The sequence below is a fragment of the Nitrosomonas sp. genome, from assembly GCF_021731985.1.
Classification (GTDB): Bacteria; Pseudomonadota; Gammaproteobacteria; order Burkholderiales; family Nitrosomonadaceae; genus Nitrosomonas.
Map to the genome: position 1 here is coordinate 1 of NZ_JAKFWH010000030.1, position 42,106 is coordinate 42,106.

Consider the following 42,106-nt stretch of genomic DNA (forward strand, 5'->3'; position numbering starts at 1 on the left):
CCCACGTCCAGTTCCTGAGCAAATGACTGAAGGGTGTTCTTTGATCTTTGACGGCGATCGGAATCAGTGCGAAATTGCCGGTTGCCAATTCCAATCCGAGCAGAACGATCATGACAAAGCCCACCGGAAACACCAGCGCACCGGCAATCCCCCATCCGGTTTGCGTTGCCGCCAGTATCGCCAGCGTGGTGGCATAACCGAGAAAAGCGCCTGCTAGAAAGCCGCGAATCAGTAACTGCTTGACCGGCAAACTCGCTTTCTTAGCACCCGCCTGTAACATGTTTTCGACAATTTCTTCCGGTTTCACGTACGCCACAGCATTGACTCCTTTTACACATAACTTCAAATCAGAAGTGTGCGATTTTAGCGCATAATCACGCTGAATCGATGACGAGCATTATTCCGGGTTTGGCGTTTCAGGTAAAAAAAGCTGCAGCAGATCGTTCAGAAATCGTCGGCCTAATATGGTGGGTTTAATGCGGTGATGATCGTGTACCAGCAAGCCGCGTTGCTCGGCCTCATCCAATTGCTTCTGAACGGCGGTAATCGATAGGCCGGTGCGTTCCTGAAACACAGCCGTTTCAAATCCGCCGGAGAGCCGTAGCGCGTTCATCATAAATTCGAAACCCCGGTCCGGGGGAGTCAGTATCTGTTGCGTCTGGATTAACGATTCTGCTGCTTGGGCTTTGACCAGATATTCCTTCGGCTGCTTAGTGCGCATCTGCCGCACAATCTTATCGGCGAAACTGATTTTGCTGTGCGCGCCCGCACCAATACCGAGATAATCGCCAAAAAGCCAGTAATTCATGTTATGGCGTGACTCCTTCCCTGCTTGCGCAAATGCGGAAGTTTCGTAATTCCGATATTGATGGCTCACGGTGATTCGTTCGATCACGTCCTGCATCCCTGCCGCTTGTTCATCATCGGGAAGATTGGGGGGAAAGCGGTGAAACAGCGTATTCGGTTCCAGCGTCAAATGATAGGCGGAAATATGCGTAACTCCGAGAGAGCACGCCATTTCAATATCAGCTTGCGCTTCTTCCAAGGTTTGCCCGGGCAATGCATACATCAGATCAAGATTGATATTGTCGAAATTCTTCAGTGCGATGTCCACCGCACGATGTGCTTCCTGATCATCATGCACACGCCCAAGCGCTTTTAAATGCAGCGCATTAAAGCTTTGTATGCCGATCGATAGGCGGTTGATGCCTGCGGCACGAAAATCGGCAAATTTTTGCGCTTCAAATGTTCCGGGGTTGGCTTCCAATGTGACTTCGGCAAAATGTTCCAGCGGCAACAATGTGCGCACCGCCGTCAATATCGTATCAATCGCTTGAGCGCTGAACAGGCTCGGTGTGCCGCCACCAAAAAATACGCTGCTAATCCGCCGCCCCCAAACATCTTGCAGAGCAAATTCGAGATCCCGGATTAGCGCTGCAACATACTCTTCCTCGGGTGCTTGGCTGCCCTCCCCGCGAATTTCATGCGAATTAAAATCGCAATAAGGGCATTTCTTCAGACACCACGGAAGATGAATATACAGACTCAGTGGCGGCAGTGATTTGAGATTTGGCGATTGCGAGCCGAGGATCGATGCCGGTGAAATCATCGAAGTCACGAAGCGTGATTAGCCAATTTTGCGTAAAGTTAATAACGGCGGACTGGATAATGCTGAGCGCGTACCCAATATACCAGCCACCAAAACACCGATCACGCCGATTGACGTACCAACCAGCCAAATCCAGGGATTAAACGTGTAGTCGAGATGCAAGACATGCTTACCAATAACATAACCAAGCACACTGGCACCGGCCGACGCAAACAATCCAGCCAATCCGCCCAAAATTGCAAACTCGGCTGCCCAGGCACGCGACAACTGTTCCCGTCTGGCACCGAGTGCCCTGAAAATGGCTGCTTCATAAATGCGTTCATCTTGCGTGGAGGCAATCGCTGCGTACAACACGGAGAAACCGGCAAGTACAGTAAACACAAAAACAAATTCAATTGCTTGCGAGACCTGATGGATCATTTGCTGCACCTGGTTGATAACGATTGCCACATCAACCACCAGAATATTCGGGAAGGTTCTGACCAGTTCATGCATCATAGCAATTTCTGCCGGCGGCACATAAAAACTGGTGATATAACTGACCGGGTAGTTATCCAGCAAACCGGGTGGCACAACAACAAAAAAATTGACCCGGAAACTATCCCAGTCCACTTTTCTCATGCTGGTGATCTTGGCTGAAAAAGGACTGCCCGCAATATCATAAGTCAGTTCATCACCTAGCTTGACACCGATTGTTTTAGCAATGCCCGCTTCAATCGACATAACCGCCTCGCTGCTATCCGCACTCCACCATTTTCCTTGAACGACCTGGTTATCCAACGTTTGCTGATTCGCCCAGGATAAATTGAATTCGCGCCGGATATGCCTTTCAGCATGCGGATCATCCGCATAATCCTCTGGCGACACATCCTTCCCATTAATCTTGATCAAACGGCCTCTTACCATCGGAAACACCGGCGGATGTTCAATGCCATATTGCTGGAAAAATTCCTCCAGCGGCTGCAATTGATCTGGTTGAATATTGACCAGAAAATGATTCGGCGCATCAGGCGGCAAGCTGGTGTGCCAATCGTCGATCAAATCATCCTGAATCAGCGTCAACACCAGCAATGCCATCAAACCCAATCCCAGTGCCACTGCCTGCAATACGCTAGAAACCGCGCGGCGGCTGATACTGGCCAAACCATAGCGCCAAGCTCCACCGGCTTGATGCCGGAAGCTCGATAATACCCTGATCAGTAACCAGCCCAGACAACCAAAAATGGCAATGGCTGAGACAAATCCAATGACAATGTAAAGACCCAGTTTCAGGTCTTGCGCTTTCCAGATAAACAAAAGCGACAGAGCTACCAATCCCAATAAATAGCCTGCTATGCTGTGCGCATTGGATAAGCCAATATCTCTGCGCAATACCCGCAATGCCGGAACACTACGTAAATTCAACACAGGCGGTAATGCAAAACCCAATAACAACACCAACCCTACCAGCAGACCTTGCAGTGCTGGCAACCAATTGGGCCAGGGTAATTCAGTATCAACGATACCGGTCAACCAGTGCGTCAGAATCTCCTGTGCCGCAAAACCAATCAGACATCCAATACTGCTAGCGAAAACACCCAATATAATAAAATAATACAAGTATAGATAAAATAGTTGTTTCTGACTGGCTCCCAAACTGCGCATCACCGCGCATCCATCCAGATGACGCTGGGTAAATCGGCGCACAGCCAATGCAATCGCCGCTGCTGCCAGAACCACACTGGCCAGAGCCGCCAGGCTTAAGAATTTTTCTGAACGTTCCAAGGCAGCTTTAATCTCAGGACGCGCATCCCGGATGCCTTCAATTCGCTGCGCCTTGGTAAGCTGAGGTTTCGCCCAATCACGAAATTGCTGCACCGCTTTTATTTCACCCGCCACGAGCAACTGATAGGAAACACGGCTGCCTTCCTGAATTAAACCGGTATCTGGCAAATCGGCTGCGTTGATCATGGCGCGCGCGCCCATATTGATGAATCCCACCGAGTGATCCGGCTCGCGCACGACCAGTTCGGTCACTGTTAACTGGATGTCGCCAACATCCACTGCGTCACCGCCTTTAAGATCAAGTCGTGTCATGACTTTTTCATCAACCCAGATGGCGCCCGGTTGTGGGATTCTGCCAGCCACTTGAATTTCTGTTGTTTCTGATGACCTGCTGGCCAGATGCACGCGCCCGCGCAATGGATAACCCTCCGTAATTGCCTTGATCTCGGTTAGCAGATTGTTCTCACCATTAGAAATCATACTGGGAAATTTAATCAGCGATGAGACGGATAATCCAAGCCGATTAGCTTCATCGGCATAAAATTCGGGTAAAGGTTTGCTCGAAATAACTAGTAAATCCGCACCCAGCAATTGATTGCTTTCACGTGAAAGTGCCAACTCCACCCGATCTGCAAAAAAACCTACGGTGGCCATTCCACTGACTGCGATAACCAGCGCCAGAACCAATACATTGAGTTCGCCTGCACGCCAATCACGGCACAGCATGCGGAAAGACAGCTTAAAATGATTCATGGAGAGAAATATTACCTTGTCGAAAATATAGGGTGAATATCAACAATGCTTAGCTTTGGTAACTATTGCACAAGCTTGCCATCCGCCAATCGGATTTGACGCGAACAACGCCGTGACAGCGCTTCATCATGGGTCACCAATACCAATGTCGTACCATGTTCACGATTAAGTTCGAACATGAGCTCAATAATTTGAATACCGGTGGCAGAATCAAGATTCCCCGTCGGCTCATCGGCCAGCAATAATTTGGGGTCCGTTGCAAATGCGCGTGCAATGGCAACTCGCTGTTGCTCGCCTCCGGATAATTGTTTTGGATAATGATGCAAACGCATCGACAACCCTACACGTTCCAGTAATCTCCTCGCCGTCGCTTCGGCATTGCTGGCTGCAGAAAGTTCAAGCGGCAACATCACGTTTTCAATCGCGGTCAATGCAGGAAGTAATTGAAATGACTGAAATACAAAACCCAGAATCTTACCGCGCAAGGCAGCCCGATTATCTTCATCCAAAGTGAAAATATCAATCGCATCCAGGTGAACTTTTCCCGAAGTCGGCAAATCCAATCCTGCCAATAGTCCTAATAAAGTAGATTTACCCGATCCGGATGCGCCTATAATTGCAACAGCTTCACCGGCGTTAACCTGCAAATCAATATCCTGCAATATGGTTAATTGCTTGTCACCGGTATTAACCTGCTTGGTGAGTGCCTTAGTCCAAAGAATGGGTTGTTTAACAAAGTTATCTGACATGAAAAATTTCCTGATTATTCTGACGTTTCTTCTTACATTCATTGCTCCTGCTACAGCGGCATCACCCAAAACTGTAATGGTTTTTGGTGATAGTCTTTCTGCCGGCCATGGCATACCAATCGAAGCTGGCTGGGTTGCGTTACTCACACAACGATTACAGTCTAAATTTGCTGATTATCAAATCATAAACGCAAGTATCAGCGGCGAAACAACGCTTGGGGGACGCAATCGAATTAAACAATCATTGGAAACACATCGCCCGGAGATTGTTATTCTTGAGCTTGGCGCTAACGATGGTTTGCGCGGTGCTTCTATAAAATCCATCTATGAGAATCTGGCAATTATTATTGAAATATGCCGGCAAAACAATTCTCTAGTCCTACTCGTCGGCATGCAATTACCTCCCAACTATGGCATGACTTATACACAAAAGTTCCAAGCCATTTTTCCACAATTGGCTGAAAACTATCAAATCAAATTAATACCATTTCTGCTGGCCGGTTTTGGCGATAAACACGAATTCTTTCAAGCTGACGGGATACACCCCAACGAAGTCGCACAGAAAAAAATTGTAGAAACTGTTTGGGAAGTTCTGCAAACCATGATTAAAACTGAACAAATCGCCGTTAACCCAGATATTTAGCCGCGCATTATACCACTTCGATTAAATCGAACCGAAAACTAAACGATCAAGGATTTTCCAGACCATCGATAAATTTCTGTAGATCTTTGGATAAAGGCGATTGCAGTTGCATACGCTCCTCCGTATTGGGGTGCGTGATTTGCAAGGTATGTGCGTGCAGAAACATTCGTGTTAGTTTGTCCTGTCCGCGGGTTTTGGCCAGTTGTTTATTGATCTCGAAATCACCATATTTATCGTCACCAATGATTGGAAACCCAAGATGCGCGAGATGAACACGGATTTGATGTGTGCGGCCGGTTTTTATTTCGGCATCCAGTAAACTGAAATTTTTCCAGGATTTTTGCAGCTTAAATATCGTGTGAGACAGCTTCGATTTACTATCGTCGTACTCACCGTTTGATACCGCAACACGCCGCTCACCGCCTGCCGTTACATACTTGTTAAGTGCCAGCTTAACGTGTTGCTTAGCGTTATGCCATTCCCCTTTCACCATCACCAGATAGTGCTTTTCCATTAAGCCTTCACGAACCTGCCGATGCAATTCAACCAGTGCACTACGTTTTTTTGCGAGCAACAAAACACCGGAGGTTTCTCTATCCAGGCGGTGCACCAGTTCCAGAAATTTCCAAGATGGATTTTGTGCACGCAATTGCTCAATCACGCCAAAGCCAATACCGCTCCCGCCGTGAACAGCCAATCCACCGGGCTTATCAATCACCAGCAGCACATCATCTTCATACAATGTCGTGAAGGTAAAAAAGTTTGATGGTGCAATTGCAGTCTGCCGGGAAGAATTTTTTTCCGTGATCTTGATCGGTGGAATTCGGACAATATCGCCCAATTGCAATCGATAACTAGCATTTATTCGTTTCCCGTTAACACGCACTTGACCGCTTCTTAATAGCTGGTACAGGTGGCTTTTGGGTACATTCCTGTATCGCTTGAATAAAAAATTATCAACCCGTTGGTCGTTTCCTTCCTCTTCAATACATTCTTTGATGACCGCTGCAATGGGTTGAATATTATTATTTAACTCTTTAATATTATGTGTAACTTTCAAGTTGATTTAAAGATTGTTGTGAAGAAATATAAAGATTTTGCTTATTGCATTTTAAGTATCTTTCTGTAAAAGCTAATATACTAGAATCGAAAAATGACATATTCTTTTTATAAGATACTGATTAGCAATCAAGGTATCCAGTAAGAAAGTTGTATCAACAAAAATTGACATAAAACAAAGTTCCGTTTGGAACTTTATGTAAAATCTGTTACCTTAAAGAGGGCTAATAAAACTTATAACTCGTGTATTAGAACAGAATAAATAGGTTTTATTCTGTTCCAGATTACAAAAACTTTCATCCAGAATAAATTAACATACTAAAATACATTAATAAAAAGAAATATATAATTGATTAATAAATATTATAATAAAACTATTAGACCCAAACCTCGTCATTACAACTACGTATGCCAAAAAAAACTATCTGAAGAATTTGTGGATAGTGTACCCATAAATAGAACACGTAAGGTTTGTAAATGAAACGAATGTTATTTAATGCGACCCAACCTGAAGAGTTGCGCGTTGCAATTGTCAATGGCCAAACATTGGTTGACCTCGACATTGAGTCAATCAGTAAAGAACAACGCAAAAGCAATATCTACAAAGCTGTTATTACACGAATAGAACCCAGTCTAGAAGCTGCTTTTGTAGACTATGGCTGCGAACGTCACGGTTTCTTGCCCTTCAAGGAAATTGCTCCTTCCTGTCTCAATGAAAACGCAGGGTCTAGCAATGGCCGTATCCAAGACCTTCTACAAGAAGGTCAGGAACTGATTGTACAAGTTGACAAAGATGAGCGTGGAACCAAAGGCGCTGCACTAACAACTTACATTTCGCTGGCTGGCCGATATCTGGTTTTAATACCCAACAATCCAAACAGCGGCGGTGTATCTCGCCGCATAACCGGTGAAGAACGTAATGACTTGCGTGATGTCATTGCTAAGCTTGAAGTGCCTGGAAGCATGAGTATTATTGCCAGAACTGCCGGGATAGGCCGAAGCACAGAAGAACTGCAATGGGACTTAAACTACCTGACACAGCTTTGGTATGCCATTGAAGAAGCGGCCAATAATCAGAATGGCGTTTTCCTGATTTATCAGGAAAGCAGTCTGGTGATACGTGCTATTCGTGATTATTTCAGCCAAGAGATTGGCGAGATTTTAATCGACAGCCGAGATATCTATGAGCAGGCCAGCCAATTCATGGTGCATGTCATGCCTGCCAATGTAGATCGTCTTAAATTCTATCACGATGATGTGCCGTTATTCTCACGCTTCCAAATTGAGCATCAGATAGAAACAGCCTATTCAAGACAGGTTTCGCTACCCTCAGGTGGCGCAATTGTTATTGATCATACTGAAGCACTGGTATCGGTTGACGTTAACTCAGCCCGCGCCATCCGCGGATTGGATATTGAACATACTGCATTGAATACCAATCTTGAAGCAGCGGATGAAATTGCACGTCAATTAAGATTACGTGACTTGGGCGGACTGGTCGTCATCGACTTTATCGATATGGATGTACAACGCAATCAGCGGGAAGTCGAAGCCAGATTACATGAAGCATTGCGCCAAGACCGGGCACGTATTCAGGTTGGGAAAATTTCGCGTTTCGGCTTATTGGAATTATCACGTCAACGTCTGCGTCCCTCGCTGGGTGAAAGTAACTATATTCCATGCTCACGTTGCAATGGAACCGGATTTATTCGCGGAACTGATTCCTCGGCACTGCATGTGTTAAGAATCATCCAAGAAGAAGCCATGAAAGAAAACACGAGTGCGTTACATGTTCAACTTCCGGTCGATGTGGCTACATATCTGCTCAACGAGAAGCGTGGAGAGATCTATGATATTGAGGTGCGGCAAAGAATTAATATCGTTCTGATACCAAATATCCATATCGAAACCCCTAACTACACCATCACTCGCATACGTCACGATGAAATAAATTCAAACGAAACGATAGCCAGTTATAAGCTGGTAGAGAAAAATACCGAGGAAAACAATCAGGTATCTATCGAACAGAAAAACAAGCCTGTCCGTCTTCAAGCTGCCGTTCAAGGCATAAAACTCGCGCAACCAGCACCCATCCGAGAAGAAAATTCATCACGTGACTCATCGCTTCTGGATAAATTTTTCAGTTGGTTTAAGCCAGCCAATACGGAAGAAATTAAACCCGATCTTGAAGAAAAAAAACAGACTGACATTGACAGAACTAAAGCACCACAGGACCGCGGACGTTCACGAAGCCGTCGCGGACGCAACAGAAATGAACGCACTAAAGATGTTTCTGCAAATCAAGCTAGACAAAGCGATTCGAGTGACTCAAGCAGCATTGCCAATGATCAGGATATTACAGTAACCGAACAGCCGAATCAGCGCACAGCGGTAACAGAAAGAAAAAACAATAAAAAGAAATTTGTTCAACCACCCGAACCGGATTCCGCGATAAGTATGCTGCCAGAGGATCTGTCGGCTATTGAACAAGAAAATCCTGAGAACCCCAATGTGAAGCCCGACGACCGCAGGCGTGCACGTCGGCATCGCGGCAATAAGAACAGAAATCCATCGGCGCATGCTAAAAATTCTATCGATGATCAAAATTTAGTAGCTGAAGAATCTCCAGACACCCCAATTGATAGCGAAAATTCTTCTGCGGATCTTCAACCGAATGTTGAGAAAATAATACCAATCAAAGAGAAGCCAGCGGTTGCGCCGCCAAAAAAACATTCCATCAAGAAAAAAGCTGCTGAAAAACCCGTTGAAATTCAGTCCGCTCCAATGACTATTGATGAGCAAGAACCGCCAGCCGCCGCAGCCAAATCGCCAGAACCCATTGCAGTTAAAGAACTGCCGGATTTTACAAAAAGCGGTTTGGTGATGATAGAAACGCCACCTGAAAAGGTAGAAATAGTTACCGAAGAAATTATCTTACCTAAGCGGCCGAGAAAAAGAATCAAAGAAGCTGTCGACGTGCAAGCTGAACCATTAATGCAAGTTGAAACGCGCGAATAATAAAGCGCCTGCATTAATTAACAGGCACATTTCACCTAACACCTAATGTGCCTGCTCCCAATTGTCGCCTACACCAACGTCTATCAACAATGGCACATCCAGCTGCAAAACATTCCCCATATATTCCGGCAACGAATTTTTTATTAATGCAATTTCATCATCCGGCACTTCCAGAACCAATTCATCATGCACCTGCATAATCAGCTTGCTACGTAACTGCTCCTTGTGCAGCCAGTTATGCACGGCGATCATCGCCAGTTTGATAATATCCGCTGCGGTTCCCTGCATCGGTGCATTGATGGCAGCGCGCTCCGCGCCTTGGCGGCGATTTCCATTGGCATTATTAATCTCGGGCAACCATAATCTGCGCCCCAGGACAGTTTCGACATAACCCAGTTGCCTGGCTTTTTCCCGGGTCTGCTGCATATAGCTTTCCACCCCCGGATACCGCGCAAAATATCGTTCCATATAAGCACGGGCCGCGCTACGTTCAATCCCTAATTGTGCCGCCAGGCCAAATTCAGACATACCATATATCAAACCAAAATTAATTACTTTGGCATACCGGCGCTGCTCCTGATCCACTTGTTCCAGCGGAATTCCAAATACTTCTGCGGCAGTCGCTTTATGAATATCCTCACCGGCTGCGAAAGCCTTCAAAAGACCCTCATCCTTAGAAATATGCGCCATAATGCGCAATTCAATTTGTGAATAATCGGCTGAAATAATCCGATGCCCCAGCGGCGCGATAAACGCTTCCCGAATCCTGCGGCCTTCGCTGGTGCGTACCGGAATATTCTGCAAATTAGGATCTGAGCTGGCTAAACGTCCTGTCACGGCGACCGCTTGTGCATAATTGGTATGCACCCGCCCGGTATTCCGATCTATCATCAGCGGTAATTTATCCGTATACGTCGACTTTAATTTGGCAAGACTACGATAATCGAGCAACAGTTTCGGCAAGGGATAATCCAGCGCAAGCTGCTGCAAGACATCTTCATCGGTAGATGGAACGCCAGTGGGTGTTTTTTTGATGATAGGCAATTTCAGTTGGGTAAACAGAATTTCCTGTATCTGCTTAGGTGAATTCAGATTAAACGGCTGCCCGGCGACTGCATAAGCCTGTTGCTCCAAAGCGTATAATTTCTCTCCCAATTCATGGCTTTGCTTCTGCAACAGTTTGTAGTCCAGCAAAACGCCGTTACGCTCAATCTCAAACAAAACATCCAGAATCGGCATTTCGATCTCACGATAGATATAATTCAACCGATCGTCACTTTGGATGGCAGGATATAAGGCCTGATGCAAGCGTAATGTGATGTCCGCATCTTCTGCGGCATACTGCGTTGCCACATCAATCGCCACTTCATCAAAACCGATGCGATTCACACCTTTTCCGGTAACATCGTCATAGCTGATTGTTTTAATATCCAGATGCCGTATTGCCATATTATCCATATTATGCGGGCGATGGGATTCCAGAACGTAAGACTGGAGCAACGTATCATGCACAATACCGTTCAATTGAATGCCATGATTGGCAAAAACATGCTTATCGTATTTTAAATTCTGACCCAATTTAGGTTTTGCCGCACTCTCCAGCCATGGTTTAAGTTTATTCAATGCTTCATCAAGCGACAGTTGCTGCGGCACACCGGTATAATTGTGCATCAGAGGCAGATACGCAGCCTGATGGCTTTCAATACAAAATGAAATGCCCACCAGCTTTGCCTGCATTGGACTTAAACTGGTCGTTTCACTATCCACGGACACCAATTGCGCAGTATCCAACCTGATTAGCCAATCATCCAGTTCGTCTTCTGTAAAGATAGTCTGATATGTTCCTGAATGCGTCTGAACGGCATCCCTGTTTCCATTATCCGCCGCCGATGCCGTTAGGTTTTCGTTGGAATCATCTGATTCCGGTTGATTTGCGTTACTTTGTTGCTGACGTAATTCACGTAACGATGCCTTCATATCCAGTTGTTCATAGAGCAGGATAAGTTGCCCGGTGTCCTGAGCCTTAGATGCAAGATCGGTGATCCTGACCGGCAGATCCACATCACATTTAATCGTAATTAACTGGCGCGCTGTATCAAACCAATCCAGTGCCTTACGTAGATTGTCGCCAATCGTTCCCTTGAATTCATCGGCATGCGCAATAATATTATCCAGCGATCCATATTCTGTGAGCCATTTGACCGCAGTCTTGGGTCCCACTTTATGCACACCCGGAACGTTGTCAGCCGTATCCCCTACCAACATCAGATAATCCAACATACGCCCCGGTGCTACGCCAAATTTTCCAACCACGCTCGCCTCGTCCAGCACTTCATTGCTCATAGTATTGACCAGCGTGATATTTGAATTAACCAATTGCGCAATATCTTTGTCACCGGTTGAGATGATGCACTGCATATCTGCCTCAACAGCTTGTTTGGCCAGGGTACCGATGACATCGTCAGCTTCCACACCATCAATAATCAACATTGGCCAGCCCATTGCGCGAATGCAGGCATGCAAAGGTTCAATTTGAACAGCCAGATCATGCGGCATAGCCGGTCTATGCGCTTTATACGCAGGATATAATTCGTCCCGGAAAGTTTTACCTTTTGCATCAAACACACACGCGCTATAATCCGCGTGGTAGTCCTTGTGCAAGCGCCGCAGCATATTGAGCACACCATGAATTGCACCCGTCGGTTCGTTGTTACGATTGCGTAAATCAGGTAACGCATGAAAAGCGCGATATAAATAGGACGAACCATCAACCAACAACAATGTTTTCATTTACAAATTTCCTATGAGCCTACGAGATAAACCGGCCACTCACTTATCTGTGGATAAACCCTGGTCAGCAAAAGAGTCATGGCGCCTGTTTGGAATTATGGCAGAGTTTGTTGAAGGAACAGAACGTCTGGATACCATTCAACCTGCTGTCAGTATTTTTGGCAGCGCGCGTACCAACCCCGACAACCCACACTATAAATTAGCCGAGCAAATTGCCAAACAACTTTCTGATGCCGGTTTCTCAGTTATCTCCGGTGGCGGGCCAGGTATCATGGAAGCTGCGAATAAAGGCGCTTACTTCGGAAAATCACCCAGTATCGGCTTAAATATTCAATTACCCCACGAACAGCATCGTAACGCTTACCAGGATATCAGCCAGACCTTCCGGCATTTCTTTGCGCGCAAATATATGTTTGTTAAATTTGCGACTGCTTACGTAGTGCTGCCCGGTGGTTTTGGAACATTGGACGAATTAATGGAAGCGCTGACACTGGTACAAACCGGAAAAACCCGGAAAATGCCCATCATCTTAGTCTATTCGGAATTCTGGCGCGGATTGCTTGACTGGTTCCAAAAGACATTAATCGCCGAAGGCTTTATCTCAGCGGAAGATATGAACTTAATTCAGATCATCGATGAACCCAGTCAGGTAGTTAATGCAATTTTTCAATATTATGAGACCAGTGGATTTGAACCCACTGCTGCTGAAAGAGAAATTCAGCTCAATCTTTAACTGTCGTCTACGATTTTAGGTAGAATACAAAATAATCCTGACCTACGGGTAATCAACATGTACCGACTTATCTTTATATTGCTGTTAAGTTCTACAATACCTGTTATGGCGCAAACTGAGCAGCCGAAACAGACGAAGAAATCTTCACAGCCGGATAATTTAATACCGTTGCCAGAAATTCCTGAATTACCCCGTGATTTGACCGATCCACCGCCACTTCCGCCCGATATTCAACCGGATCCTGAGCTGGAAACACAGGTTACCATTATCAAACGTGGGGAAGATACCATTGAAGAGCACCGAATCAATGGTGAGCTTCTCATGATCAAAGTTATCCCACGTATCGGCCCGCCTTATTACCTGAAAAAAAATCCCGGCAGAGGTTCGCACACGCATGCGGGTGAAGCAGGTATTGATGTTAGTCCACCAATGTGGCAACTGTTGAAATTTTAACTTTAATACAAAGCAGAACGTAATCCCATGAGATTCATCAGCGCTTACTTATTCTTCGTTTTTTTATCCTGTTAATTCATGTCTGTTTTCACACCAGTTACTGATAGCCAGCTCACGACTTGGTTAAAAGATTACGCGCTTGGTCAGCTCATCAACCTGCAAGGTATCTCCTCAGGTATTGAGAATACCAATTATTTTGTCACGACCACGCAAGGCAAGTTTGTATTGACCTTGTTCGAAAAATTAACCAGCCACGAATTACCTTATTATTTGAATTTGATGGCACATTTATCTCAGCATCATATCCCTTGCCCGGCTCCGATTCCCAGGTTGGATCACAGTCTATTAGGTAAACTGAACGGCAAACCGGCGACAATCGTTACCCGCCTGCCGGGACAATCATTAACACACCCGACCGCAGAACAATGTGCGGAAGTTGGTAGAGTACTGGCAAAAATGCACTTATCCGGAAAATCCTATCCCGGAAATATGAATAATCCACGCGGATTAGCATGGTGGCAAGCCAAAGTGCCTGAGATCTCACCATTCTTATCTGCGGATGAGAAATTGTTACTCAATTCGGAACTTGATTTTCAGTTAGCACAACAAACCACGACATTACCCAGTGGCGTTATCCATGCTGATCTATTTCGGGACAATATTTTGTTTACCGGCCAGAAAATTGGCGGTGTTATCGATTTTTATTTCGCCTGCAATGATACTTTTTTATATGACCTGGCAATTGTAGCCAACGATTGGTGCATGACTGAGGAAAAGATTTTGGACAGAATGCACACACTTTCACTCATTGAAGCCTATCATACGATTCGACCACTATCCGGTGCCGAGCAGGATGCCTGGCCTGCTATGTTGCGTGCAGGTGCGCTGCGTTTCTGGATTTCCCGGCTCTATGATTACCATTTGCCACGCCCGGGAGAACTGACACATGCCAAAGATCCCGCTCATTTTAGAGAAATATTGAAAAATCACGCGACAGATCCAGAAAAACTACGACAACTCTGGATATAAATAATAATTAAAACTGTTTATCGAACTTAACTGGAGAAACATCAATGGAAATTCATCAAGTCCACGGAAAACAGGGATTGCAATGGATCTTAAGCGGCTTCTATCTGTTCCGCAAAGCGCCGCTGGCTTGGGTATTTGTTTGCTTTACCTTGATGTTGATTGCGATGGCAATGTCGTTCATACCCTTGCTGGGAAAGTTTGTTTTTACATTAATTTCACCCGTTTTTCTGGCTGGAATCATGTTGGGCTGCAAGGATATGGAACAAGGAAAGCCGATTGAGTTGAAACACTTATTTGTTTCTTTCAGAACCAATCCGGCACCACTCATTACCATTGGCGGTATCTATCTGATCGGGCAAATTCTAATCATTGGCCTAGTGATGCTGATCGGCGGCTCTCAGATGTCGGATATGCTGTTATACGGAAAAAGAGTCGACGAAAGCGAATTAATGGGTGTAATGAGCAACATGCTCACATCTTCACTGATTGCATTAACCCTTTCCATTCCGCTGATGATGGCTTCCTGGTTCTCGCCCTTGCTGGTGGTATTCCATAATGTTCCACCGATTGTTGCGATGCAAAGAAGTTTTTTTGCCTGTCTGAAAAACTTCATCCCGTTCCAGTTGTATGGCGTTACGCTGATTGTGCTCACTGCTCTTAGCCTGATGCCTTATGGACTTGGGCTCGTTATCCTGATCCCCACTATTTTCACTTCAATTTATGTCAGTTACAAAGACATTTTTCTGGCCGAACCACTGCGCTTCAACAATGGCTTATCCGAACCAGATAATCAAAAAACAAACTGGACGAATGTTGATGAATCCTCGACAAAAGAAAATGAAACCAAAGCAGAACCCAATAGCACAGAAAATAAAACACTTAAGTTGAATGAAACAGTTCAGTGCGCGCAGTGCAATTTATCTGTGCCGAAAAATGAGGCGATTGAAGATCAAGAACGATTCTTTTGCAGCGAGGAACACCGTCAGCAGCATCAAGCTGCAGGAAAATCAGAGAAATGAGTCAAGAATTGGCGCTATCATACTAAACTACAGTCAACTTTGCGTACTCGAGCAACAACCATTTTATTCCGGCATGATCAAAATTGACCTGGACACGTGCTTCGCTGCCGCTTCCTTCATAATTGATAATGACACCCGCGCCAAATTTGGCATGTAGTACGTTCTGTCCGATTCTCCACGTACCGCTGGAAAATTTTTGCTGACTATAAGTTGTAGCTCTTGAGATGGATGTTGAGGTTTTATTACCAGTACTTGAATAGAATGGTTTCTGGTCAATTTTAGGCGTTGATTGCAGCCATTTCAAACAATTTTCCGGAATCTCATTCAGGAAACGCGATGCGATGTTATAACGGGTTTGGCCGTGCAGCATACGACTTTGAGCAAAACTGATATATAACCGGCGGCGCGCGCGTGTCATAGCCACGTACATCAGCCGTCTTTCTTCCGCAATGCCATTGATCTCATTCAGGCTGTTTTCATGCGGGAAAAGCCCCTCTTCCAATCCACTCAAAAATACGCTATGAAACTCCAGGCCTTTGGCGGCATGAACCGTCATTAGCTGCAGCGCATCCTGACCGCTACCCGCCTGGTGCTCACCGGCTTCCAGCGAAGCATGTGCAAGAAATTCTGCCAGACTGTCATCTTCAGCTTCGTGCACAAAACTGGTAGCCGCGTTAATCAATTCATTTAGATTTTCCAGTCTTTCCGCACTTTCTCGCTCTTTGGCATAATGCGCTAGCAACTCGCTGTGTGTCAGCATGTGTTCAACAATTTGCGGCAACGGTAACGTGCTGCAGCTTTGACGCATCGTCATGATCAAGTGAACAAATCCTGCAATGCCTTTTAAAGATTTGGGTAATTCTTGCACGATTGCTGCTTCACCGCCGCATTTCTGTAGTGCCGTAGCCCACAAGCTTCCGCCTTGCAATTTCGCATCATCCAGCAATTGCTCCAAACTACGCGCACCAATCCCGCGTGCCGGGAAATTAATCACGCGCAATAGCGCGCTATCATCGTCAGGATTGGCAATCAAGCGCAAATAAGCCAATGCATGTTTGATTTCCAGACGATCAAAGAAACGCATGCCGCCATAAACTCGGTACGATATGGCAGCATTAAACAAACTGTGTTCCAAAACCCTGGATTGCGCATTGGAGCGATAAAGCAATGCCATCTCTGACAAGGAAATGCCTTCCGCATGCAAGGTTTTGACTTCCTCAACAATAAATGCAGCCTCATCGAAATCATTCGGTGCATTATAAACACGTACTAGTTCGCCCTTCCCTTCGGCGGTCCAAAGATTCTTCCCCAAACGTTCGCTATTGTTCTCAATCAGTGCATTGGCAGCATCGAGGATATTGCCGTGTGAGCGGTAATTTTGTTCCAGCTTGATCACTTTGGAGATGCCGAAATCGCGCTCAAAATCTCGCATGTTGCCAGAATACGCGCCACGGAACGCGTAAATACTTTGATCGTCATCACCGACCACAAAGACTGCCGCGGCATTTTGGGTTCCCGTACCCGCCAGCAATTTGAGCCATTTGTATTGCAATGGATTGGTATCTTGAAACTCGTCCACCAGGATATGGCTAAAACGTTCCTGATAATGTTTGCACAGAATCTCATTGCGGCTCAACAATTCGTAACTGCGCAGCAGTAATTCGGGGAAATCCACCGCACCTTCCTTGTTACATTGCTGCTCATAAGCTTGATAAAACTCAAGCATTCTGCGAGAAAAAGCATCTTCCGCTACAACATAAGCTGCACGCAATCCGGCTTCTTTGGCATTATTGATAAACCATTGCACTTGGCGCGGCGGGAATTTCTTATCGTCGGCCGACAAGCTCTTCAAGATACGCTTAACTAAAGCCAATTGATCGGCGGAATCCAGAATCTGAAACGTTTGCACCAAGCCGGCATCCTGATAATGGGTACGCAGCATGCGATGACACAACCCGTGAAATGTCCCGATCCACATACCGCGTGTATTTATCGGCAGCATGGCGGTAATACGGGTCAACATTTCCTTGGCAGCTTTATTGGTGAAAGTAACGGCCAGAATACCGTGCGGATTGGCTTGCCCTGATTGGATCAGATACACGATCCGTGTCGTCAACACACGTGTTTTTCCACTGCCAGCGCCGGCCAGCACCAATACCGATTGATGCGGTAGCGTAATGGCTTCCAGCTGCTGTGGATTCAGATCTGATAGTAAGGAAGTCATGTTACGATTTTAACCAGGCCTTCCATGATCATACTGATACAAATTATATGAAATGGATTTTGACTCACACTGATTAATTCAGAATCGGATAAGTGAATATTCACATCTTATCGTGATCCATGAATTAACCGGAGGTCAGTCAAAAATTACTACGCTCTACTTTTTGCAACAATTTCCAGAATCAATGGGGTCAATATGAGTTCTATCGCCATGCCCATTTTCCCACCAGGAACAACAATGGTGTTAGGACGAGACATAAATGAATCATGAATCATACTCAGTAAAAAAGGAAAGTCTGCTTTCAGCGGATCCCTAAAACGAATCACCACAAAACTCTCATCCAATGTTGGAATTTCACGTGCGATAAAGGGATTGGAAGTGTCGACAGTGGGCACACGCTGGAAGTTGATATGAGTACGTGAAAACTGTGGCGTAATGTAATGCACATAGTCATGCATGCGGCGCAGAATGGTGTGTGTCACCGCTTCTGCCGAATATCCGCGAGCACTGGTATCACGAAATATTTTCTGAATCCATTCCAGATTAACAATCGGTACCACACCGACCAGCAAATCCACGTACTTAGCCACATCTGCCGTATCGCTTTTTGCACCACCGTGCAGTCCTTCATAAAACAGTAAATCGGAACCAGGCGGAATCGGAGACCAAGGAGTGAATGTACCTGCTTTCTGTTTCCAGGGCTCCGCTTCTTCATCATTATGCAGATACAAGCGTGTCTGGCCACTGCCGCTGTCGCCATACTCCTTGAATAAGGCTTCCAGTTTCTCAAATTCATTGGCTTCCGGACCAAAATGGCTGATCGCACGTCCGTTGTTTTTTTCCGACTCTGCCGCGGCTTGCTTCATTGATTCACGATCATAACGGTGAAAACTATCCCCTTCTACGATCGCGGCCTTCAAATGCTCACGACGGAAAATATGTTCAAAGCTGGATTTTACCGTTGAGGTGCCTGCACCTGAAGATCCGGTAACGGCAATAACCGGGTTTTTTTGCGACATTCTAATGTTCTCCTAAAAAATATAACATTCAAGTTCACCGGACCAAGTAAAAGTCATCGACGGCAATTCTGTATTAATATGATACTTCTTTCTTTTCATATTTGGCAGCGGTGATCAATTTGTATTCAGCGCCGTTCAGATTGAAAGCGATACGATATTGGGGCCTTATTGGAACTTATAAAATTTAAAACCTGTCAGATTGATTGCTTACATAGCATGCGTATTGTATACCAAGACCGCACATAAATTGTCTTTGGCATTTGTATAAGTCAGTAGAAAATTAAAAGACTGATATTACCTGATGATTGGATTGATTTAGGATTGAGCTCGTATGAAAAGTTTCAAATGGCCATTGATCACAATTTTATTTCTAACCATAGCGCTCTACAACTTCGCATTGGCTGAAGGAGACGGTGGTGGTGATGGCGGGGATAGCGGCGGCGATTATGATGGCAATGACCACCATGACGGTGACGGCCATCACCACCATGGCGATCATAATAATCTTATTCTCGGTATCGGTGGCTACGGTTACACTAATCCGGGATTCTGGGGAAATTACTATGGTCCGGGTTTTTATAGTCCTTATGGCTACCGCGCATATGGTTATGCAGATCCTTTTTTCAGGCCTTATTACACTTATCCGCCCATTGTCACAGCTCCCTCGCGGCCACCTGTCTACATACAGCAGCAGAAACCCAAACTCGCACAACCAAAAACCAACTACTGGTACTATTGCCAAAACCCGCAAGGATATTATCCGCATATTAAAGAATGTCCGGGCGGATGGACACAGATCGCCCCTCAACCCTCTGCACAATGATGAAGCGAGAACACCATGAAAGTAATTAAACGAATATTGATATTAATGATGGTTTGCATATTAGCGGCTTGCGTCAGTTTACCAAACGGGCCTAGCGTTATGACATTACCGGGTGCCGGTAAAAATTTTGACCAGTTTCGCTATGATGATTACGATTGCCGCCGCTACGCATACGAACAAGTGGGCGGTATCACACCGCGGCAAGCATCGCAAACTAGCGGTATAGAAAGCGCCGCTATTGGCGCCGGACTGGGTGCTGCTGCAGGCGCAGCGATCGCTGGAGGAGGTGGTGCGGCAATCGGTGCTGGCGCCGGTCTTTTGGCCGGTGGGCTAGTTGGATCAGGTACTGCCAGCAATTCCGCGTATGTCAATCAACAGCGCTATGACATTAGTTACATTCAATGCATGTATGCCAAAGGCCATCGCGTCCCAGTATCCGGCAGAATTACCAATGACCTACCTGCAAATAACAATAGAGGAATCTCATCTCCACCACCTAACTTTAACCCGCCGCCACCGCCGCCAGGCAATCCACCACCTCCGCCTCCGCGATAATTTCTCACTGGCTTGTTACTCATTCCTGGTAACAAGCCAGCAAATAAGCAGCGCTGCATACCCAAGCTCTAATTGAATCTCTGTGCTTAAATCTGCTAACAATTCAAATTACTCTACGCTCCATCATCGACTGACTTATCAAACAGCCAATAACTCAGTATCATATTAAGTTAGAATATGCAGTTGAATAGGATCGGTGATTCATCTGCAATTATTGCCATCAGAACAGCAGATGAAATTTTGGTTATCCACAAACTGCAACTGGATTTTAAGATAAGAACATAGGAGTAAAACTGTGCACCCGATTGTACCCATTATCATGGCACTTGGTGCCATTCTGTTTCTTGCAGGAATAGCCGTCCAGGCCCGGCTTGGCGTGCAGCGTATCAATACAATTAAACTACGCGGGAAGGAATATAAAGTTTGGTTTTTTGTAACGACTACTGTCGTCGCTGGCGTAGCGTTAATTATGCTATCGGTTTTAATACCGAAACATATGCCGTATCAACCTGAGTCAGCTTCCAATTCAGTGCAGCCTGTATTATCCAGTAACTTGAAATATGAACTGGATTCCGTTTTATCCAGTATGAATCTTAATAACGATGCGATGATGAATACCATCAACCGGTTCCAGGTTGAATACCAAGAAGCATCGCAAAGAAACGAGAAAAACACGATGGATTTGCTCATTCTGGAAATGGCCTACCGGATCAGAACCGAACTGCAGAACCGGAATCACCCGGAAAACCAGATCGAGCGGGAAGTAGAGAGAATTATTGGGATTCTGAAGCAACCTATCAAACAGGGAAACGATAAATAAAATAATTATCTGATATTTCTAAAAATATAATTCTATTAACTACTTAAGGAGTTTGCTATGAAGAAAATGATTCAAGCACTGTTAATGCTATCTGTCCTATTTTTAGCAGTTCCCAATCTAGCACTCGCAGATGAATATCCCGATAAGGCTCTTGAGAAACTGGGAACTGGCCTTGCTAATGCTGTGACTGGGGTCGTTGAAATACCTAAAACGATAATAATCATCGGCAACAGAGACGGTGTCATTCATGGAATGACCGTCGGATTCATTAAAGGCATTGCCTATACTGTTGGCCGTTCATTGAGTGGTGCTTTCGATATCGCAACATTCCTTGTACCAACTACACCTTTTGTCAAGCCCACCCATATTTGGGATGATTTCAACCGGGAAACAACCTTCGTTGAAGCAAAAATGCGCTAATATTTTTTTATCTCTGCATCATTATTGCGATTACTTAGCAGTCATTGCCATAACAGTGACGCATCTATTCAGATCATTACATAAAATTACGCGTATGCAAGGCAGAGAGTGATTGCGCTCTCTGCTCATCAAAACCAATCTTGCGCAAACGCCGTACACGCCCCTGCCCCATATCGGCAATCAGTTTTTGCACTTTCTCCCAACCGGCACGCAACGCCTCGGGTTGCCACGAACCAGCAGCCAGTAATATCAAAGAATCAAATACTTCTTCGTTAAGACCAGCGGTATGCGCCAGCACATCGTGACGACGTTCGATGGCTGCCGCCAAGCGTTCCAGCAATTTCGAATCCTCTCTCACATGTTGCGTGAGGTGAGCAACACCAAACGCAACATGACGGGCTTCGTCCTGACCAACCAGCCGCGCTATCTCGCCGGTCACTGGGTCTGGCGCGTGTTGATGCAGAAACTGCAATAATGATAAAAAACTGCCTTCGCCAAGCACCGAGAGTAGCATCGCCGATAATGCAAAATCCGTTTCATCAATCAACGTTTTAAGGGATGCCTGACCACCGGCTGTGGATAAACCCAGCTTCGGTCTGCGCAACAGTGCGCGCCGGGTAAATACTTCGATATGACGCGCCTCATCAGCGGCTTGGATCGCCAGCAGCTGCATCACTTCGCGAAAGTGTGGATGTATTTGCGCGGCAAATCTGGCCGGAATGACAAGTGCTGCGGTCTCGTTCTCGATCAGATACGTCATCACCTGCACAACCGCATCTTCAATTTCATCGTGCAACACGAATGGCTCATTCCACGGAATTGCTGTAGCAGGATTCCACTGCGCGGCAGCCGCCTGAGCATATAATCGCGCGGCTTCCTGTGCCCAAACTTCCGCACGCGTATCGAGGGGAAAATCAAAATCCGGTGCACCGCCTTCAACTGTCGCGCTACGGCCTGCCAATCCCCAGTTGGCATGTGCATGGATTTGTGGCGTCGCAGCATCACCGGTCGATTCAGCGCCACGCCAGCGTCCAACTTCAGCCCCGCCACGGTATACCACCGCCACCGGATCACCCTTGATTTGTGAAATTTCGATGTCGTGACCTTGCGCGCGGCACCAGCCACGTAAATGAATGGCTAGTTCCGGTGCATTGCCGTACACCGCAACCGGAGCATGCACCGGCACTGTGCGCAGTGCACGTTTTATCAACAAATGTCCGCCCTGATCCAGCCCCAAATCGCCGAGCTCGACACTGCACATATCCCCATCGATCATAGGTAAAACTTGCTTACTTCAGCAACAAACGCATCGATAGTTTTGAATTGATTAACAGCTCTAGCCAATAATGCATACTTCTCAGTGCGTCCCGGCCGCCATTGTTTCAATCCTTCGAGATCCAGCAAAGGCCTGACCTGCGGGTCGTCGTACGACATCGACATTAGGAGATCACAAAACCGTGTAATAACCGCTTCAGGCGCATCATCCAACACGGTAAAATTGCAATGATCATATTCAGCTGTTTGCGCAAGAATGCGCGTGCTATTCGATGGCAGCGTACCTTCGCGGGTAAATAACAAATGATTGCCGTCGATCATACAAGCCGCGTCAACTGTTCCCTCGATTAATGCTTTGGCGGCATGGCGTTCACCCCCGATATGGTCGCCGTGTTTACCAACCAGCAAATCAAACAGGCGCACCGAAAAATCTTTTTCTGGCTCAAGACCCGCCTCTGCCAAATGCAATAGCGGGATCAATGTCGCCTGCGGTGAGTCGGAAGCACCCACTGCAATGATCTTGCCACGCAAATCTTCAATCGACCGGATCGGCGAATCATTGCGCACTGCGATCACACTGGTAAGATCACAATCGGTATCGCGCATGGCAATTGCTTTAACTGTGCGGCCGGTTTGAGCGGCAATGCGTTCGGCCTGCAACCATGCCAGTGGAGAATTCCACGCTACGTGAAAGTGTCCGGCAAAATGCCCTTCCACTTGCCGTTCATAGTTTGAATACAGAATGTAATCAAAATCAAAATCGTGCTGTGCAAACCATTTTTGGAAACCATCCCAAATGGTGACAACCTTCGGGTCGTATGCAACCGCTCCCAGTATTAACGTTGTAGACATGCAGCGTTCTCTCAGAATACCGGCAGACCGCAAATGGCCTTGCCGATGAAGTCATACAATTGATCGGTTGTCGGTGCCATCACAGTACCGGCACGCGCATCGCGAAATCGCCGCTCCACACCGACCTCACGGCGAAACGCGGCACCGCCGCAAACGCGCATTGCCGTATCCAATACTTGAGTGGCAGATTCGCCGGAAGCTGCTTTGCATTCCAATACGCGTAGCATCACATCTTCGCGACCTGTCTCCAACGCATGCAGCGTATCGAGCCACAAACAACGTGCCTGATCGGTAGCAATCCGCATCCGCGCGAGATACGCTCGGATAGTCGGTAGCTCTGACAATGTCGAATCAAGATAATCATAGCGCGTTCCCGCCACGTGATTACACGCAGCCGCCGTTGCGCCCTCCATCAATCCGATTCCAGTGGCAGCTGTTAGCACATTGAACAGCGGCAGCACCGTCTCGAGCATAATCGCAAGACCCATACCATCCTCGCCCAGCATGGCATGGGCAGGGATTAAAACATTTTCGGCAGTAACCGGAGTGGAGTCATTACCCCGCAGACCGAGACCATCAAAACGACCGGCTATCGCAATACCGCTGCTGTCACTCGGAACCAGCCAAAGGGTACTGGCACCTTCGGCAGCAAAGGGTTTGCTCGACCATACATACAAAGTCGCATGATGTGCCGACGTCACCCAATTCTTTCTTGCGTTTAAACAGATCCCGTTCTGATCACGCCTTGCTGTGCTCACCGGCGCCCAAAAGTGGCTACGCGACCCCGCTTCGGAAAATGCCAATGTAGCCAGATGATTGCCTTGTGCGAGCTGCTTGCGTACCGCTTCAGCACCATACTTTTCTATGACAGCAGTTGCCGTATAATGCATACAGGTTACCATTGCCGTCGATGCGCATTCCCGTGCGAGACGTTCAACCACCAGCGCGGCAGCGCGCGGACCTTGTCCCAGTCCACCTACGCTTTTTGCACTGATCAATCCCAGCATACCGGTATCACGCAAAGCATCGATCGCCGCCTGCGGAAATGCGCCTGTTTGATCTACCTCGGTTGCGTTCTTTGCGACAATATCCGTTGCAATTTTTTCTACATTATTTAAGTAGTCAGTCATGAATTTTTTATGTGATTGCACCTAAGCGGATGCCAAGGTGTTAGCGCTGCTTCTCACGCAAATATTATTTCTTGCTGTTTAATCAAGAACTCAAATAGAACTGCCCATACTTACAGGCGGTGAATCCGCTATCAAACATTCTCTAAATGAATACGCATCGATTCCTTCAGTTGAGCCATTACTTTCAACGAGTACAAAACTGACACAATCTTTCTCTTTGAAAGAATATTTATATTTATCAGGTTGCGCCATGTCAGGCAAAGCAATTTCATAAAACAAAGCATCCTGGACCCACCAACGGCCTGATTCCGTGAAACTCTTTGTCGTATCATCCGGTTCCTTAAAACTAAATTCAATCGTATACGTGCCATCGGCATTTCGTGTTTGCGTCCAGCTTTTTATCGTACCACTTTGTTCGGTATGCTCTCCTTTCCACAATCCAATCAACTTGACGTCAATAAATGGACTTTGATTAGCTGCTGTGATTGCGTTACAGCCGAGCAGACTAATTGCCAGAAGTACCAAAAAAACCAGTTTCATTACTTTTCCTTTTATTACTATTGACCCAAGAATTTCGCTTGGATTAATGTGGAAAAGAAATTATCTCATTTTTCCAATCCAACACGCATAAAGTATTTTCTCTAGCGCTCCTTAGTGTCATTCAATTCATATTTCAGAATTGATGCGTAATAACCCCGCAATACACCCGTCATATTCGGCTTCTATAATCATTCACGTACTGAAAAGCCAAACTTGGTCATAAACCGAGGACCGGAAAGTCCAGGATCTGCAAGAGTAATTACAACATTTTTTTGGATGCAGATAGCCAGATTGCCTGTACATAGCCATCGTATAAAAGAAATTTCTATGTATTACTTTCAGGAGAATCATATGTTCAAGAAGAAAACACTCACTTTTCTAGTGTCCGGCGCGCTCATAAGTATGGCCGGAACCATGCAAGCCACCGCAGCGAGCACCGGTTTTGATAATTTTACTGCCTTACCTAGCAACGTTGCGGCGGGTTCCTTACCGGAATCCAGCCCATTTCAACTCGCTAATCCATCCTGGACGCAAGTCTCCATCGCCAATCGCACCAACCAGTTAAGTCAAGGTCAAGCCAATAGCGGCAACTGGGATATGATTGCTGCTAATGAGACCGGGGTCGATGCAGGCCGTTACCTGTTTATGCCGTTTGAAACAGGTGACGCAGGTGTTCAGCGCATTGATTTGTTGAATCCCGATTATAATACTCGCACCGTAACCCTCGTTGCACCGGGTACACAAGGCTTCGTTGCTGGTGACGCTTCGCTCTGGACTCCGTGGGGCAGCTACCTGACAGCCGAGGAATCATGGGGTGCTGGCAGCACTAAAGGCCGCCTGTTCGAACTGACTAATCCTGTTACTGCAACAGGCTCAAGCGATTCAAATTTTGTGCAACGCTCGGTCATTCCACACGTCTCGCACGAAGGTCTGTCGTTCGACAAGGACAATAGCATGTACTTCATCGACGAATTTAATGGCGGCAGCATCTACAAGTATGTCTCGTCTAATCCGAATGCAACCAACGGCGATGATTACTTTGCCGCTGGTCAAACTTTCGCGATGCTGGTCAACGGCGGCGGTAATGACAATGCAACAGGCGCGATCACCTGGGCACCGATCACCGATGCTAATGGCGGTGCATTAGCCGGTGTTTCTGTTCTCAATAGTGATGGCAGCATTGATGGCCGCTTGTCCGCCGACAATGTTTTAGGAACCAACTACCAGCGTCCAGAAGATCTGGAGATCAAGACATTGGACAATGGCGACCAAATCCTGTTCGTCGCGACCACAACCACGGACGAAGTTTATTCCTTTAATCTTGGCAGCAACACCGCTAGCTTATTTGCGAATACCTCGACTCTCGATCAAGCCACAGGTTTGGGTGTCGGTGACACGTTTAATAATCCGGACAATCTGGCTATTGATGCCGAGGGTAATATGTACATCATTGAGGACCAACCAGGCGGTCAAGCCGACATTTGGTTTGCCACGGATGCCAATAATGATGGTGTAGCCGAATCAGTCGGCCGTTGGGCTTCCATGTCCACCTTAGGCGCTGAACCAACGGGGCTTTATTTCGACAAGTTCAACCCTAACGTAGCCTACGTCAATGTACAGCATCCAACCAGCCTCGATGATCGCACCATTATGATCGCCGTTCCAGAACCTGAAACCTACGCCATGCTCTTGGCCGGTTTAGGTTTGATTGGTGTTTCTGCTCGCCGCAGAAAATTCCGCTAACAAAGTATCTCAATTACTTAGAACTAAGCCAAAACGGGAGCTGCGGCTCCCGTTTCTTTCTGGTTTGCAATCAGAAGGTTCAACGCTCTATTCTTGGTGTCGGCACCATAAAAACAATAAGTTACTTTATATATAGGAATTGTATTAAGTTAATGTAAACGCTATGTAGATAAGAATAAGAAGAATATCCTTATTCAATTTTATTGAAACAACAAATAGTTTCTAAGCAGTTGGTTTCTAATGAGTCAGTGCGCTGTCGAATTTATTCAAAATCCACATTTATTCTATCTTGTGTTTCTTTAGAAAGAGTATCTAGTGCGAACTGGTCAGGAATAATTAATTTATTCAGAAAGGGTAATGACTCGATAGGAGACAAATCATGAATTCCGTAGCATCCACCTAGATATAAAGACTCCAGATTTGTTAGTCCCTTAACCTCCTTTATATGCGATAGCTCGATACATCCAGTTAAATCTAACGTACGCATGTTAACCAAATCGGCCAATCCTTCTAATGAAGTTATAGAGCAGTTTTTTAAGGATAGAATTTCAAGTGACTTTAAATTACATAAATTCTTTATGTTTTTGATGCCAAAACAGTCAGAAAGATCTAGTTCCTTTAAGTTTATTAGTTTAGAGAGCGAATCAAGATTCTCTAGTGATTCACAACCAGTGAAATCAATTGATGTTAGGGACGTACAGAATCGTAATTCATCTATGTTTTTTAACCCCTCATTTCCACAAAATAAAATCTCTCTAAGGTTCGTTAGTCCAGAGAGACCTTCAGTAGTAGGATAGCTCTGCCATTTTAGTGGTCCTCGAAAGTTTGTCTTTGCTACTACTCTGTCTCCATAGTCCTTCTGATCAAAATTTTGCCATGCTTTTATAATTTCCGTTAGAACTCGCTTATCTTTTGAATATCCAAATTTCTCAAGTGCAGCAATACACCCGTCTGATGCAATATTAGACAAGGCACGAACACAATATGCCACAACTTTACCGTTATTGTGCGAATAATATTTTGTTAGTAGGGGAATGGCTAAGTCACCACTAGAAGCAATTTTTCTCGACTCCTCAAAATTATTTGGAGGAAGTATTGAGTCAATTCCATCTTTAACTTTCTTTAATATTTCCGGCGAAATAAAGCTAGCTTCAGCAGCACAGCTTGCTGCTAATATGAGCAGTTTATGTCTATCATCAGTATTGATTTCGCTCATGCGAAGTATCTCTGATATAAGCAAGTCCGTTTGATGATTATTGGAAAGTGACGAGAATAATACTATTACCTCTATCCAATAATCATCTAGCGCCTTTTCCGATAAAACTTTAGTCAGATCTTCTGCGGCAATATGCTTTGCTGTTAGGTACTCTTGAAATGTTTTGTGTATAAAATCTACACTTCCAGTTGTCGGCTCTCTCAATACGCCCGTTCGTTCAAGCAAAAATTGACTTATTTCTGAGTCAGTATTATTTACATTTGGCATTAACTGAAGAAGATTATTTACTCGAGATCGTAATTCTCTTGTAGTGGCTTTAGATTTCCCATTGATCATCATCCAAAACGCAAAATTCCTGAGAAATATCTCCTTTATTAAAAAAGGTAAATTTAGATTTACTATACTGGATTTGAATCTTTCGGGATCTCTCCTATGGACCAAACTTTCAAATGCGATTCTATACAACTCAGATCTTTCAGATGGAAGTAGAGAATTTCTATCCATATTGATTGCACATATCATTGCGCACATTAGTGGATTGGTTGCTAAGCCTCTAATAGGTGTCGACTCTTTGAATAAATTAACTAAATTGGAGCGACATTCCTCGATTCGTTTCTGAAAATCAGCACTATTGTCACTCTCACGTAATGCATTATGCCAATGAGAAATAAACGCTGTTATATCTGTGCGCCCCATCGGTTCTAAGATGAAACTTTCGAACCCTAAGTCATCCAACCAACATGCAGGAATCGCGGAAGGGCGAGAAGTAACAATAAACACAGATCTATGGAATTCATTAACCAAGTCACTTAGCCACTCAAGAACTTCTTTTCTTTTCTCATTATGAACTTCATCTACGCCATCAATTAGAACTATCGAAGAACCATATCTGAGTTTTTTCTGCACCCATCCAGTCGGCATCTCACTCATTAACGGTTTTGCAATATCTATTAAAAACTCGTCCGGCGTTGGTAGTGCCCTGCTGCTATAGTTTCTTAGTTGTAATATGAATGGAGTTTTATTTCCCCACTCCAATAGGTTCGATTCAAATAAATTTCTTGCCGCGTTAACAGCAATCCACTGCAATAAAGTTGTTTTTCCAGATCCAGCTTCTCCTCTAATCAAAACTCGTTTTTTAGACGAAATAACCTCTTCAGCGGGTCCGCCGGAATAATTCACTCCATCTTCCAAGTAGCCATCACCATATTCCTGGCTTACTGAAAGGCTTATGTAGGCGATACTTAGTTTATATCTTGTATAGATGGGATCAGAAGATAAACCAAAGATCTGAAGAATATCTAAAATTCTAGCTATCCTACGGTGATAGTTAGTTTCAAAGATATTCTCAGCTTGATTCTCACCAACGGCGTGAGAAGGTAGGCTGTCCAGGATAAGCTGAAGTTTTTCTAATAGTGTACTTTCTCTTTTTAGTAATTCTTGGGTAGCCTTTAGTTCGAAGCCAGGTAGTGTAGAAGATATTTCAATAATATAATGGCAAGATTCATTCAAAAGTGTATCAAACAACATACGGGCCGCACTGTTTAAATCTTTGCAGAGTTCTTCTCTATTTACGGAAAAATGTGAATTTAACAACACGGGATCAAGGTTTTTTTTAAAAAAAATTTCATCATTATATGAAGTTTCTCCTAAAGCTCTTGATACTGCATATATCGCTGCTAATCTCTCATTTTCGACAATTCCTTTATACTCGTTTAATATAGGCTATGTCACCGTTAAATAGTGGTCTATACTGTTTTCATATGAATCAATGAGATAGGACTTTGATGAAAACTGAAGAATTCCAAATATTAGCGGCAGAACTTGCAAGATTGACGCCGCACCAGAGAAGGTTATTAGCAGATTGTTTGCACAAGATTGGGCATATTCAGGCTGTCAGTACGTTGATTGAGAATCGTATATTGGTCACGCCATTATTGTGCCCCAAGTGCGGTCATAACCAAATTGCACGCTGGGGATCGGCTTCTGGGTTACAGCGCTACCGCTGCTGTGCCTGCCGCATCACCTTCAATACACTAAGCGGAACACCCCTGGCACGCTTGCGCCACAAGGACAAGTGGCTGGAATACGCGCAACAAATAGCATCAGGTCAAAGCGTGCGCACCAGCGCAAAAATCTGCGATATGCATCGCAACACGGCATTTCGCTGGCGCCATCGTTTTCTTAAGCTGCCTAATGAGCAGAAAGCCACAAGTTTGGTTGGCATTGCTGAAGCTGACGAAACCTTCTTTCTTGAATCATTCAAAGGTAAGAAACACGGTATGACGCGCCCGCCACATAAGCGTGGCGGCAAAGCATCGAAGCGTGGTTTGTCCTCTGAACAGATTCCTGTGTTGATTTGCCGTGACCGTACTGGGAGCACATCTGACTTCGTTTTGGAGAAAGCTGACAAAGAGCATATCGGCGCGGCACTCAAACCATTGCTGGCAAACGATGCAGTTCTCTGTACTGATAGCGGCAAGGCATTGGGTGCCGCAGTGCGGGAAATCGGCATCGTCCACCGCCCAATCAATCTGGCTGCAGGTATCCGGGTTGTCGGCAAGATCTACCACGTGCAAAACGTGAATGCCTACGACAGTCGACTCAAAGAATGGATGCGCCGATTTCACGGCATCGCCACACATTACCTTGCCAATTATCTCGGGTGGCGACGACTGATTGATCGTGCTCATGGTTCCTTGTCTCCCCGCTCAGTTTTGCTTGCCGCATTGGGTATGAATGACGTTCAACAATTAACGGTGACATAGCCTTAATATAATAGGTTCCAACCTACACGATACTTCATCTGCTATTCTTTCGAAAAATCTAGCACTTGGCCTCCTCGCCTTTGAGTCCTTTATTTTTTTTCCTAGTATATCTGCAACACCTAGCGATATATCCTTAGCTATATCAGCATCTTTTAGCCACAAATTCAGTACTGACTTAGAAATTACTGTTCCCAAGTCAATTATCGTGTCAGTAATACTTGTAATCTCTCTCATTAAATATCTTTTAAAATTAATAAAGTCGAATTCAATTTCTAAGTAAGAATGAAGATTAGGTTGAGAATTGAGGATATTTCTGGTGAATTAAGTATTATTTTTAATTTGCGGCATCATAGTGTGCATATCTTATATCCGGAATTCGTGATTTGATACCTGACTCAATTTATATAAAGTTTCAATAAAATCAGGTTACTACTAGGAGAAAATAGAAATAATTCAGAATTTCTTCTACCCTTAGCCCAATTAAATTGTTAAACATGTCTTGCAATCATCGATTCCATTAAACTGTATTTAATCATAATTTGATGAAATAATTATTATCTTTCGTACAGTTATTGACAGAACTCGAACTCCAAGGCGGCTACGCCGCAAATGCGTCCTCTCGGTCGCCGCCGCTCCTACTCGGGCGCTTTGCGCTTCGCCGCTCCAGTTGTTCTGTGTTTATTGCACATCGTTCAATACGCTATTGATGCAAGCGGGTGGGCAATTGTATGGAATCAGTTTTTACGCCACAGATTTTTTGTCCTATCGGATCGCCATACTTTTCCAGCTCTTTAAATTCTATTTTCATTAGCTTGATGGAATTTTCTTTTCGTTTGGAAGTCACGCCGTTCATCAATTGAATGAATTGCCACCAATTTCCTTGATCGGCTGCTTGCTGGGCTTGTTGCTGAATGCCTTCAGCCGCAAACATGGGTTTAGGTCACGAATTAAGAATACCACCGATGAATTAAGCATATTTTTTGTTTTGTGAACTCGTGAAGTGCGCATTGCCGGTGCTAAATCCGTGATTCTGTATTTTATCGATTATCGTGATCAGAACGTCGGCTGAGTCGGCTGTGTTCGAATAATCGTCCTGGAAACAAATGTCATATCCGAACCAATGAAACCCAACGGCAAACAGCCGAGACACTGTATCTGACAGCGATAAGCCTTTCCGAATTGCTGGCCGGTATTGGAATCCTGCCAGATGATAAGCGTAAAGAAGGACTTGATGCCGCATTAAGCTCTAGGTAATTGTGTTAATAGCAGTTATCAAAGGAGCCGTTATGCGAGAACGAAATAAGATGTGGAATTGACTGTGTCAACGCAAGAAATGAAAAACACTGATGGAAAAACAAATTCCTAAACTTTATTAAAAAGAATTAACAACAGTTTATTTATTTTTCTTATACTTAAGGCGGATATGTTTATGAGGAATTTAGTTTAAATTTGCTGATTATTGCTTGAAGATGGTTGCACGCAACACTAATTCACTTAAACCACCTAAGCCGGTTACACCAGCTTAGGTTAGTTACGACAGTGTTTCTTCAAATACTAGCTGCACTTTCCTGTTTCTGAACCATCAGCTTTAGTTTCTGTGCCGTCTTCTTTCACACAAGAATTCTCACAAACACCTGATTTCTTACATGCTTTGCCGGCTGGAAGGCTCTTTTTCTCAATACAGGTTCCTTCAACCAGATAGCAAACCTGGTTAGCTGCACAGGCAGTTTTACCATCTTTCTCGGTCTCCAGACTACAACCCGCAAAAGCCTGACTTGTTGCAAAAACCATTGCAATAACTAATATCAACGCATTAACTGTTCTTTTAAACATATTTTCTCCTTTTTTAGATTTACAAATAAAAAAACTCCCCTCTTTCTTTAATTAGAATAGCAGAAATATTTTCTATTGGGTGCAAATTGTTTTCACCGTTTATGCCATAAAATTCTTTTAATAAATTTCAAGCAGACCCCTACTACAGTGCATTTTATTAAATAGACTTCCAAAAAGTTTATGGCCTTTCTTTACTATTTTTCCATTTCCACCGCAACCATACCCGTAACTGCCTGAACTCCTCTGCATCAATGCCATCGGGCAGTATTACGACACTGCACGTAAAGAATTTTCCCACAGGCTGCAAATTCAGTACCGTCAGATAAGGTGCGACAAAGGTGCTACCCAATATGCTGCAAACAATTAATTCATCGGAACGCGTGGTCAATATGCATTGCATCTCATCGGACAGTACTAAAACCACCACGGCATCGCTCGCAGTGAGCAAGGCATCCTGCCGCAAATAATAAATTAAACTGAATACCAATGCGACAGCGGCAATCGCCTTGATACCCAAAGGCAGCTCCAATAGCCATAATAAACCGGCCGTGGCGAGATGAGCCAGACTGAGGATAATCGCTAACTGATAGGAATGTTTGCGATGAATGCACAAAACAGCCATATTTAAAATCACTTAACAATCATCGAATGTTTTAATGGAAAAATTTGAAGCATCTAGGAGTCCCAACAAAATGGAATCAAAACTCACATCCAGAGACTGGTTCTTAATTTAACTTGGATGGTATATCGTATAATTGCGTTCATCAATTTAGTTACAGCTTTTATATGAATCCAGTTTGGCAAGCCTATTTACGCAACCGTCACGCTATTTTTGAAAATAATTGTGTGGTTCATTTTGGTGATAGCGCAACGGAACTTGAAGATCCACAAACCGGGACTATTGTGGCCGATCTTTCCCATTACGGACTGATCCGATTTTCCGGAGACGATGCGCCATCCTATTTGCAAAGCCAACTCAGCTGCGATATCCGCGAAATCAATCTGCAAAATGCACAATACGGCAGCTATTGCACCCCAAAAGGGCGAGTTCTGGCAAGCTTCTTACTGTGGCAGCAAGATGATAATTTTTTTATGCAACTGCCAGCCAGTTTGGGTATTTCCATACAAAAGCGTTTATCCCTCTATGTACTGCGTGCCAATGTGCAACTGAGTGACGCGAGCGATACTCTGGTACGAATCGGAATTGCAGGTCAGAATGCTGTTGCCCTGATTGAAGAAATTACAGGATCGTCATGCAATTTAATTCAACCGATGCAGGTCATCCATAACGAAAATTTCACTATGATTAGTCTGGCGCAGAACCGTTTTGAGCTGATCACCCCAGTCGAAAATGCGGTCACATTCTGGGAACGTTTTAGCCAGCATGCGAAACCTGTTGGCGCCAATTATTGGAATTGGTTGGATATCCAATCAGGAATTCCAGTAATTTTACCTGAGACCCAGGAACAGTTTTTGCCACAGATGATCAATCTGGATGCCATTGGCGGTATCAGTTTCAAGAAAGGCTGTTATCCTGGACAAGAAATTGTGGCGCGCACTCAGTATCTTGGAAAACTCAAACGCCGCATGTTTCTCGCTCACATAGCCACAACGGAAGTGGTAAAAGCCGGGGATGAGCTGTACAGTATTGATATGGAAAATCAATCCAGCGGTAACATCGTCAACGCGGCAATGTCGCCGAACGGGGGTTTTGATATTTTGGCGGTAATCCAACAAAGCAGCGTTGATTCATACCAAATTCATTGGCAGTCCCTGCAAGGACCTGTTCTAGAGATCAAATTACTGCCCTATTTGTTGCCCGCATAAAAGAAACAACACAATGCTGATGCTCTATTTCGATACTTATTGTTTCTCGGCGGACTGTTCTTGTTGCTTGGGTTTATTTGAGAAACGCAGACTTTCAGGTGCGTTGGTGCCGCCAGTCACAACAAATGTCATTGCTTCTTCGGTCGTCCAGTCCGTTAATATCACGTCTTCCATTGGTAAGATTTCAATATAACCAGATGTTGGATTAGGTGAAGTCGGCACATAGACTGCGGCCAGCTTTCTTCCGTTATCCTCGTCATGCATGATTTTCGTAATAAACCCAACAGCTTTCATTTCCGATGACGGGAAACTGATCAGAACAACCCGTTGTCCGGTAACAGGCGGTTTACTTATTGTGTGCAAAAAACGTTTAGTGGCGCCATAAATTGTCTGTACTAAGGGCACCCTGGCCAGTATGTATTCGTAAATACTAATGACTTTCTTGCCAATAACAAAAGATGCCAGCAATCCAATACCATACAAACTAACTACCGTCAGCAGTGCTGCAACCGCATGCTGAAAGTTGGAATCCAGCAGCCAGCTCGCTGTAGTATCTGAAAAAGGGCGAACTGCACGAGCCATTCCTTTTAATAAAGGGTCTCCAATACGCGCCAATAAATTTAATAAAAAATCAAACACCAACCAGGTAACCCATAGTGGCGCTACCGTAAGAAAACCAATAAGTATGTAGCGGCCTACATGAGCAGAGCGTGCTGCGGGCTGCTCTTCGTCATTTTTTTGTATCGTCATGTTCTAAACTCATCCCCGACTGAACAGTAAACCTACTTCAACCCTTTTCGCATAATCGGCGCTTCTTTTCTTCAAGCGATTAACTACAATCACCTATAATTTATTCAATGTTAAGCAGGCTATGATAATATTATTTTGTCGAAGACCGGTATAAATATTAGAAATATCATTTACTGGCAAGGCAGCATTGTTCTTGGTAGAATCGCCGGGCTAGTTGCTATAATCTCTAACATAAATGACTAGTAATGAATGCGTTATATCAAATGATATTGCGATATCTGTTTTCAATTGCTTCGAAAGCTTCGAAAAAATTTTGGCCAATTCACACTCTTTTCCAACCAAGAGGCCAAATAATCAATTGAAAAACAAAATCGTATTATGCGAACTCAATTATTAAATAAATAAAAAAACATCACCCATGCAGCATCTGATTCAGGGTGTATTTCTATTAGAATGAAAAGGGACTGTTATGTCACATAGTTCAACACAAATCAATAAATATCTGAAAAGTTTACAGAAACACCTTGCTGACGAACATCCGGATAATCCGACTCTGGCTAACGCTGTAAAAAGTTTTAGGAAAATGGATTATGTCGGTCATAGTATGGGACTAATCGGTAAAGATGAGTCGTATGCAACCTGTGTGACGTGGTGGCCTATGATCGCTGTATTAGGTACATTTTCTGCCGGTAAATCAACGTATATCAACTCTTATTTGAATATGCCGCTACAACGCACGGGAAATCAGGCTGTCGATGATAAATTCACAGTCATCTGCTACAGCCGCCATAATGAGGCAAAAACACTTCCTGGCATAGCGCTCGATGCAGATCCGCGTTTTCCTTTTTTTCAGATAAGCCGTAGCATTGATGAAATTTCTGAAGCTGGACAAGAACGTATTGATGCTTACCTACAGCTAAAAACCTGCCCATCTGAAAACATACGCGGAAAAATTCTTATTGATTCTCCGGGTTTCGACGCCGATAACCAGCGCGCATCGACTTTGCGCTTAACCCAGCACATCATCAATTTATCCGATCTTGTCCTGGTATTTTTTGATGCGCGTCATCCAGAACCGAAAGCCATGCAGGATACATTGGCTTATCTGGTATCAGCGAGTGTTAATCGTGCAGACGCCAATAAATTTCTTTATATTCTTAACCAAATTGATGTAACAGCACAGGAAGACAATCCTGAAGAAGTTGTCTCGGCCTGGCAGCGTTCGCTGGCTGAAGTAGGTCTAGTCACGGGGCGATTCTATCGAATTTATAATCCAAGTGCTGCCGTTCCGATTGCTAATCCACATGTTAGAGAACGTTTTGAAAAAAAACGCGCAGAAGATATGGCTGACATCAATGCGCGCATGCACCAAATAGAAGTAGAGCGCTCGTATCGTATCGTCGGAAAGCTTGAACAAACTGCCAAAGGTATCAAAAATCAGATCGTCAACAAACTCTCTGAGATGCTTAAAAAATGGAAAAGCAGAGTCATTCTATTTGACGGTATAGCATTTAGTATTCTGGCTGTATTGGCGGGGGTGGCTTTAACTATGAATGAATCCTGGGGTATTCTGACAACATTCCCAGATGAACTCATGCAAGGCGAAACCACAACGGTGGCCATAGCCGTATTTCTGGTGATCAGTATTATTTATATCCACTTTTCTATTCGCCGCGCTGTTGCCAACAACTTATTGAAAAAGTTGGCTAATGAAATGGGTAATGATCACGAAATATACAAACAATACATGCAGGCATTTAACAAGAGTACCGCTCCTTTTCGGCCGATGTTCCTGAAAGGCCCTGCTGGTTGGAATGAAGTTGCACAACAAACAATTGATGAGATCATTAATGAAGCCAATGATTACATTCAAGCGTTAAATGATCAGTTTACAAATCCATCCGGGAATGAAAGCGGGAATTCACAAATTTAAGGTTTATTACATGTACCAGGAGTGTCTGCCGGACTTAAGCAATCGCGGCGAGAACCAAGTGGGAGAACGAGTGCAGATTTACTCAATTTTTAGGCGCATAGCGAGACTATGCAACAATAAATTGAGTAAACATCAACTGTTATATCCCATTGCCGCCGCAGATCAGCCTTAAGTCCGGCAGATTCCTAGAAAAAGAGACTCAAGACCGAAACTTCGCTTTACACAATTCCTTAGATTTTAAACCTGATCCTTTCCGAGAAAACGCCTATCGATCAATTGGTTAAAAATTCCGATGTGCAAATGGATACGCGGAAAAGTTATAATCATCTGAATTTATTCAACTAAATTTCCGGACACTAATGACGTGGAATAGCCACGTTACCGATTCAATTGAAGAATCTTCAGGCTCCGGATAATTGATCTCATTACAACATTTATCAATAGAATTTAAACATTGAGAAACATGTGTGGGGCAGTATAACTGTTGAAATTATAACTGGCTCCTCATGTGCATTAGTCTTTGCATATCAAGCCACTTATTGCCTCACTACAAATTACTCATAATGTATATAAATTTCTTAAGGAAGCCACGACCAAGCTTCTACATTGATAAAGCGGAGAATAGACAACGAGAAAGCTTTCCAAACGGGTATTGTTTCGCTTTCTATTTTTGCAAAGCCGGTCATTCCGGTCCTTAACTCTCCTTTTTCATTTTCTATCAGTGCAATAACTCTAACAACATTACCATATGGCTGGGTAGTTATACCTCGATCAATCGTAGTAACTGTTCCGTAAAAAGAAGCACTATGATAAGAAATGGGTTTTACTCTCACTCGCGCAGTATTTGTAATATGTGCAATATCCGATTCTGGAATTTCAATCTCTGCAGTCACTTGAGTTGCATTTTCAACTTCCGCAAATAGCTCTCCTTTTTCTAGGAAGCTATTAATTTTTTGTTTAAGGTGCAATGTCAGAATATTGCCGTCAAATGGCATGCTCAGTTCTGATCGATTCACCCTATCAATGTATGCGTCCCTTTCTTCTACTAGACTTGCTAAATTTGCTTGCGCAGCATCAATTTGATTTTTGGTTGCGCCACTCTTAAGCAACTCTAGCGCAGCACGTTTTTCATCTATTTGATTGAGATTCACTTGATGTTCGCGTTCAATGGAATCAAGTTCTTCAAATGATACTGCAGCTTGCTGAAAAAGATTTTTGATCCGTTTCAACTTGGCTCCACTAAACTTGGCCCGTGTTATCTCAATGTTCAGTAGATTTTGTGCCAACTTTACTTCTTCACGTTTAGGTCGAGACTTCAACTCATCAATCACAGCCTGCTGTTCTTGAACCTTTGCGGCATAAATTTTTACTTGCGACTGAAGGTCTCTATTGGCAAGCCGAGCAAGTACGGTCCCTTTTTCCACTGTTTCCCCGCCATCAAAATAAACATGCTCGACTATTCCAGGGATATCAGTAGCAATCATTTGTTTTTGACTGGGGAATATAATAAATTTACCGCTTGGTTCATAGGGATAGGGTAAAAATAGTGTTACCAAGAAAGATAGAAATAAAGCACGTTTTAGATATACTGAAAAACCAGCACGCTCCTTTTTGACCAGCTCTTTCTCGGGACTTTCCTCAGGTAGTACACGATTCCGCCAACGGCTATATTGTATAGAACGCTCATATGCCGCATTGATTTTTCCGAATTGACTAAATACTAATCGAAAAAGATATATTCCCAGCAGTGTTACGAGAATAATACTTGAACCACCCAGTTGAATCTGTTGTAGATAAGCACCTACAAATACAACAACACCGATAATTAATAAAAATAAGAATACGCATATCGCCAGAGCGTAGGCTATCAGTAAATTATTATCTGCTTCCTTATATGAAGCCCCATATAGCTTATTAAGCAGAGTTTGATAAGATTTTCCACGCAAAAATGGTTCATCCATAAAAGCTGACAACAGATGATAACCATCACTTTTTAATAGTGGATTTGCTGAAAACAAAAAACTGAACGTACAGATTACAGTCAGCATCAAACCCATTTGCGGCAAATGGCCATCTGTGCTCCTGGAATAGAACCAAATCAAAATCCCTAAACTAAATAAGCTAAGGCGTACCATCAAAGGCGCAGCATGAAGCAGAATGCGTTCTCGCCGGGAAAGCTGATGTAAATGACTACTTTGCAAAGTAAAGCGCGGCAGAAATCCTAAGAATATACCAATACCAAAAGCACTGACCGTTACTCGAAAATTATGGGCAACTACTGCTTTAGTTATCACCACGATCAAATTAACTGAAAACATGCTAAAGACGATATAGTGGAAGAAAGTAGTATCTGCCAGCAATCGATTCATATCTTGATTGATTATATATTGATACTTAATAATCAATATAATAGCTGCTATTACCAGAACTGGAATCAGATAAGAACAATATTTTACAGGTACAAGAATTGGAGTAATGAGCTTCAACACAGGACGTGGATCAAAAAACTTCCACATTCTTTTCACTACTCGAGAATCCAAATCTATGGAATCCTGTATTCCAGCAGGGAGATCCTCCGACTCCTGATTCATTGTTTCTGATTGATTGTTGCTGCTGCTAGTTTGCTCTGCCTTGTGCGCTACGCTAGGCTGATCTGCTATTTTCCCTGTTTGAAAAAAAGAAGCTAATAACGGGTGTGTTGCGGCTTCCTTATCTTCGGTATCGAATAAATTATCCTCCATTACGGAAGCAAACAATACCTGCACTTGCTCCTGTGTAATTGGATAGCCGAAACGGTCTTTAAAAATTGATGCAAGCTTCTCAAAGCCTTCACAACCAGGCAGTATTTCTAGTACAAAAAACTGCCATGGTTCGAAGTCATATGTTTTCCCTAGAAGCTTATCTCGAATCAAATAGCTTTGTTTGGTACCTTGTCCTATCCTGTAAGCTTGTAGTCTTTTTAATAAATAAGCGGGTAGCGCAACGTTCTGGATTTGATCGTTCATTATAATTTTTCTCTATAGCTAATATCTTTGTCTACTGGAGTATTTTCACTCATTAGCCATCCTCCACCCATAGTTTTATAAACTTGTATTAAAGCAACACATATATCGCGTCGATTCTGGACTTGCGTTATCTCCGCTATGTATAAGTGCTGTTCAGAATTGAGAACGTCAATATAACTTGAATAACCACCATCATAGCGTCGCAACTCTAGTTGATGAATCCCTTGAAGAATTTCCAGCTGGCGCGCTTGAATATCAAATTGCTCTTTGAGTTTCTGGTTGGAAATCAACGCATCTTCAACTTCCTGAAATACAGTTTGTATTGTGCGCAAGTATTTATTTAGTGTTTGCTGCTGCACAGCTTCATTCTGACGCACTTGACCTGCAATCCGGCCCGCTGTAAATATCGGAAATAGGGTAGTAGCTCCGAAAGTATAATAACTTGATTTGTGCAGCAGTAACGTACTGAGCTCAGTACTGGCATAGCCAAACAAATTGGTTAAAGAGATTGTTGGGTAATACTGTGCTTTCGCAACACCGATGCGAGCATTGGCAGCAATCAGGTCTTGTTCAGCCTGCCGAATATCAGGGCGACGAGCTAGAATTTCAGATGGAATACCTTGCGGCACAGAAGGTATAGCCAAAGTTTCTAGTGTATTTCTTCGATTGATTGGGCCAGGATTCTGCCCCAGTAACACCGATAATGCATTTTCCAAATGTGCTATTTGTCTTTCTTTAATTGGAAGATTTGATTTAGCTTTCTCATAAATCAAATATATTTGCTCCAGCTCATATTTTGAAATTACTCCGCCAGAATATTTAAGTTCATTTAATTGAACTATTTTTTCTCGATTCTTTAATAATTCCCTTGTTATCTCAATATCTCTATCGAGACTTATGAGTTGCATATACGCTGAAGCTACATCTGCAACAAGCTTCAGCATAACCGCTTGGTAATTCTCCTTATCCGACAAAACTTCAGCAGTTGCTGCTTCCCTGGAACGACGTATACGCCCCCATAAATCCAGCTCCCAATTGACAACGGCACCAAACTCATACGTCTCTCTCAAGCTAGCACGGTCACCGGGCGGAGCGAACTGGCGGTTCTCACTTAATTTATTCCCTGATAATGAGCTACCAATTCCTATCTGTGGAAATAGGCTTGATTCTACAATTTGCAATCTCGCATTAAATTCTTCTACTCGAAGAGCTGCAATCCGCAGCTCTTTGTTTTCTCGCAATGCAATCTGGATTAATTCATTCAGTGTCGCATCATTAAACTGCTCCCACCACGACGTATTGACAGTTTCGATATCATTATTTGTATCTACACGCCATTTCAAAGGCAAATCTAGCTCTGGGCGTTTATAGTCTGGTCCAACCATACAACCCGATAAGAAAAGAAGTATCAGGAATACTGCTATATAGATAAAATATACTTTCATGTCATAAGGTTATAGGTAATCTTAGATGATTTTTTTTCGCCTTCTCATGTGGCATTATCGTGTCGATCTTGCGATACACCCGTAGCTTAGTTCGATCGATCATTACAAAGCAGACCATACTCATCATTATATTCCGGCGCCTTCCACATGAATGCTTCTTCCTTACTACCGTAATCACTCGTTAATGTTAGCAACAAATAGAAATGTCCGGTTTAGTAGCAAATAGATTGTCCGCTTTTAATTAAAACGCAGTGAACCCGTATTGCGGTTCATTGCGAAGCTGAGGCGGCGGATTTACGCACCAACTTTTCA

The 42,106-nt window shown here is 44.2% G+C and carries 33 protein-coding genes and 1 riboswitch; of the genes, 14 read left to right on the forward strand and 19 right to left on the reverse strand.

The features are described 5' to 3' along the window. The 4 genes from QZ942_RS03625 to QZ942_RS03640 all read right to left on the reverse strand — a co-directional run. On the reverse strand, positions 1-316 hold a 316-nt coding region (locus tag QZ942_RS03625), incomplete at its 3' end, for a formate/nitrite transporter family protein (protein WP_292993328.1). Between the two features lie 81 nt (positions 317-397). Next, positions 398-1,609 carry a radical SAM family heme chaperone HemW gene (hemW, locus tag QZ942_RS03630; protein ID WP_292993358.1) on the reverse strand — a complete coding sequence of 404 codons (1,212 nt, stop codon included), beginning with the start codon at positions 1,607-1,609 and terminating at the stop codon, positions 398-400. 18 nt (positions 1,610-1,627) lie between these two features. Then, a complete protein-coding gene (locus QZ942_RS03635; RefSeq protein ID WP_292993329.1) occupies positions 1,628-4,126 on the reverse strand; it encodes an FtsX-like permease family protein in 2,499 nt (832 codons plus the stop codon). Between the two features lie 62 nt (positions 4,127-4,188). After that, positions 4,189-4,875, reverse strand: coding sequence for an ABC transporter ATP-binding protein (locus QZ942_RS03640; RefSeq protein ID WP_292993330.1), 687 nt, complete (start codon positions 4,873-4,875; stop codon positions 4,189-4,191). On the opposite strand from QZ942_RS03640, the gene QZ942_RS03645 reads away from it, so the two are divergent. Continuing rightward, complete coding sequence (locus tag QZ942_RS03645) at positions 4,874-5,518, forward strand: arylesterase (protein WP_292993331.1); 645 nt, start codon at positions 4,874-4,876, stop codon at positions 5,516-5,518. The genes QZ942_RS03640 and QZ942_RS03645 overlap by 2 nt on opposite strands. A 46-nt stretch (positions 5,519-5,564) precedes the next feature. Here QZ942_RS03645 and QZ942_RS03650 read toward each other — a convergent pair whose 3' ends face one another. Next, entirely contained in the window at positions 5,565-6,578 is a 1,014-nt protein-coding gene (locus tag QZ942_RS03650; RefSeq protein ID WP_292993332.1) for an RluA family pseudouridine synthase, read from the reverse strand. A 476-nt stretch (positions 6,579-7,054) separates the two neighbouring features. On the opposite strand from QZ942_RS03650, the gene QZ942_RS03655 reads away from it, so the two are divergent. Further along, positions 7,055-9,595: an Rne/Rng family ribonuclease gene (locus QZ942_RS03655; protein ID WP_292993333.1), complete on the forward strand. Its 2,541-nt coding sequence runs from the start codon at positions 7,055-7,057 to the stop codon at positions 9,593-9,595. 42 nt (positions 9,596-9,637) lie between these two features. Here QZ942_RS03655 and polA read toward each other — a convergent pair whose 3' ends face one another. Beyond that, positions 9,638-12,385 carry a DNA polymerase I gene (polA, locus tag QZ942_RS03660; protein ID WP_292993334.1) on the reverse strand — a complete coding sequence of 916 codons (2,748 nt, stop codon included), beginning with the start codon at positions 12,383-12,385 and terminating at the stop codon, positions 9,638-9,640. Between the two features lie 13 nt (positions 12,386-12,398). On the opposite strand from polA, the gene QZ942_RS03665 reads away from it, so the two are divergent. The 4 genes from QZ942_RS03665 to QZ942_RS03680 all read left to right on the forward strand — a co-directional run bounded on the left by QZ942_RS03665 (position 12,399) and on the right by QZ942_RS03680 (position 15,619). Next, positions 12,399-13,118 carry a TIGR00730 family Rossman fold protein gene (locus QZ942_RS03665; RefSeq protein ID WP_292993335.1) on the forward strand — a complete coding sequence of 240 codons (720 nt, stop codon included), beginning with the start codon at positions 12,399-12,401 and terminating at the stop codon, positions 13,116-13,118. A 57-nt stretch (positions 13,119-13,175) separates the two neighbouring features. Further along, entirely contained in the window at positions 13,176-13,571 is a 396-nt protein-coding gene (locus QZ942_RS03670) for a DUF2782 domain-containing protein (RefSeq protein ID WP_366836020.1), read from the forward strand. A gap of 78 nt (positions 13,572-13,649) precedes the next feature. Continuing rightward, positions 13,650-14,600: a homoserine kinase gene (locus QZ942_RS03675; RefSeq protein ID WP_292993336.1), complete on the forward strand. Its 951-nt coding sequence runs from the start codon at positions 13,650-13,652 to the stop codon at positions 14,598-14,600. 44 nt (positions 14,601-14,644) lie between these two features. Beyond that, positions 14,645-15,619 (forward strand): BPSS1780 family membrane protein, encoded by a 975-nt coding sequence (locus QZ942_RS03680; protein ID WP_292993337.1) that lies wholly within the window; start codon positions 14,645-14,647, stop codon positions 15,617-15,619. A gap of 22 nt (positions 15,620-15,641) precedes the next feature. On the opposite strand, the gene QZ942_RS03685 is transcribed toward QZ942_RS03680, so the two are convergent. Both QZ942_RS03685 and QZ942_RS03690 read right to left on the reverse strand, forming a co-directional pair. Next, on the reverse strand, positions 15,642-17,843 hold the full coding sequence (locus QZ942_RS03685) for a UvrD-helicase domain-containing protein (protein ID WP_292993338.1): 2,202 nt from the start codon (positions 17,841-17,843) through the stop codon (positions 15,642-15,644). Positions 17,844-17,992: 149 nt separating this feature from the next. Next, a complete protein-coding gene (locus QZ942_RS03690) occupies positions 17,993-18,862 on the reverse strand; it encodes a phosphoribulokinase (protein WP_292993339.1) in 870 nt (289 codons plus the stop codon). Between the two features lie 331 nt (positions 18,863-19,193). Here QZ942_RS03690 and QZ942_RS03695 point away from each other — a divergent pair, with 331 nt between their 5' ends. The 4 genes from QZ942_RS03695 to QZ942_RS03710 all read left to right on the forward strand — a co-directional run bounded on the left by QZ942_RS03695 (position 19,194) and on the right by QZ942_RS03710 (position 21,480). Then, on the forward strand, positions 19,194-19,685 hold the full coding sequence (locus QZ942_RS03695) for a hypothetical protein (protein WP_292993340.1): 492 nt from the start codon (positions 19,194-19,196) through the stop codon (positions 19,683-19,685). Positions 19,686-19,700: 15 nt separating this feature from the next. After that, entirely contained in the window at positions 19,701-20,240 is a 540-nt protein-coding gene (locus QZ942_RS03700; RefSeq protein WP_292993341.1) for a hypothetical protein, read from the forward strand. A gap of 295 nt (positions 20,241-20,535) precedes the next feature. Then, positions 20,536-21,060 (forward strand): hypothetical protein, encoded by a 525-nt coding sequence (locus QZ942_RS03705; RefSeq protein ID WP_292993342.1) that lies wholly within the window; start codon positions 20,536-20,538, stop codon positions 21,058-21,060. 57 nt (positions 21,061-21,117) lie between these two features. Further along, a complete protein-coding gene (locus QZ942_RS03710) occupies positions 21,118-21,480 on the forward strand; it encodes an exosortase system-associated protein, TIGR04073 family (protein WP_292993343.1) in 363 nt (120 codons plus the stop codon). Between the two features lie 76 nt (positions 21,481-21,556). Here QZ942_RS03710 and QZ942_RS03715 read toward each other — a convergent pair whose 3' ends face one another. The 4 genes from QZ942_RS03715 to QZ942_RS03730 form a co-directional block, all read right to left on the reverse strand. Next, complete coding sequence (locus tag QZ942_RS03715) at positions 21,557-22,756, reverse strand: ferritin-like domain-containing protein (RefSeq protein WP_292993344.1); 1,200 nt, start codon at positions 22,754-22,756, stop codon at positions 21,557-21,559. Next, entirely contained in the window at positions 22,753-23,607 is an 855-nt protein-coding gene (locus QZ942_RS03720; RefSeq protein WP_292993345.1) for a PhnD/SsuA/transferrin family substrate-binding protein, read from the reverse strand. The genes QZ942_RS03715 and QZ942_RS03720 overlap by 4 nt, the downstream gene beginning before the upstream one ends. Before the next feature lie 11 nt (positions 23,608-23,618). Continuing rightward, a complete protein-coding gene (locus tag QZ942_RS03725; protein WP_292993346.1) occupies positions 23,619-24,737 on the reverse strand; it encodes an acyl-CoA dehydrogenase family protein in 1,119 nt (372 codons plus the stop codon). Positions 24,738-24,827: 90 nt separating this feature from the next. Beyond that, entirely contained in the window at positions 24,828-25,277 is a 450-nt protein-coding gene (locus QZ942_RS03730) for a hypothetical protein (protein WP_292993347.1), read from the reverse strand. 196 nt (positions 25,278-25,473) lie between these two features. Beyond that, positions 25,474-25,576: riboswitch (cyclic di-GMP riboswitch) on the forward strand. A 52-nt stretch (positions 25,577-25,628) separates the two neighbouring features. On the opposite strand from QZ942_RS03730, the gene QZ942_RS03735 reads away from it, so the two are divergent. Then, positions 25,629-27,020 (forward strand): alkaline phosphatase PhoX, encoded by a 1,392-nt coding sequence (locus QZ942_RS03735; RefSeq protein WP_292993360.1) that lies wholly within the window; start codon positions 25,629-25,631, stop codon positions 27,018-27,020. 262 nt (positions 27,021-27,282) lie between these two features. On the opposite strand, the gene QZ942_RS03740 is transcribed toward QZ942_RS03735, so the two are convergent. Next, positions 27,283-29,829 (reverse strand): NACHT domain-containing protein, encoded by a 2,547-nt coding sequence (locus QZ942_RS03740; protein ID WP_292993348.1) that lies wholly within the window; start codon positions 29,827-29,829, stop codon positions 27,283-27,285. 191 nt (positions 29,830-30,020) lie between these two features. Here QZ942_RS03740 and QZ942_RS03745 point away from each other — a divergent pair, with 191 nt between their 5' ends. Next, positions 30,021-31,001 carry an IS1595 family transposase gene (locus QZ942_RS03745; protein WP_292993349.1) on the forward strand — a complete coding sequence of 327 codons (981 nt, stop codon included), beginning with the start codon at positions 30,021-30,023 and terminating at the stop codon, positions 30,999-31,001. A gap of 700 nt (positions 31,002-31,701) precedes the next feature. Here the strand turns inward: QZ942_RS03745 and QZ942_RS03750 are convergent. From QZ942_RS03750 to QZ942_RS03760, 3 genes are all read right to left on the reverse strand, one after another. Next, positions 31,702-31,932, reverse strand: coding sequence for a hypothetical protein (locus QZ942_RS03750; RefSeq protein WP_292993350.1), 231 nt, complete (start codon positions 31,930-31,932; stop codon positions 31,702-31,704). A 623-nt stretch (positions 31,933-32,555) separates the two neighbouring features. Then, the gene (locus QZ942_RS03755; RefSeq protein WP_292993351.1) at positions 32,556-32,834 is read right to left on the reverse strand and encodes a hypothetical protein; all 279 of its coding nucleotides are present in this window, start codon (positions 32,832-32,834) and stop codon (positions 32,556-32,558) included. Positions 32,835-33,012: 178 nt separating this feature from the next. Continuing rightward, a complete protein-coding gene (locus tag QZ942_RS03760; RefSeq protein WP_292993352.1) occupies positions 33,013-33,456 on the reverse strand; it encodes a protein YgfX in 444 nt (147 codons plus the stop codon). A 164-nt stretch (positions 33,457-33,620) separates the two neighbouring features. Here QZ942_RS03760 and QZ942_RS03765 point away from each other — a divergent pair, with 164 nt between their 5' ends. Next, the gene (locus tag QZ942_RS03765; protein WP_292993353.1) at positions 33,621-34,661 is read left to right on the forward strand and encodes a folate-binding protein; all 1,041 of its coding nucleotides are present in this window, start codon (positions 33,621-33,623) and stop codon (positions 34,659-34,661) included. A 36-nt stretch (positions 34,662-34,697) separates the two neighbouring features. On the opposite strand, the gene QZ942_RS03770 is transcribed toward QZ942_RS03765, so the two are convergent. Then, positions 34,698-35,411, reverse strand: a complete 714-nt coding sequence (locus QZ942_RS03770; protein WP_292993354.1) for a DUF502 domain-containing protein — start codon at positions 35,409-35,411, stop codon at positions 34,698-34,700. Positions 35,412-35,880: 469 nt separating this feature from the next. On the opposite strand from QZ942_RS03770, the gene QZ942_RS03775 reads away from it, so the two are divergent. Beyond that, entirely contained in the window at positions 35,881-37,344 is a 1,464-nt protein-coding gene (locus QZ942_RS03775; RefSeq protein ID WP_292993355.1) for a dynamin family protein, read from the forward strand. 578 nt (positions 37,345-37,922) lie between these two features. Here QZ942_RS03775 and QZ942_RS03780 read toward each other — a convergent pair. Together QZ942_RS03780 and QZ942_RS03785 are read right to left on the reverse strand one after the other, a co-directional pair. After that, positions 37,923-40,349: an efflux RND transporter periplasmic adaptor subunit gene (locus tag QZ942_RS03780; RefSeq protein WP_292993356.1), complete on the reverse strand. Its 2,427-nt coding sequence runs from the start codon at positions 40,347-40,349 to the stop codon at positions 37,923-37,925. Further along, complete coding sequence (locus QZ942_RS03785) at positions 40,349-41,794, reverse strand: efflux transporter outer membrane subunit (RefSeq protein WP_292993357.1); 1,446 nt, start codon at positions 41,792-41,794, stop codon at positions 40,349-40,351. The genes QZ942_RS03780 and QZ942_RS03785 overlap by 1 nt, the downstream gene beginning before the upstream one ends. Between the last annotated feature and the right edge of the window lie 312 nt (positions 41,795-42,106).

What these genes read in the sequence shown, in the direction of transcription:
- QZ942_RS03725 (WP_292993346.1), bottom strand. Translation starts at nt 24,737, where the DNA reads ATGACTGACTACTTAAATAATGTAGAAAAAATTGCAACGGATATTGTC.
- QZ942_RS03680 (WP_292993337.1), top strand. Translation starts at nt 14,645, where the DNA reads ATGGAAATTCATCAAGTCCACGGAAAACAGGGATTGCAATGGATCTTA.
- QZ942_RS03775 (WP_292993355.1), top strand. Translation starts at nt 35,881, where the DNA reads ATGTCACATAGTTCAACACAAATCAATAAATATCTGAAAAGTTTACAG.
- QZ942_RS03690 (WP_292993339.1), bottom strand. Translation starts at nt 18,862, where the DNA reads ATGTCGCAAAAAAACCCGGTTATTGCCGTTACCGGATCTTCAGGTGCA.
- QZ942_RS03785 (WP_292993357.1), bottom strand. Translation starts at nt 41,794, where the DNA reads ATGAAAGTATATTTTATCTATATAGCAGTATTCCTGATACTTCTTTTC.
- QZ942_RS03685 (WP_292993338.1), bottom strand. Translation starts at nt 17,843, where the DNA reads ATGACTTCCTTACTATCAGATCTGAATCCACAGCAGCTGGAAGCCATT.
- QZ942_RS03735 (WP_292993360.1), top strand. Translation starts at nt 25,629, where the DNA reads ATGTTCAAGAAGAAAACACTCACTTTTCTAGTGTCCGGCGCGCTCATA.
- QZ942_RS03770 (WP_292993354.1), bottom strand. Translation starts at nt 35,411, where the DNA reads ATGACGATACAAAAAAATGACGAAGAGCAGCCCGCAGCACGCTCTGCT.
- QZ942_RS03710 (WP_292993343.1), top strand. Translation starts at nt 21,118, where the DNA reads ATGAAGAAAATGATTCAAGCACTGTTAATGCTATCTGTCCTATTTTTA.
- hemW (WP_292993358.1), bottom strand. Translation starts at nt 1,609, where the DNA reads ATGATTTCACCGGCATCGATCCTCGGCTCGCAATCGCCAAATCTCAAA.
- QZ942_RS03655 (WP_292993333.1), top strand. Translation starts at nt 7,055, where the DNA reads ATGAAACGAATGTTATTTAATGCGACCCAACCTGAAGAGTTGCGCGTT.
- QZ942_RS03665 (WP_292993335.1), top strand. Translation starts at nt 12,399, where the DNA reads ATGAGCCTACGAGATAAACCGGCCACTCACTTATCTGTGGATAAACCC.
- QZ942_RS03635 (WP_292993329.1), bottom strand. Translation starts at nt 4,126, where the DNA reads ATGAATCATTTTAAGCTGTCTTTCCGCATGCTGTGCCGTGATTGGCGT.
- QZ942_RS03645 (WP_292993331.1), top strand. Translation starts at nt 4,874, where the DNA reads ATGAAAAATTTCCTGATTATTCTGACGTTTCTTCTTACATTCATTGCT.
- QZ942_RS03755 (WP_292993351.1), bottom strand. Translation starts at nt 32,834, where the DNA reads ATGTTTAAAAGAACAGTTAATGCGTTGATATTAGTTATTGCAATGGTT.
- QZ942_RS03640 (WP_292993330.1), bottom strand. Translation starts at nt 4,875, where the DNA reads ATGTCAGATAACTTTGTTAAACAACCCATTCTTTGGACTAAGGCACTC.
- QZ942_RS03670 (WP_366836020.1), top strand. Translation starts at nt 13,176, where the DNA reads ATGTACCGACTTATCTTTATATTGCTGTTAAGTTCTACAATACCTGTT.
- QZ942_RS03780 (WP_292993356.1), bottom strand. Translation starts at nt 40,349, where the DNA reads ATGAACGATCAAATCCAGAACGTTGCGCTACCCGCTTATTTATTAAAA.
- QZ942_RS03700 (WP_292993341.1), top strand. Translation starts at nt 19,701, where the DNA reads ATGAAAGTAATTAAACGAATATTGATATTAATGATGGTTTGCATATTA.
- QZ942_RS03760 (WP_292993352.1), bottom strand. Translation starts at nt 33,456, where the DNA reads ATGGCTGTTTTGTGCATTCATCGCAAACATTCCTATCAGTTAGCGATT.
- QZ942_RS03745 (WP_292993349.1), top strand. Translation starts at nt 30,021, where the DNA reads ATGAAAACTGAAGAATTCCAAATATTAGCGGCAGAACTTGCAAGATTG.
- QZ942_RS03765 (WP_292993353.1), top strand. Translation starts at nt 33,621, where the DNA reads ATGAATCCAGTTTGGCAAGCCTATTTACGCAACCGTCACGCTATTTTT.
- QZ942_RS03720 (WP_292993345.1), bottom strand. Translation starts at nt 23,607, where the DNA reads ATGTCTACAACGTTAATACTGGGAGCGGTTGCATACGACCCGAAGGTT.
- QZ942_RS03750 (WP_292993350.1), bottom strand. Translation starts at nt 31,932, where the DNA reads ATGTTTGCGGCTGAAGGCATTCAGCAACAAGCCCAGCAAGCAGCCGAT.
- polA (WP_292993334.1), bottom strand. Translation starts at nt 12,385, where the DNA reads ATGAAAACATTGTTGTTGGTTGATGGTTCGTCCTATTTATATCGCGCT.
- QZ942_RS03695 (WP_292993340.1), top strand. Translation starts at nt 19,194, where the DNA reads ATGAAAAGTTTCAAATGGCCATTGATCACAATTTTATTTCTAACCATA.
- QZ942_RS03730 (WP_292993347.1), bottom strand. Translation starts at nt 25,277, where the DNA reads ATGAAACTGGTTTTTTTGGTACTTCTGGCAATTAGTCTGCTCGGCTGT.
- QZ942_RS03675 (WP_292993336.1), top strand. Translation starts at nt 13,650, where the DNA reads ATGTCTGTTTTCACACCAGTTACTGATAGCCAGCTCACGACTTGGTTA.
- QZ942_RS03715 (WP_292993344.1), bottom strand. Translation starts at nt 22,756, where the DNA reads ATGATCGATGGGGATATGTGCAGTGTCGAGCTCGGCGATTTGGGGCTG.